The sequence below is a fragment of the Pandoraea sp. LA3 genome (assembly GCF_022696215.1).
In the GTDB taxonomy this organism is placed as follows: Bacteria; Pseudomonadota; Gammaproteobacteria; order Burkholderiales; family Burkholderiaceae; genus Pandoraea; species Pandoraea capi.
In genome coordinates, this window is the sequence record NZ_PTPY01000027.1 from 57,672 (window position 1) to 115,342 (window position 57,671).

The 57,671-nt window shown below is 63.1% G+C and carries 49 protein-coding genes, 1 tRNA gene and 1 pseudogene (2 of these 51 cut by a window edge); 4 read left to right on the forward strand and 47 right to left on the reverse strand.

Annotated features, from left to right (window positions below; translation table 11 throughout):
* Positions 1-11, reverse strand: partial view of a DEAD/DEAH box helicase gene (locus C5N93_RS08050; protein ID WP_242558883.1) — the 5' portion only. Its footprint begins 1,672 nt before the window's first position; the window shows 11 of its 1,683 coding nt (coding positions 1-11); the start codon lies at positions 9-11; its stop codon lies off the left edge, out of view.
* A gap of 467 nt (positions 12-478) precedes the next feature.
* Here C5N93_RS08050 and C5N93_RS08055 point away from each other — a divergent pair, with 467 nt between their 5' ends.
* Positions 479-1,411, forward strand: coding sequence for a LysR family transcriptional regulator (locus C5N93_RS08055; RefSeq protein ID WP_242558884.1), 933 nt, complete (start codon positions 479-481; stop codon positions 1,409-1,411).
* 57 nt (positions 1,412-1,468) lie between these two features.
* Here the strand turns inward: C5N93_RS08055 and C5N93_RS08060 are convergent, their stop codons facing one another.
* The 3 genes from C5N93_RS08060 to mprF form a co-directional block, all read right to left on the reverse strand.
* Positions 1,469-2,776 carry a solute carrier family 23 protein gene (locus C5N93_RS08060; RefSeq protein WP_242558885.1) on the reverse strand — a complete coding sequence of 436 codons (1,308 nt, stop codon included), beginning with the start codon at positions 2,774-2,776 and terminating at the stop codon, positions 1,469-1,471.
* Positions 2,777-2,965: 189 nt separating this feature from the next.
* Entirely contained in the window at positions 2,966-4,804 is a 1,839-nt protein-coding gene (locus tag C5N93_RS08065) for an AcvB/VirJ family lysyl-phosphatidylglycerol hydrolase (protein ID WP_242558886.1), read from the reverse strand.
* A 23-nt stretch (positions 4,805-4,827) separates the two neighbouring features.
* Positions 4,828-7,644, reverse strand: coding sequence for a bifunctional lysylphosphatidylglycerol flippase/synthetase MprF (gene mprF, locus C5N93_RS08070; protein ID WP_242558887.1), 2,817 nt, complete (start codon positions 7,642-7,644; stop codon positions 4,828-4,830).
* 568 nt (positions 7,645-8,212) lie between these two features.
* On the opposite strand from mprF, the gene C5N93_RS08075 reads away from it, so the two are divergent.
* Complete coding sequence (locus C5N93_RS08075; protein ID WP_242558888.1) at positions 8,213-9,469, forward strand: serine hydrolase; 1,257 nt, start codon at positions 8,213-8,215, stop codon at positions 9,467-9,469.
* Here the strand turns inward: C5N93_RS08075 and C5N93_RS08080 are convergent.
* Complete coding sequence (locus C5N93_RS08080) at positions 9,441-9,836, reverse strand: GIY-YIG nuclease family protein (protein ID WP_242558889.1); 396 nt, start codon at positions 9,834-9,836, stop codon at positions 9,441-9,443. The genes C5N93_RS08075 and C5N93_RS08080 overlap by 29 nt on opposite strands.
* 218 nt (positions 9,837-10,054) lie before the next feature.
* Here C5N93_RS08080 and C5N93_RS08085 point away from each other — a divergent pair, with 218 nt between their 5' ends.
* Positions 10,055-11,527, forward strand: coding sequence for an SLC13 family permease (locus C5N93_RS08085; protein ID WP_242558890.1), 1,473 nt, complete (start codon positions 10,055-10,057; stop codon positions 11,525-11,527).
* Here the strand turns inward: C5N93_RS08085 and C5N93_RS08090 are convergent.
* The 10 genes from C5N93_RS08090 to C5N93_RS08135 form a co-directional block, all read right to left on the reverse strand.
* Complete coding sequence (locus C5N93_RS08090; protein ID WP_242558891.1) at positions 11,491-11,925, reverse strand: hypothetical protein; 435 nt, start codon at positions 11,923-11,925, stop codon at positions 11,491-11,493. The genes C5N93_RS08085 and C5N93_RS08090 overlap by 37 nt on opposite strands.
* Before the next feature lie 81 nt (positions 11,926-12,006).
* The gene (locus tag C5N93_RS08095) at positions 12,007-12,705 is read right to left on the reverse strand and encodes a hypothetical protein (RefSeq protein WP_242558892.1); all 699 of its coding nucleotides are present in this window, start codon (positions 12,703-12,705) and stop codon (positions 12,007-12,009) included.
* A 76-nt stretch (positions 12,706-12,781) separates the two neighbouring features.
* Complete coding sequence (gene sctE, locus C5N93_RS08100) at positions 12,782-14,302, reverse strand: type III secretion system translocon subunit SctE (RefSeq protein WP_242558893.1); 1,521 nt, start codon at positions 14,300-14,302, stop codon at positions 12,782-12,784.
* On the reverse strand, positions 14,299-14,823 hold the full coding sequence (locus C5N93_RS08105; RefSeq protein ID WP_242558894.1) for a CesD/SycD/LcrH family type III secretion system chaperone: 525 nt from the start codon (positions 14,821-14,823) through the stop codon (positions 14,299-14,301). Before C5N93_RS08105 ends, sctE begins: the two co-directional genes overlap by 4 nt.
* Positions 14,820-15,464, reverse strand: a complete 645-nt coding sequence (locus tag C5N93_RS08110; RefSeq protein ID WP_150722745.1) for a hypothetical protein — start codon at positions 15,462-15,464, stop codon at positions 14,820-14,822. Before C5N93_RS08110 ends, C5N93_RS08105 begins: the two co-directional genes overlap by 4 nt.
* A gap of 62 nt (positions 15,465-15,526) precedes the next feature.
* Positions 15,527-16,066 carry a hypothetical protein gene (locus C5N93_RS08115; RefSeq protein WP_242558895.1) on the reverse strand — a complete coding sequence of 180 codons (540 nt, stop codon included), beginning with the start codon at positions 16,064-16,066 and terminating at the stop codon, positions 15,527-15,529.
* A 13-nt stretch (positions 16,067-16,079) separates the two neighbouring features.
* Positions 16,080-16,514, reverse strand: a complete 435-nt coding sequence (locus C5N93_RS08120) for a hypothetical protein (protein WP_242558896.1) — start codon at positions 16,512-16,514, stop codon at positions 16,080-16,082.
* A gap of 253 nt (positions 16,515-16,767) precedes the next feature.
* A complete protein-coding gene (locus C5N93_RS08125) occupies positions 16,768-20,442 on the reverse strand; it encodes a hydantoinase B/oxoprolinase family protein (protein WP_242558897.1) in 3,675 nt (1,224 codons plus the stop codon).
* Between the two features lie 262 nt (positions 20,443-20,704).
* A complete protein-coding gene (locus C5N93_RS08130; protein WP_242558898.1) occupies positions 20,705-22,030 on the reverse strand; it encodes an MFS transporter in 1,326 nt (441 codons plus the stop codon).
* A gap of 306 nt (positions 22,031-22,336) precedes the next feature.
* Positions 22,337-23,158 (reverse strand): putative hydro-lyase, encoded by an 822-nt coding sequence (locus C5N93_RS08135; protein ID WP_256388787.1) that lies wholly within the window; start codon positions 23,156-23,158, stop codon positions 22,337-22,339.
* A 224-nt stretch (positions 23,159-23,382) separates the two neighbouring features.
* Here C5N93_RS08135 and C5N93_RS08140 point away from each other — a divergent pair, with 224 nt between their 5' ends.
* Positions 23,383-24,315 (forward strand): LysR family transcriptional regulator, encoded by a 933-nt coding sequence (locus C5N93_RS08140; protein WP_069344600.1) that lies wholly within the window; start codon positions 23,383-23,385, stop codon positions 24,313-24,315.
* A gap of 36 nt (positions 24,316-24,351) precedes the next feature.
* Here C5N93_RS08140 and C5N93_RS08145 read toward each other — a convergent pair whose 3' ends face one another.
* The 32 genes and pseudogenes from C5N93_RS08145 to C5N93_RS08300 form a co-directional block, all read right to left on the reverse strand.
* Positions 24,352-24,720, reverse strand: a complete 369-nt coding sequence (locus C5N93_RS08145; RefSeq protein ID WP_242558899.1) for a cytochrome C oxidase subunit IV family protein — start codon at positions 24,718-24,720, stop codon at positions 24,352-24,354.
* An 8-nt stretch (positions 24,721-24,728) separates the two neighbouring features.
* Entirely contained in the window at positions 24,729-25,418 is a 690-nt protein-coding gene (locus tag C5N93_RS08150; protein ID WP_242558900.1) for a heme-copper oxidase subunit III family protein, read from the reverse strand.
* A 56-nt stretch (positions 25,419-25,474) separates the two neighbouring features.
* A complete protein-coding gene (locus C5N93_RS08155; RefSeq protein WP_242558901.1) occupies positions 25,475-26,101 on the reverse strand; it encodes a cytochrome c oxidase subunit 3 in 627 nt (208 codons plus the stop codon).
* Positions 26,098-27,975: a cytochrome c oxidase subunit I gene (gene ctaD, locus C5N93_RS08160; RefSeq protein ID WP_242558902.1), complete on the reverse strand. Its 1,878-nt coding sequence runs from the start codon at positions 27,973-27,975 to the stop codon at positions 26,098-26,100. Before ctaD ends, C5N93_RS08155 begins: the two co-directional genes overlap by 4 nt.
* 566 nt (positions 27,976-28,541) lie before the next feature.
* Positions 28,542-29,630 (reverse strand): annotated as a pseudogene (locus C5N93_RS08165) (cytochrome c oxidase subunit II); the annotation flags it as partial.
* A gap of 271 nt (positions 29,631-29,901) precedes the next feature.
* Positions 29,902-31,248: a hypothetical protein gene (locus tag C5N93_RS08170; protein ID WP_242558903.1), complete on the reverse strand. Its 1,347-nt coding sequence runs from the start codon at positions 31,246-31,248 to the stop codon at positions 29,902-29,904.
* The gene (locus C5N93_RS08175; protein ID WP_150722754.1) at positions 31,241-32,407 is read right to left on the reverse strand and encodes a glycosyltransferase family 4 protein; all 1,167 of its coding nucleotides are present in this window, start codon (positions 32,405-32,407) and stop codon (positions 31,241-31,243) included. The genes C5N93_RS08170 and C5N93_RS08175 overlap by 8 nt, the downstream gene beginning before the upstream one ends.
* 91 nt (positions 32,408-32,498) lie before the next feature.
* On the reverse strand, positions 32,499-34,445 hold the full coding sequence (asnB, locus tag C5N93_RS08180; protein ID WP_242558904.1) for an asparagine synthase (glutamine-hydrolyzing): 1,947 nt from the start codon (positions 34,443-34,445) through the stop codon (positions 32,499-32,501).
* A 95-nt stretch (positions 34,446-34,540) separates the two neighbouring features.
* Positions 34,541-35,704, reverse strand: a complete 1,164-nt coding sequence (locus C5N93_RS08185) for an O-antigen polymerase (RefSeq protein ID WP_150722756.1) — start codon at positions 35,702-35,704, stop codon at positions 34,541-34,543.
* Positions 35,701-36,618: a glycosyltransferase gene (locus C5N93_RS08190; RefSeq protein WP_242558905.1), complete on the reverse strand. Its 918-nt coding sequence runs from the start codon at positions 36,616-36,618 to the stop codon at positions 35,701-35,703. The genes C5N93_RS08185 and C5N93_RS08190 overlap by 4 nt, the downstream gene beginning before the upstream one ends.
* Entirely contained in the window at positions 36,611-37,786 is a 1,176-nt protein-coding gene (locus C5N93_RS08195; protein ID WP_242558906.1) for a hypothetical protein, read from the reverse strand. The genes C5N93_RS08190 and C5N93_RS08195 overlap by 8 nt, the downstream gene beginning before the upstream one ends.
* Before the next feature lie 258 nt (positions 37,787-38,044).
* On the reverse strand, positions 38,045-39,133 hold the full coding sequence (locus tag C5N93_RS08200; protein WP_242558907.1) for a DegT/DnrJ/EryC1/StrS family aminotransferase: 1,089 nt from the start codon (positions 39,131-39,133) through the stop codon (positions 38,045-38,047).
* 2 nt (positions 39,134-39,135) lie between these two features.
* The gene (locus tag C5N93_RS08205) at positions 39,136-40,074 is read right to left on the reverse strand and encodes a GNAT family N-acetyltransferase (protein ID WP_242558908.1); all 939 of its coding nucleotides are present in this window, start codon (positions 40,072-40,074) and stop codon (positions 39,136-39,138) included.
* Positions 40,071-41,000 (reverse strand): hypothetical protein, encoded by a 930-nt coding sequence (locus C5N93_RS08210; protein WP_150722761.1) that lies wholly within the window; start codon positions 40,998-41,000, stop codon positions 40,071-40,073. The genes C5N93_RS08205 and C5N93_RS08210 overlap by 4 nt, the downstream gene beginning before the upstream one ends.
* Before the next feature lie 9 nt (positions 41,001-41,009).
* Entirely contained in the window at positions 41,010-41,678 is a 669-nt protein-coding gene (locus C5N93_RS08215) for an acetyltransferase (protein ID WP_242558909.1), read from the reverse strand.
* A complete protein-coding gene (locus C5N93_RS08220) occupies positions 41,668-42,081 on the reverse strand; it encodes an FdtA/QdtA family cupin domain-containing protein (RefSeq protein WP_150722763.1) in 414 nt (137 codons plus the stop codon). The genes C5N93_RS08215 and C5N93_RS08220 overlap by 11 nt, the downstream gene beginning before the upstream one ends.
* A gap of 79 nt (positions 42,082-42,160) precedes the next feature.
* Positions 42,161-43,201, reverse strand: a complete 1,041-nt coding sequence (locus C5N93_RS08225) for an NAD-dependent epimerase/dehydratase family protein (RefSeq protein ID WP_150722764.1) — start codon at positions 43,199-43,201, stop codon at positions 42,161-42,163.
* A 2-nt stretch (positions 43,202-43,203) separates the two neighbouring features.
* Positions 43,204-44,478 (reverse strand): Vi polysaccharide biosynthesis UDP-N-acetylglucosamine C-6 dehydrogenase TviB, encoded by a 1,275-nt coding sequence (gene tviB, locus C5N93_RS08230; RefSeq protein WP_242558920.1) that lies wholly within the window; start codon positions 44,476-44,478, stop codon positions 43,204-43,206.
* A 169-nt stretch (positions 44,479-44,647) separates the two neighbouring features.
* A complete protein-coding gene (locus C5N93_RS08235) occupies positions 44,648-45,013 on the reverse strand; it encodes a MarR family EPS-associated transcriptional regulator (RefSeq protein WP_150722766.1) in 366 nt (121 codons plus the stop codon).
* A gap of 413 nt (positions 45,014-45,426) precedes the next feature.
* A tRNA-Ala gene (locus tag C5N93_RS08240) sits at positions 45,427-45,502 on the reverse strand.
* A gap of 111 nt (positions 45,503-45,613) precedes the next feature.
* Entirely contained in the window at positions 45,614-47,323 is a 1,710-nt protein-coding gene (gene soxB, locus C5N93_RS08245) for a thiosulfohydrolase SoxB (protein WP_242558910.1), read from the reverse strand.
* Between the two features lie 176 nt (positions 47,324-47,499).
* The gene (locus tag C5N93_RS08250; RefSeq protein ID WP_242558911.1) at positions 47,500-48,027 is read right to left on the reverse strand and encodes a TlpA disulfide reductase family protein; all 528 of its coding nucleotides are present in this window, start codon (positions 48,025-48,027) and stop codon (positions 47,500-47,502) included.
* A gap of 77 nt (positions 48,028-48,104) precedes the next feature.
* Positions 48,105-48,755 (reverse strand): sulfur oxidation c-type cytochrome SoxX, encoded by a 651-nt coding sequence (gene soxX, locus C5N93_RS08255; RefSeq protein WP_069344558.1) that lies wholly within the window; start codon positions 48,753-48,755, stop codon positions 48,105-48,107.
* Between the two features lie 19 nt (positions 48,756-48,774).
* Positions 48,775-49,656 carry a sulfur oxidation c-type cytochrome SoxA gene (gene soxA, locus C5N93_RS08260; RefSeq protein WP_242558912.1) on the reverse strand — a complete coding sequence of 294 codons (882 nt, stop codon included), beginning with the start codon at positions 49,654-49,656 and terminating at the stop codon, positions 48,775-48,777.
* Positions 49,657-49,710: 54 nt separating this feature from the next.
* A complete protein-coding gene (gene soxZ / locus C5N93_RS08265) occupies positions 49,711-50,022 on the reverse strand; it encodes a thiosulfate oxidation carrier complex protein SoxZ (RefSeq protein WP_044457410.1) in 312 nt (103 codons plus the stop codon).
* A 33-nt stretch (positions 50,023-50,055) separates the two neighbouring features.
* The gene (soxY, locus tag C5N93_RS08270) at positions 50,056-50,523 is read right to left on the reverse strand and encodes a thiosulfate oxidation carrier protein SoxY (RefSeq protein ID WP_039393898.1); all 468 of its coding nucleotides are present in this window, start codon (positions 50,521-50,523) and stop codon (positions 50,056-50,058) included.
* Positions 50,524-50,633: 110 nt separating this feature from the next.
* Positions 50,634-50,963, reverse strand: coding sequence for a c-type cytochrome (locus C5N93_RS08275; protein WP_242558913.1), 330 nt, complete (start codon positions 50,961-50,963; stop codon positions 50,634-50,636).
* Between the two features lie 84 nt (positions 50,964-51,047).
* Positions 51,048-52,115: a c-type cytochrome gene (locus C5N93_RS08280; RefSeq protein ID WP_069344631.1), complete on the reverse strand. Its 1,068-nt coding sequence runs from the start codon at positions 52,113-52,115 to the stop codon at positions 51,048-51,050.
* Between the two features lie 196 nt (positions 52,116-52,311).
* Positions 52,312-53,679 carry a sulfite dehydrogenase gene (gene soxC, locus C5N93_RS08285; RefSeq protein WP_150722771.1) on the reverse strand — a complete coding sequence of 456 codons (1,368 nt, stop codon included), beginning with the start codon at positions 53,677-53,679 and terminating at the stop codon, positions 52,312-52,314.
* 162 nt (positions 53,680-53,841) lie between these two features.
* On the reverse strand, positions 53,842-54,189 hold the full coding sequence (locus tag C5N93_RS08290) for a metalloregulator ArsR/SmtB family transcription factor (protein WP_069344555.1): 348 nt from the start codon (positions 54,187-54,189) through the stop codon (positions 53,842-53,844).
* 445 nt (positions 54,190-54,634) lie between these two features.
* Positions 54,635-56,224 carry a POTRA domain-containing protein gene (locus C5N93_RS08295; protein WP_242558914.1) on the reverse strand — a complete coding sequence of 530 codons (1,590 nt, stop codon included), beginning with the start codon at positions 56,222-56,224 and terminating at the stop codon, positions 54,635-54,637.
* A gap of 444 nt (positions 56,225-56,668) precedes the next feature.
* Positions 56,669-57,671, reverse strand: the 3' portion of a protein-coding gene (locus C5N93_RS08300) for an NAD(P)/FAD-dependent oxidoreductase (RefSeq protein ID WP_347403297.1). 302 nt of this gene lie beyond the right edge of the window; 1,003 of the gene's 1,305 nt are visible here — the last part of the coding sequence; its start codon lies off the right edge, out of view; the stop codon is at positions 56,669-56,671.

Genomic DNA, 57,671 nt, shown 5'->3' on the forward strand with positions numbered 1-57,671 from the left:
TCAAAAGACATATAAAGACCAATGCGCGGACTCCACGATGTGTGTCCCCGCGCGTATCGATGTTGTTTGTTCTTGATGGAATGCCCGCGTCGGGCGTGCGACGCGCATCGCGCTCATCCGGGCGATGCGTCTGAAGACGCCTGCAAGACAACCCGCCGGCGAATGAAACTCTGCGGCTTGGCGGGCAAGACCGTCGCGGGTACGGCCGTGTCTTGAAAGCGCGTAGTTTACCATGCGCCCTTTCCCAAGTCAGTCGCCATTGCGCTTGACCTCGCGGCAACGCGCCATTCGCGACCCGATATTTCAGACAACGACATAGCCGTTCACGCAAATCGCCGCGTTTTCTTACGTGGGATGTCGGGTGCCGCCGCACGCGGCGTCGCACGCCCCTCGCAAGTCGTTACACTGACGCCATTGCCCCGACACACCGCCCCCTGAACCGTGCCCGTGCGGGGCCTTCCTGCCACGAGACGATGCCGTGAAATTCGACCTGACCGATTTGCGTCTGTGCCTGCTGGTTGCCGAAGCCGGCAGCATCACGGGCGGCGCCGAGCGGGCGCATCTGACGCTGGCCTCTGCGAGCGCGCGCATTCGTGGCCTCGAAGAGACGCTGGGGGTTGCGCTGTTCATGCGCCATCGTCAGGGTGTCATTCCCACGCCCGCAGGCCGCGCCCTCCTTGTCCATGCACGCCGTGTTCTCGCACAGATCGAGCAGCTACGCGGCGAACTCGGCGAATACGCCGCAGGCCTCAAGGGCAACGTGCGCATCGCGTCCAATACGGTCGCCATGTCCGAATTCCTCCCCGATCTGCTCGGCGCGTTTCTCGCCGAGCATCCGAATGTGGAGATTGCGCTGCGCGAGCAGACGAGCCCCGCCGTCGTTCAGGCAGTGCTCGAAGGCGCGGCCGACATCGGCGTGGTGTCCGACTGGATCGAATTGACGGGACTGGAGACGGTGCCGTTCCGGCAGGACAGACTGGTGATCGTCACACCGCCGGGCCACGCGCTGGCCACACGCGATGAGGTCGCGTTCGTCGACCTGCTCGACGCGGAGTTCATCGGCTTACCCGAGCAGAGCGCGCTGGCCGAGCATCTCGACGGGCACGCCAGGCGTGCGGGGCGTCCGCTGCGGTATCGCCTGCGTCTGCGCGACTTCGACAGCCTGTGTCGCGCGGTCGCCGCCGGTGCCGCACTGGGCATCGTTCCGCTGAGCGCCGCCCGGCGCTCGGCCGCCACCCTGGGCATCGGCATCGTGCCGCTCGTCGATCCGTGGGCACTGCGCACCCTCGTGTTGTGCGTGCGCGAGCGCGACGCGCTGCCCGTCTACGCCCGACAACTCCTGGAACGTTTGCAAGCCTCACCCGCCGAGACGGGCGACACCGCCGCCACAAACGAAAACGGCACGACGTAATCGCCGTGCCGTTCCGATCGTGCAGCGCTGCCGCACTGCCACGCAAGCGCTCGATCGTTACATCGCCGCCGGGCGAGACGCGCCGCGTCCACGCAGCAACGCGTAAAGAATGATCGCGCCGAACGTTGCGCAACCGATACCGCCGAGCGAGAAGTTGCCGAACTTCAGCGTGAAGTCACCGGCACCCAGCACCAGCGTGACGGCCGCCACGATCAGGTTGCGGTTATCCGAGAAATCCACCTTGTTCTGCACCCAGATGCGCGCGCCGGCGACCGTGATCAGACCGAACACGACGATAGACACGCCGCCCAGCACCGGCCCCGGAATCGTCTGGATGATCGCGCCGAACTTCGGCGAGAAGCCCAGCACGAGCGCGAGCACGGCGGCGACCGCGAACACCAGCGTCGAGTAGATCTTGGTGACGGCCATCACGCCGATGTTCTCGGCATACGTCGTCACGCCCGTGCCGCCGACGCTGCCCGACACGATGGTCGCCAGCCCGTCGCCCAGGAAGGCGCGTCCCATGTAACGGTCGAGGTTCTGGCCCGTCATGGCGCTCACCGCCTTGATGTGCCCCAGATTCTCGGCCACCAGAATGATGGCGACGGGCGCGAGCAGCACCATCGCTTCCGGCTTGAACACGGGGGCGGCGAAATGCGGCAGACCGAACCATGCGGCGTTCGCCACGACGGCGAAGTCGATGGGCTTGCCCAGCCCCATGCCGTTCGTCAGCACGGCGTACAGCACGTAGGCCAGCAGCAGCCCCACGAGAATCAGCAGACGCTGCACCATGCCGCGCGCGAACACGGCCACGAGGCCGACGCACAGCACCGTCGCGAGCGCCATCCACGTGTCGAAGCTCGTGGCGGACACGCCCTTCACGGCGACCGGTGCGAGGTTCAGACCGATGACGGCCACGACCGCGCCCGTCACGACCGGGGGCATGAGCGCTTCGATCCAGCGCGTGCCGACGACCATCACGATCAGCCCGATGACGGCGTAAAGCACGCCGCAGGCAATGATCCCGCCGAGGGCGACGGGGATGTTCATGTTCGGGCCGCTGCCTGCATAGCCCGTCACCGAAATGACCAGGCCGATGAAAGCGAAGCTGGAGCCGAGATAGCTGGGCACGCGCCCGCCGACGAGCACGAAGAACAGCAGCGTGCCGATCCCCGACATGAAGATCGCGAGGTTCGGATCGAAGCCCATGAGCAGCGGGGCCAGCACGGTCGAGCCAAACATGGCGACCACGTGCTGCACGCCCATCGCGATGGTCTGCGGCCACGCCAGACGCTCATCGGGCGCGATCACGCGCCCGGAGGCCGTGTCCTGTTGCTGCCACTTCGGGAAGTAACCCTCTGACATGTTCGATCTTCTCCTGTCTGTCGTGCCGTATCGTGGAATCGGTGTGTGAGGTCCGCATCGCCTCGCCGGGGGCATGGCCGGGTACCCGACAGGTAGGCGATCGGGTACGCGGGCGATGGGAAAAACTGGCCGCAGTGTACGGAGCGCCCGCACGGAAGGCAAGGCGAGAAATATCGGCTACCTGAGACGTTAGCGCTTGGCGAGTCCCTGAAGAATCAGGTCGGCCAGCCCGGTGTAGTTGCCGTCGAAATGATGACCGCCGGGCATCTTCACGATCTGCACGCGCTTGGGATCGAGCCCCGGGCAATTGCTGTCGTCCTCGTCCGCGCCGTAGACGCACATCGCCATGCCGTCGGGCAGCCGCTCCACTTCAGGCCGGATCGGCAGCCCGTTCTGGCTCGACATCACCCAGTTGGTCATGCGGAATTCGAAGTCGGCCTTCTGGCCGAGCCCCATCAACACGAGCAATCCCACGCGATCGCGAGCGACGGGCGGCAGCCGGTTGACCATGAACGGCAACACGTCTGCACCTTGCGAGTAGCCGATCAGAATCGCGCGCTTCTTGTTCCAGCGGGTCTGGTAAAAGCGCATGAGACGGTCGATGTCGAGCGCGCCCGACGCCGGCGTGCGCGCCGACCAGAAGTAGCGCAGCGAATCGACACCCACGACGGGAATCCCGTGCGCCGCCAGTGCGCCGGCGACGTCGCGGTCGAGTCCGGCCCAGCCGCCGTCGCCCGAGAGCAGGATCGCGAAAGTGTCGGCCAGATTCGCAGCCGGTTTGCCCGTCGCGGGCACCTCGATCACCGGCAGGTCGGCCACTGCGGCGGGCGGGCGCGCCGTACCCGCCACGTGATGGGCATTCAGCCGACGGAACGCATTCTTGTACTGCGTCACCCAATCGGCCAGCACCGGTGTGGACGCCGCCCCCGGCGTCGAGGTGATGCCGCTGGTGTCCAGCGCGCCGAGGCTGCCGGCCAGCCCGCCCACGAGCCAGCTCGAATTCGGTGTGCGCGCGGCGAACTCCTGAGCGACGTGGTCCGAGCAGCGCGGGGCGCGTCCTGGACTGCCCGGACCCGCGGCGGGGCCGCCCATCGCAAGCCACGGCGCGCTCATGACGGGGGCGGGCAGCAGACGCATCGGCGCGCCGCCTGCGGTGTGCGTGATGCCGCGTCCGAAATGCACGCCCTCTCCCTGACACAGCGGCCGCGACATCGGCAGCACCGGACAGAAGTCGACCGACAACGCTCCCGAGAACGTGTCGCTCCCCGCCTGCGCGAGCATCGCGTAGGCGAACGTGCCACCCACCCCGTCGCCCACGAGAATCGGCGGCGTGTAGCCCGGCAGTTTGACGGCCGCTTCGACCCATCGGCCGAAGTTGTCGAGATCGCCCGCCGCGTAGACGCACGCGATATCGTCCTTCGTGTAGTTCGCCATGAGCCGTGCGGTATCGATGCCCGCTACCAGCGCCCCGGTGTCGGCCAGCGCGCGGGCCATGCGCTCGGCGCGTGGCGTCCAGCCGTCGTCGTCGGAGAAGAACAGCACCGTGGCGTTCGGCTCGCCCTGCGGACGGAAGATGGGGACGTTTTCGAAGCGTCCGTGCGTCATGATCTCGGGCGCACCGGTCCCTGTCATGCCGCGGGCGTTGGCGCTGCGGAATGCAGCCGCACCGGCCGCTGCCGCAGCCGCTTGCGGCATGACAGGGGCAGGCGCGCTCGAATCGGCGGCGGACGACTGTGCCACCGGCCCCGCCTTCGGCGCGGGCTTCAGTACGTTGAGGGGGTTGCTGCGGGCCTGTGTCGACGGCGACGTCTGCGCGAGCACGGCGGGCGACGTCAACGTCATGGCGATCGCCGTAGCGGGGATCAGCGCACGGAGCATCGCGCGTGTAACGGCTGTCAGGCATGTCAGATGCCGCACCCCACGCGTGAGTCTCCTTTGACGTCCCGCATAGGCATCGTGGCGCATTGCGCTCCGGTTGCCGCCTTCAATACCGACGGCGTAGCCGCCCGCCTGTCCATCCTCTGCCATCGTCACTCCATTCGCGTCGCGCGTCATTTCGCAATCATCCCTTTCCAGCCGCCGCCCACGAGCGACGCCACATCGGCGAGCGTCAGCATCGGTGCGATGCCGCCCGGCGTCATCAGATAGCGTGTCTCCCATTGCGGATCGAACTTCTCCTTGAAGCTGCGCAACCCCCGGAAGTTGTAGAATCGCGCGCCGTGCGCAAACATCATCCGGCCGAAGCGATGCCAGCGAGGTGCGAGCTGGTGCGTCTGCATGCCGGACATCGGCGCCATGCCGAGCCCGAAACGCTGATACCCCTGCGCCTTGAAGTGAAGCATCAGCTTCGCAAACAGGAAGTCCATCGTGCCCGGCGGGGCATCAGGCACCTGACGCATCAGATCGATGCTCGCTTCGATGCGCTGCACGTCGGGACACATCAGTGTGGCGAACGCCACGAGCCGTCCCTCGCGACGCACGAGCGCCACCGGCTGACGGGCGACGTACGCATCGTCGAACGCCCCCAGCGAGAACCCCTTCTCGCGCGTGTGCTGCCGGGCCAGCCAGGCCTCCGACACCGGGCGCATTTCGGCGAGATACGGCGCCACCGCTTCGGGCGGCACGATCTCCAGCGTCAGGCCCTCGCGTTCGCCGCGCGTCACGCCATGACGCAGATTCGCGCGACGCGAGCCTTGCAGACCGAAATCCGGCAACGAGACGAACGCCTCCTCGCCGAGCTTGAACGCGCGTAGTCCGGCGTCGATGTAGAGCGGCAGTGCCTGGGGCCGTGTCTTGTAGAACGCCGCGCGTCCCCCGTGCGAGTCAGCCAGTTCGATGAAGCGCCAGATCAGCTCCGGCCACTCCTTCTGATCGCCGACCGGGTCGGAGAGCGACACCCACGAGCGGCGATGCTTCGCGTACATGATGAAGGCGTTGCCGGATGGCGAGAACAGGAAGCTCTTGTCGCCCATGAGCGCGAGGCACGCATCGGCGGCGGGTTGTTTGCGCACGACGGCCTTCGCGCGCGCCAGTTCGTCCTCGGTGGCGGGCACCATCGCGCCCGGCGACTGACGCAGCAACTGCCACAACGAAAGGCCAAGGCCGATCACGGCGACGACCATCAATGCACGCATCGAGCGCGGCGCGTCGCCATCGAACGTGAACTGCCACCAGAGCTGATTCGCGTAGCCGACGCGCCGGTACGACATGAACATCAGCCAGGTACACGCGCCCAGCACCGAGAGCACCGCAATGATCCAGCCCGGCTCGAACGATTGCGTGAAGAGCGACGAGCGTCGGTCGAACTGCTTGCGCGAGACGAGCAACAGTGTCGCGAGCACGGCCAGCACGAACAGCTCCGACAGGGCGATGCCCTTCGGGATGGCCAGCACCGCCGCGATGACGGTCAACGCCAGCGAACCCCACCACGCTGCGTCGAGCCGGTGCAACAGACCGCGCGCCAGGAACAGCATCGACAACCCCGCCACACTGCCCAGCAAGTGCGACACCTCGACAAGGAACAACGGCACATGACGGCGCAGGAAGTCCTCGGCGTCTCGCGTGGCCGGCGTCACACCGGAGATCAGCAACATGACACCTGCGACGAGCGTGAGCGCCGCCAGCAGGCCGGGGAAGAGGCGTACGGCCGCACGTCCGATGGGAGCGGCGGGCCCCTGACGAAGCTCGAAACCGGCCAGCAGGCACGCGGCGAGCATCAACGGCAGCAGGTAGTAGATGCCGCGATAGAGCACCAGCGCCCCTGCGACCTGACTGATCGGCGCATGGCCGTTCGTTGCGAGCAGGATCACCGCCTCGAACACGCCCACGCCGCCCGGCACGTGGCTGAGCACGCCGAGCGCCATCGCAATCGCATAGAAGACGACGAAGGTCGGCAGGTCGACCACACCGGCGGGTAACAGGCACCACAGCGCGGCGGCGGCCATGCCGAGATCGGCGGCGGAAATGACCAACTGACGCAAGGCCAGCCGTAGCGGCGGCAACGGCATCGACCAGCGCCCGAAGACCGCCACAGTGCGTTTGCGTGCGCACAGCACAAGGAACGCCACCGTGCCCGCGAGCAGCAGCAGGGCGAACAGTTGCAGCATCCACGCGGGAATCGGCACCAGCGCCGAGACGCGCGACGCCCCCCACAACATCCCGAGCGAGCCGAACACCGTCATGCCGAGGCCGAACGCCCCGGCGTTGAACGCGACCGCCTGCGCAACCTTCGAGGCATCGACGCCGGCGGCGGCGTACATCCGCATGCGCACGGTGCCGCCCGTGAGCACGCCGAGGCCAACGGAGTTGCCCAGCGCGTAGGCGATGAACGAGGTCAGCACGACCGTCGAACGCTTGACCTTGGCCCCGGCAAACGCGAGCCCGGAGATGTCGTAGCCAGTCAGTGCCGCGTAGCTCGCCAACGTTGCCAGCATGGCAAGCACGAGCCGCGTCACCGGTGTGTCGTGGATGGCCGCGATCACGTTGTCGTAATGCACGTGCCGCAGCATGTGGTGCAACGCGTCGAAGACGAACAGTCCGAGCAGGAGGACACCCGCGACGATCAACCACGGGCGGGCCGCACTTAACGGGAAACGCCGCAGCAGCCGAATGGGGGCGGGCAACGCGAGCCAGGCCGCCTCAACGGGCGATGGGGGTGATGAGGGCGAGGGAGAGGTATCAGACGCGCCGGAGGTGCCTCCGGCAGACATACCGGGAATATCGAGAGTATCGGTCGGGTTGCCGTCGCCCCCGCCGGCGGCGGACGCCACAGCGCTGGGACCTGCGTTGGCCGTGGATGTCGAGGAAACGGCCAGAGAAGAAGCGTTATCGGCGGGCCGGCTCGGGCGCGCACGGGGCGGTTCAGTCATGTTTCGGTCGATCCTTCGGCCGGCACGACGTCATCTGCGAGACGCCGCCCTCACGGCCTGTGGGCGAGTCGGAGCCTGTCGGTCTGGGAGATAGCTTACACCGCGATGCGTAACAGGTCTTGTCGGTGCGCCACTGACACGCGCGCCGCCGTCAAGCTTCCATCGGCGGCAAAGCCCCGTGCGACGGGCGTTTGCCCGTCGATCTCCTACGATCTCTCACGACTTGAGGCAGTTTTGGCAGCGCAATATCGGTGACGTTCGTCAGCACAGCCCCGTCGCACGGGTGCGGGACGGCACGATTGCGTTCGACTATTGATCGATTGGCGCGATATATGCAACTTAATGTAAAATGCGCGGGTTTTACTGGGTACTTACCCGAAGTTTTTCCTAAACTTCGATTTCGAATATCGCCGCAGTGCGGCACGTGTGCACTCCGAACCATTCCGACTCCGAAGAGAGTCGATCCGGGGTTCGAAGTTTTGTGCACGGGGGGAGTGAACGAATGAACGTCGTACGGCGCCGCCGTCCGACAGGGGCACGTAATACACAAAAAGCTGCGCAGTCGGCCATGCGGCGCAATTCGCATGCCATTGCGCAAGCTATGGGGCACGCTGGCGCATCTGCACGCCGTGTTGTCCTGACGATCCTGTTGGGCACTGCCACATTCATTAGCACGAGCGTCGCGCTCGCGCAGACATCTCAGTCACCGCTGACGCCGGCCAATGCCGAGCCGTCGGCGACCGTTACCGCCACGGCCAGCGCCAACAGTGCGGTCGTCGCCCTGCCCTCGCCGGGCGCGGCCACGGCGATCAAACCGGCGGTACCGATCGGTCAGTCGACCATCACGCAGGGGGTGGCGCAACTCAAGGAGCGCTACAACCTCTCGCACGTCTGGCTTCGTACCGAGACGGACGGTGGCGTTGCATTGGAGGCCGCGACGCCGGGCGACGACGTCCAGCAACTGCTGCCCGTGGCCAGCTTGTCGAAATCGGTGACGGCCATCGGCATTGCGCTGCTCGTGCAGCAGGGCAAGCTATCGCTGGATGCCAAGCTCGGCGAGTTGCTCGACGTCTACTCGAAACAGCACGGCAAGCCGCTCGACCCGAGCTTGCGCGAGCTGACCGTGCGGCGTCTGCTCGCGCACCGGGCGGGGCTCGCGACGAACGGCTTCAACGATCCGGTCAACGGCCTGTTCAGCGGCCTGGCGATTCGTCGCGTGGGTGGCAGTGCCGACTTCTTCAACTATCTCGACGCGGGCGACGCCGGCCACTCGACGGGCCGTTCCGACTTCGTGTATTCGAACGTCTCGTATCTGTTGCTCGGGATGGTGATCGAAGCGGTATCGGGCGAGGACTACAAGGACTTCTGCGAGAAGTTCATCTTCGCACCGCTGGGCGTGACGGATGCGAAGCTGCCGGACAGCTGGCGTCTGCTGGCGCCGTTCGCGGGCTGGCAGATGTCGACGGGCGCGTTGCTCAAGGTGTGGCGTGTGTTCGACATCCGGCGTCCGAGCCTGCTCACGGAGAAGACGCTGCGCGCGCTGTTGCTCGACAAGCAGTCGGGGCCGGTGAACTCGGATCGTGATGTGTATTACACGCTGGGCGTGTTCATGCTGCCGGGTGCGGGCGACCGTAGTTATCGCATCAGTCACGACGGCATCGCGGACTTCTTCCGTACGCAGTCGACTTATTACACGGTGGTGGAGAAGACGGTGCCGGGCGACAGTTGGGCGCTGGTGGTGTCGCCGATTCCGTCGCGCGGCCAGTTCGGCGCGATTCAGCGCGACGTGCGCCGGATCATTCGTCAGGCGCGTCTGGTCCCTTGAGGCTGGTTGCGTCGGTCCTGGCGACGACATCGTCGCCGGGGCTGCAAAGATCCGTGAGATCGCAAACGTAGGTCCCTGCGATCAGACCGCGCTTCTGCGACGCGGTCAGTTGCTTGATGCGGTACTCGGCCCGCGAGGCCGCCGAGCGATCGGCAAACGAGAGCGAAAGCAGAATGCGCGAGGGCGGATACGCCCGCGTGAACCGCGCCCCCTTCCCTGCGACATGCGCCGCATAGCGCGCCTCGACGTCAACCGTAATCCCGGTGTAAATCCGTCCACCCGCACACTCCAGCAAGTAGAGAAACCATGGCTTCGGTGGTGGGGTGACGAAGGCTTCGTCTTCGACTCTGTTAGTTGCTTCTTTCACGTTCAACGCACGCTCACTCACTTGACGACCAGGGCGACAGCGCCGACAGAAGCATCGCCCACGACGACTCACCTTCCGTTCGAGCCAATCTGGCGCAAAGCGGCCAATTTACTCCCGAAATCGCAACTTTCGAACGAAATGATTTCATTATTCCCGCGAAGTCGCATCTTGGGGTAACGTCACACATCCACTGGCCCAACACGAAAACGACAAGCGCCATGACCGAGTCCGCTGCACCGGAGACACCTCACCCATCCCCGTCCTCGCATGCGGCCGACGCCGCGCGACGCGAGCGCTTGCGGGCTCGCCTGCGCGCACTCGGTGGTTACGCCGCCTATGCCGCGCTTGCCCTTGCTCTCTGGGCGGCGAGCCACGGCAGCACGACGCTGGGATTGTCACCGACGGCTGCGCAGGCCGCCGTGCTCGTGCTCTTCACGATCGGCGCATGGGCGTTCGGCCTGTTTCCCGAGCCCGTCACGACCCTCACCTTCTTTCTGCTCGCCGTGCTGCTCCACGTAGCGAAGCCGGAGGTGATCTTCGCAGGCTTTCACTCGGCGGCGTGGTGGCTCGTCTTCGGCGGCGCCGTGACCGGGCTCGCCGTTCGCACGACCGGCCTCGGTTCGCGTCTGGCATCGACCGTCTTCGCACTCAAGCGTCCGACGTACCCACGCTACGTGGCGTCCGTGCTGATCGCGAGCGTCGGGCTCGCGTTCGTCATGCCTTCCACGACCGGGCGCATTCTGCTGCTCATCCCCATCGTGCTCGCGCTCGCGGACCGCATCGGTCTCACCGAGGGACGTCGCGGCCGTACCGGCCTCGTGATGATGGTCGCCGCCGCCAGCTACATGCCGCCGACGACGATCCTGCCCGCAAACATCCCGAACAGCGTGTTGATGGGCGCCGCCGACTCGTTCTACGGCGTGAAGCTGCATTACGCGCCGTACCTGCTGTTGCACTTCCCCATTCTCGGCGCGCTCAAGGCCGCGATTCTGATCTGGGTCGTCTGCCGGCTGTTCCCGGACGACGGCCCGCTCACGAACACTGCCACCGCGACACCTCCGCCGTTCACCGCCGACGCGCGACGTCTGTCCATTCTGCTCGCGCTCGCACTCGCCGGCTTCGCCACAGACGCCTGGCACGGCATCTCCCCCGCGTGGATCTCGGTGGCCGCCGCCATTCTCTGTCTGCTGCCCGCGATTCACATCGTCACGCCAAAGACTTTCACCGATCAGATGCAGATCACCCCGCTCATCTACGTGGCGGGATTCCTCGGTGTCGGTGCAGTGGTCGCCGATACGGGACTCGGAGAGAAAGTCGCGCGGCTCTGTCTCGATGCCGTGGGCATGGTGCCCGGCACCCCCGTCATCAACGCCGCATGGCTGATCGCGATCGGTGCGGCCATCGGCCTGGTGGCCACCCTGCCGGGTCTGCCCGCCGTGCTCACGCCGCTCGCGGGGCAACTGTCGACGGCAAGCGGCCTGCCGCTCTACACCGTGCTGATGCTGCAAGTGCCGGTCTTCTCGACGGTGCTGCTGCCGTACCAAAGCCCGCCGATGATGATCGCGATGCACCTCGGGGGTGTCGGCATGCGAGACGGCACGCGCCTGACAGTGGCGATGACGCTCATCACGCTCGTGCTACTGTTCCCGCTCGATTACGTCTGGTGGCGCGTGCTCGGCATGCTGCCGTAGTCCGCCACCGCGCTCGACGATGTGCCGCGCGTCGTCATGTGACGCGTGGGCACGCCTTGCGGATCGCGACAGAACACGAGCCAGCGATCGCCGTCTTCCTCACGCCAGAATGCGCCCTCGCGCTCGAGAATTGCGCCCAGTCGCAAACGCATGTCGCGGCGCTTCGGGTCGCTCACGCCCGGCAGGATCATGCCGCGCACGTAGCTCAGATGGGGCACGGTGCGAAGCAGCGTCCGGATCAGCTGACAGAAACGCCGCACCGCATGCTCGCCGGATCGGGCTTCGGCGTGAAGCCGAAAGTCGGTGATCGTCAGAACGTTGCCGGCGGCGAGTTTCTCCAGACGATGACAAAGGGACAACTCGCCGTTTTCGACGCGTTGTCCCTTGATGATATGCATGCGTTCGCAAACCTCTGCGCGCGCCGTGAAACGGTGAGTCCTGAAAAATGCCGCAACGGCGCGCTCGCAGACTGTCATGGCTTAGCGAATCGTGTCGTACATCTTCGTGACCTGCTGTCCGATCATGCCGTACATCGAACGCGACACATCGCGGATATCGGCACTCGTCGCGTCGATCCGTTGACGCAGCCGCTCGTTGGTTCGCCGCGTCTCCTCCGAGAGCGATATCTCGAACTCGCCGAGCACGTCGTTATCGCGACCGGCCAGCGCGTCGTCGTTGGACACCACGTCGAACGGCGACTTCACGAACTGACTCACACCCTTGGTCGTTTCCCCTACTGCCGTCCCCACGACGCGCAGCTTGCCCAGCTCACCGCCGAACCCGGCGGCGCCGGAGCCGACGCCCCCGACCAGCGAGAAGCTGCCGGAGACGATGCCGCCGATGGCCGACATCAGGCCCGAGTTGTAGTGCGACCGGTTGGCGTTGAACTTCTCGGCACGTGCCGTCAGCCCGCGCTCGAACACCATCGAATCGTGACGCGTGCGGTAGGCCTGATCGGTGTTGCGCTCCGCGACCCGCATCGAGAGGAACAGCGCGATGAGCATCTGCGCCGATTGCATGCCGTCGACCTGCTCCCGAAGGCGCGGCACAGCGCCCGTCATACGAGATGTGCCGACGTTCGCCTCGCCTGCCGTCGAGCGGTGATTGATGCCAGATGCAAGGTCGCCCGCCGAACCGTAATTCGCGAAGGTGAAAGCGCAATGCATAGTCGTCGTCATGTCCTGCTCCAGAATGAGTCGGCACGACGTGTCGCCGTGCCGTGGATTTCGAATGATTCCAATGTGTCCGGGTGCGTTACGCGCGCGCCGACGACGCCGCCATCCGGATGCGCATCTCGCCCGTCTTCTGCACCTGCTCCCCCGTGGATACGGCAATGTCGTTCTGTTGCCCCACGAGCGTTTCCATGCGCTTTGCCGTCTGCTTCTTGTCGTCGCCGTTCATCTGCATGAGCATCTGCAACCACATCATGTCGACGGAGAGATCGCGCGCCTCGTTCTGCAACTTCGCGCGCTGCACGCCGACGATGCCCTGCCCCAGCGCATTGGCGCCCGCGAACGTGCCGCGCACCGCGTGAGACAGCGACCACGAACCCCGCGCCAGCGCAAAGTAGCCCTGCGTGTTCATGCGCGACGTGAACGAGCGGGTCAGCCCCTTCGCGCTAACGCCCTTACCACGCGCGACCTGTTTGGCCGCCGTCTTCGCCACTTTGTCGAAGGCGCGCGACGCCATCTTTTCGATCATCTGCTGCGTGAACTGCTCGGCCATGCGGTTGAACCCCGCACGCGCCAGCCGACGTGCACTCTGCGTGCCGCTCTGAAGCAGTGATCTGCCCACGCGCTTGCCGACTTCGTTGCCGATCACATAGCCGATCTCAGAGACCACCCGCGTCTTGATCGCATCGACGGCGGCCTTGTCACCCGACTTCACCGCTTGCTCAAGCGCTTCGGCAGCACCGGCCTTGAAGACGCGGCTGGCGGCCTTCGTCGTGGCGCGCTTGGCGAGGAACCCCTTCACCGACGTGCCGAAGCCCACGACCATGCCGAGCATCTGGAACGCCAGTTGCGCATGCCCCCACTTGGCCGCTTCCTTCTCGTGATACGCCGCGTTCTTCGGATCGGTCAGCGCCATCGTCTTGTGATAAGCCGCGCCCAATCCCGCGATCCCCGCGCCGACGTCGGCCACGCCGCCCGCGATCATCATGGGATTCATCGTGAGTACGCCCGTCACGACCTTCACTGCGCCGACCACGACATCGACGGCGGCGATGAGCCAGTCGAACACGACCCCGAAGATGCCGCCCTTACGGGCCTGATTCGCGTCCTCGGTTTTCGCATCCATCTGCTCGCGATACTTCTGAATGTCTTCCTGACGTAGCTTGTCCTGCCGCTCTGCGAGCAACTCCAGGGCACGCTGCGTCGACTTCGCCGTATCGCCCAGCGAGTCCATCGCGATCATGGACGCCAGCATCGCAAGCGTGGACGGATCGACGTTTTCAAGCGCGGCAAGATCCGAACCCTGCGTCGATCCGTTGGCAAGACTCGACGATCGCAACGCGCTCGCAGCCAGGCCACTGCCGATGGTCAGCAGGCGGTTCAACATGCGGGAGAATGCGTCGTTGGCGTCGCGCCAGTCGGCGCCGCCCGGCGTGTCGGGGGTGAAGTCCTCGGTAGCGAGCCAGTCCTGGCGCTGACGACGGGCACGAGAGGCGTCCGCAGATTCGAACGCTTCCTGTGTCCCATTCCCCGTGGACACCGCGTCGACGCCACCGGCTGCAATCGGCGCGTAGCCCGCGCCTATGGAGTGAATGACTGTCATGATGAAGTGGGTTCCGTGTTGCGGTTGAGTGCGTCGCACCGGCCCCGGGCCGAGCGCGCGAGAGTTTCGTGCTGGGGCAGTTGTGCGCAGATACGCAGCGCCGCGCGGTACGACAGTCCCGCAAAAGCGAGATTGCCCATGTGCTCGTAACTGATCCCCGCAAGATAGGGCGGACGCGGATCGGATGCGCAGATCACGCCCGCCTTCGCGAAGCACGGCAACGCCTGTTCGTGCTGTCCGAGACGCTGATAGCAAAGCCCCAGCCCGTACCAGTCGCCGAACGACCATTGGTCGAGCGTCGCGAGAATGAAGTACACGCGCTGAGCGCGCGCGACATGCCCGTCACGGAAGCGCTGCGCAGCGTAGGCCCGCACACTTGCGAGATCGGCCTCATCGAGATCTGCGAGCATGCGCAACGCGCCGCCGCGCTCGAAGAACCGCGAGAGAATGGCCGGCGCATCGGGGGTGTGCTCGCCAGCGTCAGCCGACGATGCGACGTCCGGGACCTCCGGCGTGCTCACGTGCGCATCGACCCGTTGATCTGGTTGAGCTGCGAGCCTTGCGACGAGTAGATGGTGTTCACGAGCGTCGACGCGCCGTTGTATTCCTGAAGCTTCTTGTTGATCTTGATCTGATCGACGGTACGGCTGTCGGACGCCTTCTCGACAAACCCTTCCGCCGCCGCCTTGAGCGCACGAAGGTTCGCCGCAGAGTATTCGTTATTGGTACCGGTCGGCGCCTGATAGCCGCTCTCACCGAGGCGCTTGCTGCGGCTTTCCCATTGCATCAGCGTCTTCTTCGTTCCGTTCTGGTCGACGGTAATCTCGATGCTGTGCTTGTCGAAGAAGCCGCGCACCCCATCGCCGAGCGCGACCTTCTTCGAGGTATCCGAGCCGATGTCGTTGATCAGCGATTCGATCTGGTTGGCGGCGTCGCGCGCTTCCTGTCCTTCCTTCTGGCGGCTTTGCATCTCCTGAATCATGTTTTGCGCTTCGCCGTTGTTCATCTCCATCATCAACATGGCGTAGGCGGCGAGCGTGCCGTGGAAGTCGAGCTTCTGGACCACGCCGCCGATGGAGACATCCCGGATCAAGCCGCCCATGAGCGGGCTATTGAACGAAGCGGTGCGCAGCGACGAGTTCGTGCCGGACACAAGAGTCATAACGTTGGGTTCCTGAAAATAGAGGTCAATCGAGACAGCGAAATGCCGGTCGTGGGCGCAGCTCAAATGCTGCTCACGAGCCTTTTCATGATTTCGCCGAGTTTGGAGACGACGGCGTTGTACAACGTCAGCGTGTTGTCGTAGCGAGTCACGAGACGCTTGAGTTCGATCTGCGCGCTCGTGCTCGACGCGCCATCGTTCGCCGCGAGCGATTGAAGCTTCGCGCCGAGGCTTTGCAGACCCGCCGCGTCGAACGACGCCTCCGCCGCGTGCGAAGCCACCAGTCCGTGACGCACGGCAAAGTCACGCAACGGCTGTGGCAACTGCTGCGGACTGCCGCCCGCGCTCACCCGCTTTTCCATCGCTGCCACCGATGCGACATACGCACCCGCCTCGCGAGCGACAGCCATGCGCGCCTGCGCGTTCGCCAGCCACGCGTTCGCTTGCGTCTGCAAGTCACTCAGACGGCCATCGGCCACGGCAATCGTCGAGAGCAACGGATCGTCGGAACGGGAAGCGGCAGAAGGAAGCGACGCGGTGCCGGACACGCCCGGTGCATCGAAATACATCCGCGACGCCTGCCCTTGATGTCGATAGATCATGAGCGGCTCCGCATCAGGCGCACGTCCGACGCCGAAACGGCGCGCGTTTGATGGGTTGCCCCGGCTTTGCGTCACCGTGCAAAGCGGACGTTGGGGACGTCGGGGACGATGCGGACGACGCGCACGCCATCGGCGAGTCGGCCATCAGACGCTCGACGCTATGCGTGAGCGCAGCCGACATGCGACGGATCTCGCGCTCGTCGCGCCGGAAGTCTTCGCTGTGCACCAGCGCTTCGAGTCGCTGAAGCTTTTCGCGGGCCTGCGGTGTATCGGTCGCTTCGAGACGTGCGACCTCGTCGAGTACCGACTGATACTCCTGCATCTGCCGGTGCAGCTTCTGCCCCACGCCTCGCATCTCGGCGCATGCGAGCTCGTATTGGGCGATGACATCGTCCGTCCCGGCGGACTCGGGCACAGCTTGGGAAGGTTGTTGCGACGACTCAGACATGAAAACGCCTCCGTACGTTGCGGTCAGTCAATTCAGACATGTCGCATCGTACGGAGGCTAGAGGGAACCGCCTTTGCAAAGCCCGTCATCGCTTCCGGGAACCGGCCTCGCTTCAGTCATTTCCCAGTGACGCAAAAGTTACGCGCATCGCGTTGCACGATGCGCTGTCACCTTATCCGGCGGGACGTACCAACAACGCGACTAAGCCGTCACATCGACGTCCGCACACGTCATAACCGGGGAGCCGCTGTCCTTACGCCTGACCGAAACCGCCGCCTCCCGGGGTCTCGACGACGAAGATGTCGCCCGGCTGCATCTGCGTACGTCCGATGTGCGCCAGATCCTCGCGTGAACCATCCACGCGTTCGACGTAGTTCGCACCGAGCGCCCCGGTGCCGCCGCCCTGTGCACCGAACGGTGCGTACACCCGGTTATTGGAGAGGATCGACGCGGTCATCGGCGTCAGGAAGCGAATGCGTCGCACCGCGCCGTTACCACCTTGCCAGCGTCCCTGACCACCCGAGCCCGTACGAATGCGGTGGCTTTCCAGACGCACCGGATAGCGCCACTCCAGCACTTCCGGATCGGTCAGACGCGAGTTCGTCATGTGCGTCTGCACGGCGTCGGACCCGTTGAAGCCGTTGCCCGCTCCGCTGCCGCCCGAGATGGTCTCGTAGTACTGATACGTCTCGTTGCCGAACGTGAAGTTGTTCATCGTGCCCTGACTCGACGCCACACTGCCCAGCGCTCCGTAAAGCGCGTTGGTGATCGCCGACGACGTCTCCACATTGCCCGACACCACCGCCGCCGGGAACACCGGATTGAGCATCGAGCCTTGCGGCACGATCACCGTCAGCGGCTTCAGGCAACCGGCGTTGAGCGGGATATCGTCATCCACCAGCGTGCGGAAGACGTACAGCACCGCCGCCATGCACACCGCGCGCGGCGCGTTGAAGTTGTTCGGCAACTGGGCCGATGTACCGGTGAAATCGATGGTCGCGCGCTGCGTGGCCTGATCGACGCGAATCGTCACTTCGATGACTGCACCGTTATCCAGCGGATAGCGATAGTGCCCGTCGGCGAGCGCACCGATCACGCGACGCACGGCGGCTTCCGCGTTGTCCTGCACGTGCCCCATGTAAGCGAGCACGACATCGCGTCCGAACTCGCCCACCATGCGGCGCAGTTCGTCCACGCCCTTCTGGTTCGCCGCCACCTGGGCGCGCAGATCGGCCATGTTCTGGTCGATGTTGCGTGCGGGATAGCGTGCGCCGCCGAGCAGTTCACGCGTCTCGCGATCGCGCAGTTCACCGGCAGCCACGAGTTGCCAGTTATCGATCAGCACGCCTTCTTCTTCCACGTGTGTCGAGTCGGGCGGCATCGAGCCCGGCGTGATGCCGCCGATATCCGCATGGTGACCCCGCGAGCCGACGTAGAACAGCGGCTCGGGCGCGCCCACGCGCGTGGCGTCGTCATCACTCGCGACGAACACCGGCGTAATCACTGTGACGTCCGGCAAGTGCGTGCCGCCGTGATACGGATCGTTGAGCATGAAGACGTCGCCTTCGCGCATCTTGCCGCGATTGCGCTCGATCACGGTCTTGATGCTCTCGCCCATCGAGCCGAGGTGCACCGGCATGTGCGGGGCGTTGGCGATGAGATTGCCATCGCGGTCGAACAACGCGCAGGAGAAGTCCAGACGCTCCTTGATGTTCACCGAGTACGCCGTGTTTTGCAGACGCAACCCCATCTGCTCGGCGATCGACATGAAGAGGTTGTTGAAGATTTCCAGACGCACCGGATCGGCTTGCGTACCCAGACCACGCTGGGTCTCGCGCGGCACCACACGCGTGAGCACGAGATTGCCCTGCCCCGTCATTTGCGCTTGCCAGCCCGGCTCGACCACCGTCGTACCGCTCTTTTCCGCGACGATGGCCGGACCGTCGATGGTGTCGCCCGCGAGCAGCGTGTCGCGCTCGAACAGCGACGCTTCGTGCCACGCGCCGCCCGCATACAGCTTCACCTGGTCCACCGGCTGTGGCACGCCCGACGTGCGCGCTTGCAACGGCGTGATATCGACGGGGGCGTCCGACAGGCCAATCGCCTCGACCGACGCCACTTCGACGATGAGCGCCGCGCCATCCATCAGGAATGAGTAACGCTGACGATAGGCGGCTTCAAACGCGTCACGCATTTGTGCCACGCTGCCGAACGGCACAGCGATCGCCGAGTCCGTGCCGGCGTAGCGCACGTGAACGCGGCGCACCGTCTCGATGCGTGCCGGCGGCACGCCTTGCGAGAGCAGCACGTTCACGGCTTCGTCGGCGAGGGCGCCGAGCGCGTCTTCCAGTGCAACGAGACCGTCGTTCGCCAGCGGCGCTTCGATCATGCGCTCGCGCATGGCGGTCTGATCGGCCAGCCCCATGCCGTAGGCCGACAGCACGCCCGCGAGCGGATGCGCAAAGACCTTGGTCATGCCGAGCGCATCGGCCACACCGCAGGCATGCTGACCGCCCGCGCCGCCGAACGTCGTCAGCACGTAACGGCTCACGTCGTGACCGCGCTGCACGGAGATTTTCTTGATGGCGTTGGCCATCGCGCCGATGGCGATTTCGAGGAAGCCTTCCGCCAGGGCTTCAGGCGTCTGACGGCGTCCCGTCGCCTGCTCGATCTCGGCGGCCAGCGCGGTGAACTTCTCGACCACGACATCGCGGTCGAGCGGTTCGTTGGCGTTCGGGCCGAAGACCTTCGGGAAGTGTGCCGGTTGAATCTTGCCGAGCATGACGTTGCAGTCCGTGACCGCCAGCGGGCCGCCGCGACGATACGCCGCCGGTCCCGGATTCGCACCGGCCGAGTCCGGCCCCACGCGCAGACGCGTGCCATCGAACGACAGCACCGAACCGCCACCAGCGGCCACCGTGTGGATGCTCATCATCGGTGCGCGCATGCGCACACCGGCGACCTGGGTCTCGAACACGCGCTCGAACTCGCCGTTGTAATGCGAGACGTCCGTCGACGTGCCGCCCATGTCGAAGCCGATCACGCGTTCAAAGCCCGCAGCGCTCGAAGCTCGGACCATGCCGACGATGCCACCAGCCGGACCCGACAGGATGGCGTCTTTGCCCTGAAAGTTGTTGGCGCGCGTGAGCCCTCCGCTGCTCTGCATGAATTGCAGATTCACACCGGGCATCTCTTTCGCGACCTGCTCGACGTAGCGGCGCAGAATCGGCGACAGATACGCGTCGACGACCGTCGTGTCGCCGCGCGAGACCAGCTTCATCAGCGGCGAGACTTCGTGGGACACGGAGATCTGGGCGAAGCCGATGTCGCACGCCATCGCCGCAAGCTTCTTTTCATGCAATTGATAGCGATAGCCGTGCATCAGCACGATCGCCAGCGCACGAATGCCCTTGGCGTAGATGGCTTCGAGGGCGAGGCGCGCCGCGTCGAGATCCAGCTCGCGCACCACTTCGCCGTGCGCCCCGACCCGCTCGTCGACTTCCACCACTTCCGCATACAGCGCTTCGGGCAAGGCGATGTCGAGATCAAACAGACGCGGGCGATTCTGGTACGCAATGCGCAATGCGTCGCGAAAGCCGTGCGTGGTCACCAACGCGAGCGGTTCGCCCTTGCGCTCAAGCAACGCGTTGGTCGCCACGGTCGTGCCCATCTTCACCATGTCGACCAGCTCGGGCGTGATCGGCTCACCGGCGGCCAGTCCCAGCAGATGACGGATACCGGCCACCGCCGCGTCGCGATACTGCTCCGGGTTTTCGGAAAGCAGCTTGTGCGTGACGAGCGAGCCGTCCGGGCGGCGCGCCACGATATCGGTGAAGGTGCCGCCACGGTCGATCCAGAACTGCCAGCGCGAAGCGGTCTGATGCGCGGGGGCGCGGTTTTGAGCGGAGGGCGTGAGAGCGTTCGTCATGGTGTCACTCGCAAAGCAAAGGTCAAACGAGAATCAGAAGAGAGAACGACACGTTGTCGTATCGTCTCCCGTTATCGGTCTTTCAATTCGTAGTCCGAAACACAAGACGCACGAATCCCGGTGCGGATCCATTCGGAGGTCACCGAACGGATCCTCACACTAGCGATTTCGCTATCGGGAGAGGTTCAACAGAGCGCATCGGACGCGGCAGCGACGGCTGCCGCGGTGGATCATTGGCACATGTCGTGCGGTCGTTCGCCGATCAGTGCGTGCGCGCCTCGAGCGAGTCGAGTTCGCGACCGCGCGTCTCGGGCAGCGTGAGCGCTGCGAGGATCAGCACGCCGTACGCCACACCGGCGAAGATGCCGATCGTCGTCCCGAGACCGTACTCTTTCGAGAGCATGCCGATCAGGAACGGGAACAGTGCACCGACGGCGCGGCCGACGTTGTAACAGAAACCCTGGCCGGAACCGCGAACGCGCGTCGGGAACAGCTCCGTCAGGAACGCCCCCATGCCGCTGAAGATACCCGAGGCAAAGAAGCCGAGCGGGAAGCCGAGCCAGAACATGGCGCTGTCGGTCAGCGGCAGCGACGTGTACGAGAACGCGATCACCATCGAGCCGACGGAGAACAGAATGAAGTTCGGCTTACGGCCCAGACGATCCGTCAGATACGAGCTCGCCAGATAGCCGACCCACGAGCCGAAGATGATCATCGCGAGATAGCCGCCGGTGCCCATCACGGTGAGATGACGCTCCGTCTTCAGGAACGTGGGCAGCCACGTCGTGATCGCGTAGTAACCCCCTTGAGCGCCCGTCGTCAGCAATGCCGCACGGATCGTCGTCGACAGCAGCGCGGGGCTGAAGATCGCCGCCAGACCTGGCGCGTCTTCCGACTTCGCCTGCTTGGCCTTCTCCTTCTGGTACACCTCCGGTTCCTGCACGTAGCGGCGGATGAACAGCACCAGCAGCGCGGGCAGCAGACCGATCAGGAACAGGGCGCGCCAGGCGAGATCGCCAGGCATCAGCGAGAACAGCACCGAGTAGAGAATCGCCGTCAGACCCCAGCCGATGGCCCAGCCCGACTGCACGAGACCCACGGCTTTGCCGCGATCGCGAGCGCGGATCACTTCGCCGATGAGCACGGCGCCTGCCGTCCATTCACCCCCGAAGCCGAAGCCCATGAGCGCGCGTGCGGCGAGCAGTTGGTGGTAGTTCTGCGCGAGACCGCACAGCCCGGTGAACACGGCGAACCACAGCACCGTGAGTTGCAGCGTGCGCACGCGGCCGATGCGGTCCGACAGAATGCCGGCGACCCAGCCGCCGAGCGCGGAAGCGAGCAGCGTAAGCGTGCCGATGAAGCCCGCGTCGGCAAGGCTGATGCCCCACGTCGCGACCAGCGTCGGAATGACGAAGCTCAGCATCTGGGTATCCATGCCGTCGAGCATGTAACCGACCTTGCAGCTCCAGAACGCGCGCTTTTCGCGCGGCGTGGCGTCGCCATACCAGCCGAACAGGCTGCCGCCGGCTTCCGCCGGGGCGGAGGCATTCGACGCTGCGGGGGGCGCGAGTGGGGTTTTGCTTTCCATGAGAAAAAGACTCCGGTGATGTCCTGACTTGCCGTGTGGTGCACTCGGGCCGCGCTCATCCGATAGGCGTGAGTCGTCACCGGCGGGCAATACCTCTCCCGCCGCAGCCCTTCATGGCGCGGTTCTTTTGTTAATACGTGATACTTGTTGACGCGGGTGATGCAGGGGTTGATGCGATGCGAAGACGAATGTCCCGAAGCGAATACATCACATCGAATACGTTGTGCAAAAACGTCGAAAGCTCACTCGCGACGCGCCCGGACACTCGCACTCATGCAAGCCGCCCCGTGCGCGCCGGTGTCGCCATCAGAAGACGGCAAGCGAAGCGTTCGGAATATCCGTCATCAGCATGTAACCCGGACGATGCGCAATCGCGAGCGGCAGCTTCGCACCCATGAGCGCCGTCTGCGGGGTCACGCCGCAGGCCCAGTACACCGGCAGTTCGCCATCGCGAATGGTCACGGCGTCGCCGAAATCCGGCTTCGACAGGTCCTCGATGCCCAGCTCGGCCGGATCGCCGATATGGATCGGTGCGCCGTGCACGCCGGGAAAGCGCGTGGTGATCTGTACGGCACGAATCGCATCGGCGCCCTTCATCGGGCGCATCGACACGACCAGCTCGCCGCCGAACTTGCCCGCGCGCTGGTTGGCGATCTTGGTGCGGTACATCGGCACGTTACAGCCTTCGTCCACGTGACGCAGCGGAATGCCCGCCTTGGCCAGCATGTCCTCGAACGAGAACGAGCAACCGATGGCGAACACCACGAAGTCGCTCTGCCAGAACTCGGCGAGGTTATCGACCTGTGCGTCGAGCTTGCCGTCGCGATAGACGTTGTAGCCCGGCACGTCGGTGCGGATATCGACCTCGCGACCCAGCGACGGCACATGCCATTGGCCCGGCTCGCCCACGCCCAGCAACGGGCACGCCTTCGGGTTGCTCTGACAGAAGCGCAGGAAGTCATGCGAGTGCGCCACCGGCAGGATAGCGAGATTCGCCTGCGCGAAGTCGCCGCAGTAGCCGGCCGTCGGACCACGGAACTGCGCCGAGCGCACCGCCTGACGGAATTCGTAAGGCGTGATGGTCTCGCGCTGCGAAGTGAAGTCGTGCGGGGTGGCGCGTTGGTTCATGACGGATCCTGCATCCTGCGTTTTGGGGGAGATGCCATGGCGGCATCGGATAGGCAGAAGCATAGAAAGAAAAAAAAGTTATCGCTAACGAGTTTTTGTTCGCACCGCCGTATAGAATTTCTTAACGACCTCGGGGGTTTTCCCGAGGTTCGTTGCATTTATTTTCACTGCCCCGTTCACCGTACATTGCGTGATTTGGGCAGCTTCCCAGCTTGCAGGCCCCCATGAACACGCGCTTTCTCGAAACGTTCGTCACGCTCGCCGTCCTGCGCAACTTCCGCGCGACGGCCGCCGCCCTGCACGCCACGCCGGCCGCCATCTCGCAACGGCTCAAAGTGCTCGAAGAGGAGTTGAAGACCGAACTGGTCGATCGGGAAAGCCGCGAGTTTCGTCTCACGCCGAACGGCGAATATCTGCTCGGGTATGCGAAAGCGGTCGTGGAAGCGGCGCGACGTCTGCAAGCGGCAGCGTCAGGCGAGAGCACCTTGCGCGGCCGGTTGCGGCTCGGTGTGATCGAGACCGTCGTGCATAGCTGGCTGCCGAACTACCTGCGACGCCTCGCCGCCGACTACCCCACCCTCGAAGTCGAGTTGACGGTCGACGTCTCCGTGCAATTGCAGCGCCGCCTCATGGCCGACGAACTCGATCTCATCATTCGCGTGGAAGGCAGCGACGACAGCAGCGTGGTGTGCAACGCGCTCGCCAACTATCCGGTGCACTGGATTGCGCGCAAGGGAATGTTTCCGAACACGCGCAGCGGGCTCGCGAAGCAAGTGCTTCAGCATCCGATCCTGACGTACGGGCGCGGCACTGCGCCGCATCGCGCGCTCGAAGACATCGTGGCCAAGCTCGCGGGCGTGCACGGCGTGCCGCTCTCGGAAACGCGCGTGACCGGATCGCCCTCGATTGCCGTGATCGTACAACTGGTGCGCGACGGCTTCGGCGTGGCGGCGATTCCGCGTCTGTTCGTCGACACGCTGATCGCGAATGGTGAAGTGGTTGAGTTGCCGTTGCAGCCCGCACCGCCGTCCATCGTCGTGTCGATGTCACGACGCGCCGATGCGCCGCTCTTCGTTCACGGCGCCGCCACCGCCGCGCGCACGGCATGCGCCGAGTACTGCCAGAAAAGCGACCGTCGTCTGGTGGAATTGTTGTGAGGGCTTGAGGTATTCAGGTCTGCGCGCGTCTGCGATTCAGCGGAAATGCGCCAATCGCGTGACGAACGTGAAATCGGCTTCCGCCGCCATCAACGCCATGAGCACGAGCAACGCCAGCGGCGGAATCAGGATCGCGTAGACGAGCGCGAGACGCTCCCATCGCATGTGCATGAACACTGCCACGATCAGGCCCGCCTTCGCGATCATCAGCGCGAGGATCAGGCCCCATCGCAGCATGCCTTGCAGGTTCGCGTAGTCGACGAGATACGAGAGCGTCGAGAGCACGAACAGCAGTCCCCACACCTTCAGATAAAGGCCAACGGCGTGTTGCTGTCCGGTGTGTTCCACCGGCGTGACCGGGGGTGCCGACGACGCAGCGTCGGCCGGTGTCGCAGCGGATTGCATCGCTCCTCCTACCAGAGATAGAACAGCGCAAAGATGAACACCCACACGAGATCGACGAAGTGCCAGTAGAGGCCCGCGATCTCCACGAGTTCGTAGTTGCCGCGTCGCTCCAGCGTGCCGTTGAGCACTTTGCGCATGACGCTCAGCAGGTAGATCACCCCGGCGCTCACGTGGAGTCCATGAAAGCCTGTGATCATGAAGAAGCACGCGCCGAACTGCGCCGCCCCCATCGAATTACCCCACGGACGAATGCCTTCGTGCACGATCAGATTCGTCCATTCGAACGCTTGCATGGCGACGAAGGCGATGCCGAAATACGCCGTCGCCAGAATGCAGGCGGCGGTCTTGTCGCGGTCGCGTCGATAGGCGTAGTTCACCGCCATCGCCATCGTGCCGCTGCTGGTGATGAGCACGAACGTCATGATCGCGATGAGCAGCAGCGGCACCGGATGACCGTTCACGCTCAGCGCAAAGATCTCCGCCGGATTCGGCCAGGGCGCGGTCGTCGACATGCGCACCGTCATGTAGCCGATGAGGAAGCTGCTGAACACGAAGGTGTCCGAGAGCAGGAAGATCCACATCATCGCCTTGCCCCACGGCACGCGAAACGCTGCGCGATCTCCCGCCCAGTCGGTGACGACACCGCGCCAGCCGTCCGGCGGCTCGGCGGTCGTGGCTGCTGACGACGAAGTGTTCACGATACGACTCCTATGCAACGCCTCCCGGCTCGGCCCGGCACCTGCGGATCACGGGGTCACGCGCCGGTGCCGCAAAGCCGCTGCGCAATCTCGGGCGTGAGGTTGACGATGGCCGCGAACAGCACCACCCACAACACGAACAGAAAGTGCCAGTACTGTGCGGTCAGCGACAGCCGTCGCGCGCGGGCCGCATGTGACATGCGATGCGACGCGAGCAACGCCCACGCCACCATCCCGCCGAGCAGATGCAGCGCATGCAGGCCGGTGAGCAGATAGAAGAAGCTGTTGGCCGGATTGCCGCTCACGCCATAACGTCGCATCGTGAGGTCGTGCCACACCCAGACCTGCCCCACGACGAACCCCAGCGCCAGCACACCGCTCGCGCCCCATTCGCGTCGCGAGCGACGCAGTTCGCCGTGACGGGCCAGCGACGCCGACGATTGCATCACGATGCATGCGGCGGCCAGCAGGCCGGTATTCACCCACAGCGCATTGACGGGCGGCAACGGGCGCCAGTCGCCGAGGCTCATGCGCATCACGTACGCCACGAGCATCAGCCCGAAGAGCATGCCGATCACGCCCATGAGCCACCAGAGCGCGACCTGCGATGCCGACCGTCTGCGCGGCTGTGCCACGGGTGCGCCGCCGGGCGGCATGGGGGGCCAGGACGGAACGGGTTTCATGGCGTCGCTCCTTTCGGGGAATCCGGCGGTGGCGTGCGTGATGCGGGCGGTTCGGTTTGCCCGGGTGGCGCAGGGGGGCCGCGATGCAGCGCCGCCGAGTCGCCATGCACCAGCGTGGCCGGGCGTCGCGGGTCCGGCGCGAGGTTCTGCGGCACGAAGTCGTCGACATCGCCCGGCACGCTGTACTCGTACGGCCAGCGATACGCCGTGGGCAACACCGGCCCCCAGTTGCCGTGCGCGGGCGGCACGTGCGGTGTCTGCCATTCGAGCGACGCCGCACGCCATGGATTCGCGCCGGCGAGCTTGCCGTGCCGCACGCTCCACGCCAAATTGAACAGGAACAGCAACTGTCCGAGCGCCACCACGAAGGCCGCCACCGAGATGTAGGTGTTCATCGTGTGCGCCGAGTCGGGAATGAAGCTGTAGTTCTGAAACTCGTAGTAGCGACGCGGCATGCCGAGAATGCCGAGGTAGTGCATCGGAAAGAAGATGGCGTAAGTGCCGAGAAACGTAATCCAGAAGTGCCACTGTCCGAGGCGGTCGTCAAGACGTCTGCCGGTCACGAGCGGATACCAGTGATAGATGCCGCCGAAGATCACCAGTAGCGGCGCCACGCCCATCACCATATGAAAGTGCGCCACCACGAAGTAGGTGTTCGACAGCGGCATGTCCACGCTGACGTTGCCGAGGAACAGCCCCGTGAGCCCGCCGATGCAAAAGGTGCTGATAAAGCCGATGGCGAACAGCATCGGCACCGTCAGATGAATGTCGCCGCGCCACAGCGTGAGCACCCAGTTGTAGACCTTGATCGCGGTCGGAATCGCGATGATGAGCGTGGTCGTCGCGAAGAGAAACCCGAAATACGGATTCATGCCGCTGATGAACATGTGGTGCGCCCACACCACGAACGACAACGCGCCGATGGCGAGAATCGCCCACACCATCATGCGATAGCCGAAGATGTTCTTGCGCGCGTGCACGCTGATCAGATCGGACACGATACCGAACGCGGGCAGCGCCACGATGTAGACCTCGGGGTGACCGAAGAACCAGAACAGATGCTGGAACAGCAGCGGGCTGCCGCCGCGATAGTCCAGCGGCTGCCCCAGCGACACGATCGCCGGCATGAAGAAGCTCGTGTGCAGCGTCTTGTCGAGCAGCATCATCACGCCGGAGACGAACAGCGCCGGGAAGGCGAGCAGCGCGAGCACCGTCGCCATCACGATGCCCCAGACGGTCAGCGGCATGCGCAGCAGCGTCATCCCCTCGGTACGCGCTTGCAGGGCTGTGGTGACGTAATTGAGCCCGCCCATCGTCGCGGCGACGATGAAGATCACCAGGGAGATCAGCATCAGCACGATGCCCCACTCCGTGCCCGGTGTGCCGGGCAGGATGGCCTGCGGTGGATAGAGTGTCCAGCCGGCGCCGGTCGGGCCGCCCGGCACGAAGAAGCTCACCATCAGCACGACGACAGCCAGCAGGTAGACCCAGTAACTGAGCATGTTCAGGAACGGGAAGACCATGTCGCGCGCGCCGACCATGAGCGGAATCAGGTAGTTGCCGAACCCGCCGAGGAACAGTGCGGTGAGCAGGTAGATCACCATGATCATGCCGTGCATGGTGACGTACTGGTAGTAATGGCTGGCGTCGATGAACGAGAACTTGCCGGGGAAGCCGAGTTGCAGACGCATGAGGTTGGACAGCACGAGGCCGACCAGTCCCACGGCAATGGCCGTGCATGTGTATTGCACGGCGATCACCTTGTGGTCCTGACTCCAGACGTATTTCGTCCAGAAGCTTTGCGGGCCATGCGCGCCGGAACCATAGCCCCCTGCGTGGGCGGCGGAGTTGTCGTTGTCGGCATTGCCTGTCATGACCAACCTCCCGGTGAAATCGCTACGATTTCCTGTGATTGCCGGTGCGCGGCGCACAAGCGCTCATCGCACCGGACCGTCTATGGCGCCGGACGGATCATCGGCACGCTTGGCTGGACCGGCCCGGACGGCTGCGGACCGGTGGACTGCCGCGGCGGTATCGCCAGCGGCGGCGCCGTGGTCCTCGGATCGTTCTGCAACGGCAGGCCGGGCGTGCCGCCCGAGCGGCGCGCGGGCTGCGACGGCGCCTGAGCGCCGTTGCCCGACGACGGCGATGACGGGGTGAGTGGCGCGTACTGCGCCGGCGGACGCGGTGTCAGCGGCGTGTTCTGCGCGTTCTGCGCGAGCGTCAGCGCAGCGGTTTGCGCGGACGGTGAGGCGTGTGCGGCGCCCGACGCCATGGCCAGAGGAAGGATCGCGACGGCAGCGGCACGTTGAAGAGGTTTGAACATATCGACCGAAGAAAAGGCTATGGGTGGAGTCGGTTGAGCTGACTGAGCTGACTGAGCTGATGGAGCCGAGGGCGCGGGGGCATCCGGTTTCGCCGACGGGCTCGTGCCCAGTGTCCGGATGTAGGCAATCAGCGCCTTCAGTTCGTCGTCGCTCAGCTCTACTATAGGCATGATCGGCGCAAAGCCTTTGGGTACCCGCGCCGTTGGATTGCGGATGAACGTGGCGAGGTAAGCCTCGTCGACGTGCGCGGAGCTACCGTCCTGAAACGTCTCCGTCTTGCCGTAGAGACCGTGCCATGTCGGTCCGACGCCGGGCGAGCCATCCACCGAATGGCAGCCTGCGCATCCCTTGGCCTGCGCGAGCAACTTGCCTTTCGCCGCGAGCGGATCGGCCGCCGCCGCGCCGGCGTGCTTCGCCTGCAATGCCGCGAAGGTCGGTAGTGTGGCCACCCAGGCGTCGTAAGCGGGCTTGTCGTCGACGACCACCACGCCACGCATGTTCGCGTGCCCGACGCCGCACAGTTGCGCACACAGGATGTCGAAACGCCCGGTGCGCGTCGGCGTCAGCCACATCTGCGTAACCATCCCCGGCACCATGTTCATGCGCGTGCGAAACGGCGGGACGTAGAAATCGTGCAACACGTCTTTGGCGCGCAGCAGCAATTTCACCGGCTGCCCGACGAGTAGATGCAGCTCCGGGGCATCGACGATGCGGTTGTCCTGATTGGCGGGATCCCGGGGATTCAGGCCCAGCGGATTGTCGGCGGTGACATATTGAGGGTCCGAAGTGCCCAGACGCCCGTCCGGTCCCGGCAGCCGGAAGCGCCATTGCCACTGCTGGCCGACGACCTCGACCACGCGGGCGTCTTTCGGCGGATCGATGAGTTTGGCGTAGACGAACAGCCCGGGGGCGAGCATGGCCGCGATGCCGACGGTGGTGATACCGATCAGCCAGGCTTCGAGGCGGCGGTTATGGGGCTCGTACGCCGCCCGATGCCCGTCGCGATGCCGATAGCGAAAGATCGCCCATGCCACGAAAAGATTGACGACAACGAAGGCAACGCCGGTGATCACCAGCGTAATCGTGAGGGTGTCGTCCATCTGCCGCCAGTTCGACGCCAGCGGGGTCAGCCACCACGGACTCCAGAAATGAAAAGCGAGCGCGGCAGCGACGACGACGATCAGGAGGATGGGTAGCGCCATGGCACGCTCGCCCTCTCCCGCGCATCCCGACAAGACAATGGGCCGCTTAACAGCACTATCGTTATCATTGGCGCCCTCCTCTACGTGCGGCAACCGATGTGTGTCGGGGGTCGCCGCAACGCCGTAGCCAAGAGCGGCGGGGGCCGCCATTTCTGGCTACGTTTCTAAGGCTAGTTCGAGAATGCCGTCTGTCAAGGTAAGGTGAACCGAGTGGCGCCGTATACGCAAAACGGGCCGCCAGGCCCGTTTTGATCTCGTTGGTAGAGAGAACTTACGACGTTGTTGCAGTGCGGCGCTCGAAAAATCTCAGCACCGTCGAATACAGCTCCTTGACGTGGGTCTGATCCGCGGGCGCGTACTGCGCGACGCCTGAACTGAAATACGAAAATCCGGTTTGCTGGTGCATACCGTTCTTGATCGCCACGAAGGCCACTTCCGGCGCGAGCGGCCACTCCTTTGCATCCAGGGTCACACGTAGATTTGCATCGATTTCGTGCGGGTAGGTCAGCGTTACGAAGAGGCTGTCCCCGCGGTTATCGATCTCGCCGAATATCGGAGTGCCGTCCTTGACTGTCGTCACGCTGAACAACCGCGCCTGTGCAGCTGCGGCCTGCTCGGCAGAGTCGAACGTCAGCAGGAAGTCGCGTGTCATGCGAGGCTGAATCGACTTGACGCGAATCCCGAGCTTGTCCATGAAGCTCGCGTGATCCTTCAGGCGGTAGTAATACTTCACCCGGTCGTACGGCTTTTGCGACAACCCTGTGGCAACAATCACTTCCGTGTTCTCGAAGCTGAGGTAGTCGGCGACCAGCCGGTCGTAGACCTCAAGCATTTCCGCAATCGGGTCGACTTCTCCCGACACGTACCACGCCGGATTCGCAATCTTCGTCTTGCCCTTGACGATTCGGGAGTTGAAGAAATAGTGGTGCTGGATGTGCGCGCCGGCATTCAGGAACACGGTGGAAAAGTCGGGCGCATTCGCACGGAACAGTTTCGCGTGAATATCGTGGAGCAAGAGATCGAGCACGAGCGCCTTTCTCCACGACGCTCCCTTGCTCGTGGCCACGAGCTTGGCATACAGGCCATAGTGCTTCGGCTGCGCGAAACGCAGCAGCCCCAATGCGAGATGCATGGCGCTCTTGAACGTAATGCGCGCCTGAGCGTTGTCGTTGACCGTCTGCGACACGGCTTCGGTCAATACACGACTCCACCAGGAGCCATCGCTCGGTGTTGCCGTCCACGGATCGGGAATGAAATACGCCGGCGCATTCAGACGATTTTCCGCGTTCATTGCGGACACGCAGCCGACCCGCAGGCCGTTGCGCTCAAGCTGCTCGAACAGTTGCGGCACATTTGAACCGACGATGTCGCCGAGACGGAAAATGCCATGTTCGGCATACGTCTTGCCACTATGCACCGAAGCCCATTGAATCCAAGGCTCGATCTCCTCGTAGTTCTGTTCGCAGGTGGAACGAACACCCGCCCCCGAAATCAGCTTTGCCAAAGCGGGGAAACGGCCCGGGTACTCCCGGACGTAATCTGCCGCGATATCGAAATTGATTTCGTTCAACTCGACGAGAACGAGTCGCTTACGCACTGAGGATTGTGAACTATGCATGTTTTAGCAGCCTTGCATATATTGCCAGCGTTGTATTGGTGACGGCTTCGATGCCGAATTTCGAAATAGAGAGACGTCGACCTGCCTCACCATAGCGTTCACGGCGTGCTCGGTCATTGATCAGCGACAAAAGCGCTGCTGTCAGCGCTTCGGTGTCCCGAATCGGTACCAGATCACCGGTTTCGCCATTGACAATCGCCTCGCGACATCCGATAGCGTCGGTTGTGACGACGGCACATCCCGCGGCGGCGGCCTCGAGAAGCGCCTTGGGCATGCCTTCCCGATATGACGGCAAGCAGACGATACTTGCCTCGCGGAACCACGGCGCAATGTTCTCGACGTGCCCGAGGAACTCAACCAGCCCTTCGGCTTCCCACTCGGCAATCTGCTCTCGGCTAACGCTGGTCGGATTGCCATAGTCCGCCGCGCCTGCCAGAACAAAACGCCAGTCCGGCGCTGCCGCTTTGATCGCCCGTGCGGCATTGACGAACTCAATGACGCCCTTGTCCTTGAGCATGCGCGCGGGCAACATCACGATCGGCGTCTTCCGCTCGATCGGCGCGTCGATGAAAGCGGACAGTTCCACGCCTGAACCGGGAATCAACGTAATCTGCGCTTCCTTGACCAGCCCCTGCGAGAGCAACGCCGCTTTGTCGTCAAGATTTTGGACTATCACTTCCAGGTTTTTGTGCCCGTAAGCAAACCGGGCCAACTGACGGTACACCATGCCGATGATGCGGCGTTTCCAGCCACCTTTACCGGCGTCCGTCTGCGCGAAACCCACCCCTGAGATTGCCAGTACGACCGCTTTCACACCATTGACCCGCGCAGCTAGACCGCCATACAGCAATCCCTTGGGGGACGCGCAGTGCACCAGGTCGGGTCGCGACCGTCGCATGGAAAACACCAACTCCAGCAGCCCCCTGAGTTCCAGCAACGGATTCACACTGGCACTACGAAAGGCAACGCGCTTGTGAGCGATGTTCGCTTTGCTCAACACGGCTTCGGCGTGCGGTTCCATCGAAGCACTGCCCGCCTGTCCCGTGAGGAGATCCACCTGATAACCCGCCTTGCGCGCCCCAATGGCGAGCGGAAGGCGGTGCGACACAAAAAAGGCTGCGTGGTTGATCACGTAAGTGATGTGCACCTGACGACTCATCGCTCCTTCCCTTCCCGTTTTCTTTGCACTTTGGGGCGTATTTTAGCAGGCGGACTAGTGCCGCATGCCGCGTCGGCGTATGTCATGCAGGTCATCCCTGTCGCGACGCTTCGAACCACGCCTGGAACATCAACACATCCCAAAGCTGATACTGCCAATTGCGTTGTCCGCTCAGATGCTCCTGCCAGCGCCGACGAATCGGTTCCGGCTGGAAAAACCCCTCGGCCCGCAAACGCGACTCGGACAACAGCGACTCCGCCCATTCACGCAGCGGTCCACGCAACCATCGATCGAGTGGCACGCCGAACCCCATCTTGGGACGCTCGATCAGTTCCCGCGGCACATGGCGATACAGAATCTCCCGCAATGGCCACTTGGTCACGCCATTGCGCAGCTTGTACTCAAGCGGAAGCGACCATGCGAACTCCACAACCCGATGGTCGAGGAAGGGAACGCGCGTCTCGAGACTCACACTCATCGCGGCACGGTCGACTTTGGCAAGAATATCGTCTGGCAGATACGTCACCATATCGAGCGCCATCATGCGCTCGACGTCACCAAGCGCATGCAGCGCTGCAGATTGATCGGTAAATTCACTAACCGGTTCAGCCGCGCCGATCACCACACGATCCGGCTCGGACCAGTGGGAAACCATGCCGCGATACAAATCCGAGACGGTCTCGTTACCTAGCAGACTGGCGCCCTTGTGCAGCTTGTCGCCCGCCCGAGCCACGCCAAACCATGCCCCCACCTTGTCCAGACCTAGCGGAGGGATAGCACTGATAGCGCTCGCAGCCAGCATACGCAACGGTTTCGGTACCCGCGAAAGCTTTCCCCAGAGGGCAGCGGTCATCTGATACCGGCGATAGCCGCAGAACAATTCGTCACCCGCATCGCCGGAAAGTGACACGGTCACGTGCTCGCGCGCCAGTTGGCTCACCAGGAACGTAGGGATCTGCGACGAATCTGCGAAGGGCTCCGAATACATCTGCGGCAAACGCGGAATGACCGCAAGCGCCTGCTCAGGCGAGACGTACAACTCCGTGTGTTCCGTGCCGAGATGTCTGGCGACCGCCTTCGCATGTTCGGCTTCGTTGTAGCCCTCTTCATGAAAGCCGATCGTGAATGTCTTTACTGGTCGCGAGGACTGCGCCTGCATCAATGCAACCACCGTGGAGGAATCGATCCCCCCCGACAGAAAAGCGCCCAGAGGAACGTCGGCCATCATCTGTTGCCCGATCGCATCCATCAGCAGCGTTTGCAGCGCGTCGACCGCTTCGTCGGCACTCCCCCGGAAAGGGTTGGCGGTACCGCGCAGAGCGACGTCGATTCCCGACCACCAGGTTTTGATTTCCGGCTCGGGGCGATGCACCGAGACCGTCAGCATATTGCCCGGCGCCAACTTGCGAATGCCTCGATAGATCGAGTGCACCGAGCCAATGCAGTTGTAGCGCATATGCAGCGCCAGTGCATCCCGGTCGACTTCCGCACCGAACGCCGGGTGACGCCGCAGCGCGGCAAGCTCGGAGCCAAACAGGAACGCAGCCTGGCTACCTGTGCCCTGCCAGCCATAGTACAACGGCTTTTCGCCGAGCCGATCGCGCGCGAGCGTCAGCGTGCGCTGCTCGCGGTCCCAGATGGCCAGCGCAAACATGCCAACCGCCCGATTCAAGGTCGCTTCGATACCCCAAACGTCGAATCCGGCGACGAACGTTTCGGAGTCGGAGTGCCCACGCCATTGCGCGCCCCCTCCGTCACGCTCCAGTTCGGCGCGCATCGTCAAGTGGTTGTAGACCTCGCCGTTGTAGATCATTACGTAGCGGCCACTCGGCGAAGTCATCGGCTGCGCCCCCGCGGGCGTCAAGTCGACGATGGCGAGGCGGCGGTGCCCGAGCGCGATGTGGTTATCCGCATCGACCCACGCGCCCCCGGCATCCGGGCCGCGATGCAGGATGGCATCGGACATCGCCCCCAGCCAACCGTTCATCTCGTTCGCGCCGGTTGCGCCAGCCATCAAAAATCCTGCGATTCCACACATGAGTCAGCGTCTCGAAAAAAAGGAAGGGCAAATCAACATCCCCAAACCCGACAGACGGGGCATGTCATTCGCCCGGCAAGAGGATTTTCCTCATGTCAAGGTTGGTTCACAGGCTCATGTTGCGGCGCCACCCTCTCTGACCTCTTTGTCGCAAGTGCCGAGCGAGAGAAGAAGAACGGCGACAACGCGATCGACATCCAGATCACGCCAGACGTCGTGTAGTAGTCGTAAAACACCGATAACGACAACACCGTCATGTTGACGGCCGCCCATGCGCGCAACAGTCCATTCCCGGTCTTGCGATAGGCTCGGTCCAGCGTGCCGGAAAGCAACCCGATGAGAAACATCGCGCAATACAGGCCAACCGTTCCATAGTCGATGAAGTACACGCCAAACATTGTGTAGACGTTGGTCGGCAGCGGCGTGAACACGTTCGGCAGAATCGTCGTCGGCGTGAAGTCGAAGAAGTTCGCCAGAATCGAGTGAATTGGATAGAACGACAGGAAGTAGCCGTCCAGCGTACCCTGCCCCATTAGCAAGGCGTCGAATGCATGAAGCGGTGCCGCTGCATAAACGACGAACCCCAATTCCGCCGTCGACTTACCCACGATCTGCCCGATCAGCGCAAAACCGTAGAAGAGAACTGAGACAACGACCGCGACGCGAATCGTCACGTTGAGATTGATCCGCTTGGGCAGCATCCAGAAGTAGAACGCTGTCAACGCGGACACAAACAAGGCGGAGCGCGCTGACGACAGATAGATGTTGAAAATGACCGCCATGACCGCCAGCGCGAGGCTCATCGCATTGAAGCGACGTCGATACGCGATGATGTAAGCAGGCATGAGGAACAGAAAGAAGTTACCTAGCGACAACCCCTTAATGGCATTCTGGCCGCCCTCTACCGTCATGATGATGCGATATTGCATCACCGAATCCGGCAGGAAAAACCCCGGGCCGACCATCAGATAACGATCGAGTAACCCGAGCAGGAAGAACAGCCAGAACATTGCCAGAAACGTGCGATGCGCCGCATGCTCCCGAAGTCCGAGCCGGGAAAACTGACATAACGCCCCGATCGCACCCAATCGCGTGGCGACCCACGCCGTGGGCCAATAGCCGACGTAAAAGCACACCAGACCGATCAGCATGACCGACCAGTAACGGTCGCTGAACGGATAAAAGATCCCTGCGTCCCACGACAGAACATGCGCCACGAAAAGCACGCCGGTCAGAACCATCCAGGCGCTGGCCCTCATGGCTTCACTCGCCCCAGGGTGAGCAGCGAAATCGCAATCGCGCCGAACGCCTCGATGGTAGGCCAGACCTTGATACTGGCAAACAAGGCACGCAGGTAATGCTTGCGCCCGTCGAGTCGGCGCAACAGACGGAGATGAATGGAGTAGCTGCGCAGCGCGTCAAAGACATATTCGGGATGATTGACGGCAACCCAGTTGGTCGTATTCAGCGCATCCAGAATGGCCTGGCGATTCAGTGAAGACGATGTCGACGTCGTGTTCGAATCATGACGACGGTACTTCGCCAACACCTTGTTCACATAGCCGATGCGCCCGCCGTTGACCGTCGTGGCAATCCACAGCAACCAGTCCGATGCGACCGGAAAGGCTTCGTTATAACCGCCGGGCGGGAGCGACTCCCGCCGCACCATGACGGCATTACCGCCTGCAAAGCACCCATGGACGATCAGCTCGCGCACGGTGCCTTCGCGAGCCGGGTTCTTTCGGCCGTTGTAGTAGCCGAGCACTTTGCCCGTAGCGGAATCGAAGATTTCCAGGTTGTGGTAGCACAGCACGCAGTCCGGATGCTTTCGGAAGTAGTCGACCTGTGCGTGAATCTTGCCGGGCAGCATGACATCGTCGCCCGCATGGAAGGCGACAAAATCGCCCGAGCACAACGACAGCGCGATATTGGCATTGCGCGTGATGCCAACGTTTTTTTCGTTCAGATTGACGGTGAAAATGCCCGGATACTTCTCGGCATAGGCTCGCACGATGTCCTGCGTTCCGTCGCGGGACGCGTCGTCGGACACGACGATCTGAAGATCGTCGTAATTCTGATCGAGTACGGAATCCAGCGATTCCCGGATGAACTTCGATGCGTTGTAAGTCAGAACCAGTACGCTGACTTTTGCCGGGCGTTTGTCGTCATGCATGATGCGCGCGTCCCAAATGCTTGATAAAAAATCCGTTGATCACGACGGACAGCAATTGCCCGCTGACAAAGGTCGCTACCGTACCCGTCACCCCGAAGCGGGCCGTCAGGAAGTAGCCCAGCGGAAGCATCAGCGCGCCCGTCACGATAGTCAGTGTCGATGTCGCGGCAAAGTAACCGAACCCAATCCAGAATGGTGCCATCACCAGACTCAGGAAAAGTCCGGGAGCGCCAAGGACCAGCAAAATATATAGGGTGCCGACGTTTGCATATTGCCCGTGAAAGAAGCGCTGTGCGGCGAACCAAACGACACCGACCGAGAGCACCGCGAGCAGACAATGCACCGCCAGCCCCTTATACAGCACGCCACGGAAGCGCATCCAGGCTTCCTTCGCGCCAAGTTGCGGCACCAGCTTGTAAGCAAACTGTGCAATCGCGAAAGGCAGGATCGAGAGGGCCGTCAGCAATTGGACCGCAATCTGATATTCGGACGCTGCCTTGGCGCCGGCGAGTTTGAACGCAATCAGCACGTCGACACCACCGAAGATTACGGTGCCGATGATGCTGGGATGCAGTCTCACCGATTTTTTCAGCATGCCCAGGAACGCCGTCCATTCGAACGTCAGACGGATGTCACGTCGACGAAACTCCGAGACCAGCCCCACGCAATACCCGAGCACGATCACCAACTGGCCTGCAACCAGCGATGCGAGCACTTCCACCGCGTCGAGATGCCCTCTGAGGAAGCCCATCACCAACACACCGCCCCACGCTACCGTCTTGCCCACCACGATGGCTTTGTTGCCGGTGTTGAGCCGCCCCAGCGCCGTCAGGAACGCATAGAAGTACAGTTCGAGGACAAATATCGGCAAACCGATCGCCAGAAGCAGCAGATAAGGTTCGACATAGATTCGCCGGAAGTCGTCTGACACACAGCCGTATGCATACAGCGCGAGTATCGCAATCGCGGGAAACAAGACACATCCGACAAGCAGACTTCCCCCGATGTCACCGACCGACTGCTGTCGGCGCTCGCCGATCTGGTGGATGGCGATTTGCCCGAAACTCAGAGAACTCACAATCGACACGGTCTTCAACAGTGAAAAACCGGCGATATAAACCCCTCGATCAACGGGCCTCATCCACGAGGTCGTGATGAGCAGAAGCACCAGTTCCGAGCCGAGTACGTAGCCACGCGAGAACCCCGAGCCAAAAATCGCGCTGAGGACGTCTTTCTTACTCAAAGCATTTCCTTGATAACGCGGCGCTCACCGGCGCCCCGGTCCGGGGTCGAAGCAGGCCCGGGATTCAGGCGCGCCGGCGCTGGTGCTGTCACGTCGCACTGTCGGGTTGCCGGATTGCGCCGGCAATCACGGCGCGTTGCGTATGTCGATAGAGAATCCCGTTGCCGTCCAACGGTGCCGGCGTTACAGGCTTTTGGCCACGCTTTCAATCACCGTTCGAATATCGGACTCGGCCATCGTCGGCCCCATCGGAAGGCTCAGTACCTCATCGTGGATGGTCTCGGAGATCGGGAATGCCCCCTTACCGTAGCCGAGATCGACATAAGCGTCCTGCAAATGCGGAGCGATCGGATAGTGGATCAAGGCCGCGACACCGTGCTCCTTGAGGCGCTGAACCATCTGATCGCGCTGCTTGGTACGAATGACGTACAGGTGCCAGACCGGGTTCGCGTCGCTCATGACTTGCGGGACGACGACGTCGCGCAGACTGTCGGAGTAGGTCGCGGCGATCTGACGGCGAATTTCCGTCTGAGCGTCGAGGTGACGAAGCTTGACGCGAAGGAAGGCAGCCTGCATCTCGTCCAGACGCGCGTTGTACCCGCGCATTTCATGCTTGTACTTGATCTGGGAACCGTAGTTGCCGAGCATGCGCACCTTGGTGATGAGGTCGGGATCGTTGGACGTCACCGCACCGCCGTCACCCAATGCGCCGAGATTCTTTCCTGGATAGAAGCTGAAAGCAGCCGCGTCACCGAGCGCCCCGGCCTTACGTCCTTTGTATGTGGCGCCATGCGCTTGTGCCGCATCTTCGATGACACGCAGTCCATGCTTCTTGCCGATGGCGACGATCGGGTCCATATCGGCCGGTTGACCGTAAAGATGAACCGCGATGATCGCCTTCGTGCGCTCGGTAATCGCGGCTTCGATCTTCGCAGGATCGATGTTGTACGTCTCGATCAACGGCTCTACCGGGACCGGCGTCGCACCACAATAGGTAACAGCCAGCCATGTCGCGATAAACGTGTTGGACGGCACGATGACCTCGTCGCCCGGGCCGATATCGTATGCGCGCAGAATCAGATGAAGCGCATCCAGGCCATTGCTGACCCCAACGCTCCCCGACGTCCCGCAATAGCTCGCGAATTCCGACTCGAACGCAGCCACTTCCTGACCGTGAATGAACCAGCCGCTGTGCAACACTCGGTCGAAGGCTTGCTTCAGTTCGCTTTCGAGGGCGAGGTTGATTCCTTTGATATCGAGAAATTGAATCATGCTTACAAGTCCCATTCGTAAAAGTCGTGAACCATTCCGCGACCGCCGAAGCCTTCCTTCTGTTTGATCAAACCTTCATTCAGAAACTGGCCTTGCTGTTCGGTGGAGATGCCGAAACTCAGATACTGCTTTTCGGAGAAAGTGTTTTCGATCAGATTGACCAGCAAGAAATCGAGCGCGCCCAAGGCCCGGCCTTCGTCCGAGGCCGCCATGTACTGGGTATGCACCCCGGGGCCAAGATCGAATACCAGCGATGCGGCGAGCAGTCTGTCTTCCAGGAGAACGCCGAAAAGCCGGATGTTCTCCGGAAATCTCGATTTGAGCAGTCGGAGTTCCGCAACGGAATGCACCGGCGAGCTACCGAATCGGGCCAGGACGGAGGCCAGCAACGCGTGGAAGCCCTCCGTATCGTCGATCTCTTCGAAACGCGCACCGGCCTTCGGGGCCTTACGCGCCGTATTCTTCCGGGAATCGCTGAACTTGGGGCGAGTTGCCAGTTCAATCACCGACGACAGATCCCGTCGGTAGAGCCGTGCGCTCATTCGAAACAGCGCGTAGAGATCCTCGTCGGCGGGATACGTGTGAAACACGCGCGGCACCGGCTTATAGACGACCTTTTGGAAGCCCGCCGCCTTGAAGTGCTCGGCGAGCGTGTCGAACATGCTTAACACCGTCGTCGCATGCACGTCTTTTCCGTAGATCAGCCCGCCGTATGTCAGACCACCGTGGCTCACTACGCTGTCGCCATGCGCGCTGCACGGGAACACCGCGACCACCTTGCCATTCTCCTGAAACAGGAGCGAGCAGTCCGTAAAACGGTCTGCGTGATAATCCATGTAATCGCGCAGATGGAGAAAGGTGCCGTTCTTCGAATTGCGCACGACACCGTCCCAGGCATCTTTCAGCTCAGGGCCGTAACGCGTTACCGAGCCCACGGTCATGCGAGCACAACCTGGTTGCCGACAGCCGCGCCGAAGCCGTTAAGCCCCATCTTGTTGCCGTTGTAGATCATGAGCGTCTGACCGGCGTCGCTGATCAGCGTCGGGTAGCACAGCGTCTCGGAATCCCAACCCGATTCGGACGGCGCAATGCCAAGGCTCGAGTCGTCGCGCTCCCACTTGATCCCGTCGTTCGAACGGAAAAAGCTCGGCGTGTATTCGCCCGAAATAGTGCCCTTGGTCGCATACATCACGTAGGACCCATCGGCGACCTTGTAGACCTTCGGACGGCCGATCCGGTATTCCGGCGAAACGGCTTCCACGCACGTCACGGCCGAACGCGGGATATTGAGAAGATCCTTCGTCTCGGTGTAGCAGATGTGATACTGCGGGTATGGGACGCCGTTGATCATCTCCCAACCGTCGCCGCGCGCGAACCAGATGCGCCAGACACCATTTTCGTAACGCGCGGTATGAATTGCGCCGATCGTGCTCTGGAAACGGTCCCGCTCAAGGATCGGCGATTCGCTCAGGCGACGGAATGTCTCGCCGCCATCCTCCGACAACGCCACACCGGAGAACGCAAGAAACTTTGCTTTCCTGACGAGTTGAAAACCGACGTAAAACAAATAGACGCCGGACGGCGTTTTCACGACATCGCCCATGATGACGCCGTTGTCGTCGAAGCATCCGTCGCGGCCGATGTCGAGCACCGGCGTCTTCGAGACGCCAAGAATTCGCGACGGATCGCCTGAAGCAATGTCCACGTAACCAATGCGACTCACGCCTTCTGCGTCGCGAAATCCGGCGAACACGCGAATCGTTTCATCATTGAGACGGAACGGTTGCGGCGTTAGCGCCGAGTTACAAAACCATTGCTGGTTCGTGTATTTGGCGGCGTCGAACACCAGCCCCAGTTTGTTCCACATGACGTCCCCTCAGATCCCGGCTTCGAAGCTCGATTTACCCGGGACGGCCCGGGCCGGGCTGCCGGCGTAAATACGTTCGGCTTCCGTGTCCTTTGCGATATGACTGCCGGCCGCAATCAAGCAATTCTCGGCAATGCGAACGTTGTCGTTGAGCGTCGCATTGACGCCGATGAAGGTACCGGAACCGATATCGCAATAGCCGGAAATCACCGCATGCGAAGTGACGAAACAATTGTCATTAATCACGCTGCGGTGACCGACGTGATTGCCACTCCAGAGAATGCAGTTATTGCCAATGGTCACGAACGGCTGGATCGTGTTCATTTCGAAAATGAACGAATTCTCGCCGATGGTGGCATTTCGCCAGACGAACGCACGGCTGCTGACGTAAGTCGCGAACGAGTAGCCCTTCGCTTTCAGATCCTGATAGAAACGGGTACGCGTGCGGTTCATGTCGGATGCCGGAATGCCCGTGAAGGCGAGATATTCGCCAGCCGGGAAACGAGCCTCGACCTCCTCATAAGGGACGACCGGCAGATCGTATAGCGTCGGCTCCTTGATGTATTCCTTGTTCACGCAGAAGGCGACGACTTCGTAATCACTGTCGTACGTGAAGTATTCGTATGCAATCTGAGCAAATTCGCCTGCGCCGACGATGAAAACTTTCTTAGCTGTCATGCGATTCTCCCTTTGCGATTTCCAGGAACTCCTTGTAGTCGCGAATGTAGTCGGACTCGTCGTAATGTGCGTTGGCCAGCACCATCAACACGCAATCCGGCGAAAAGTCATACATTTCGCGCCACATCATGGATTCGATCAGCAGGCCCTGCGCCGGGTTGTCCAGAAACAACTCCACACGCTCACTGCCATCGTCCAAGAGAAAGCGGCATTGCCCACGCACGGCAATCACCATCTGTCGGAGATTGCGGTGGGCATGCATGCCGCGCTTGATTCCTTCCTTCGTGCCGAAGAGGTAATAAACGCGTTTGATTTCGAAAGGCACGTTGCGCTGGTCTTCCAGCGCGATCAGCGCGCCACGATCATCGCCGTGCTTTTGCAATTGAACCAGCTCGATTTCCATCTCCAGCTCCCTTCGCGAATCGCTTTTTCAAAAGTGTCGCCGGTGCCGACGCTGTCGGTATCCGGGTGCCCCAGCGCCGTCAGGCAGGGCGCGTTTCCAGAAAATCGACGTACCAATCCATCGCTTCTTTCAGGCCTTCGCCAATACGATGTGTCGGCTGGTAACCCAGCAACCGCCGCGCTTTGTCTATGTCGGCGAGCGAATGACGCACGTCGCCCGCGCGGAAATCCCGGTAGACGGGCTGCGCGTTATTCAGGTGCGGATACTTCGCGGCGAGGTTTTCGCGCAGATGATGGTAGAGCTCGTTCAGCGTCGTACGATCGCCGACGGCGACGTTGTAGACCTGATTGATGGCCTCATCGTTCGTGACGGTGCCGGCAAGCAGATTGGCCTGAACGGCGTTGTCGACATAGCAGAAATCCCGGCTCGTTTCGCCGTCGCCGTTAATGAATACGGCTTCGTTACGGGCAAGTGAGGCGATCCACTTGGGAATGACCGCTGCGTAGGCGCCGTCCGGATCCTGACGGCGTCCGAAGATATTGAAATAACGCAGGCCGATTGTCTTGAGCCCGTAGGTACGGGCGAATACATCGGCGTACAGCTCATTGACCAGTTTGGTCACGGCGTAGGGCGAGAGCGGCTTTCCGGTCTTATCTTCCACCTTCGGCAGCCCCGGATGGTCGCCATAGGTCGAACTGCTCGCCGCGTAGACGAAGCGACTCACCTTGGCGTCGCGCGCCGCCACGAGCATGTTCAGAAAACCGTCGATATTGTTCTGATTCGTATTGATCGGGTCGGCAATGCTGCGCGGCACCGACCCCAGCGCGGCCTGATGCAGCACGATGTCCACGCCGTCGCATACCTTTTGGCACGTCTCGAGGTCGCGAATATCACCCTGCACGAAGCGAAAGTTCGACCATTGTCCGGCGGAAACCTGACGCTGCACCTCGTCGAGATTCCGTTGATGCCCGCCGCTGAAGTTGTCGAGACCGACCACACGCTGATTCAGCGTGAGCAGCGCCTGAAGCAGATTGCTGCCTACAAAACCCGCGACACCGGTGACGAGCCAGGTTTGCGGGGTGGTACTGAGGTGCAATTTAAGATTGTCGAAAGCTGTCATTCTTACAGTCTCAGATCGGATTGGTTCGCCGTGAGCACGTATTTCAGGTCGTAGAGCACGCTGGTGGTCTTACCGAAAGTACGAATGGCGTCTGGCCCCATCGCCTTGAACTGCTCGTGCGCCACCGCGAGAATGATCGCGTCGTAGCTTCCCGGAACCGGCGACTCGACCGGCGTGATGCCGTACTCGTGATGGGCCTCTTCGGCGCTCACCCATGGGTCGTAGACATCGACCTCACAGTTGTAATCCTTGAGCTCTGCCACGATGTCCACAACGCGCGTATTGCGCAGATCGGGACAGTTCTCCTTGAACGTCAGCCCCATGACGAGCACCTTCGCGCCTTCCACATGGATGCGCTTCTTGGTCATCGCCTTGACGAGCTGCGCCACGACATACATACCCATGCTGTCGTTCAGGCGCCGGCCGGCCAGAATGATTTCGGGGTTGTAGCCGATAGCCTGTGCTTTGTGCGTGAGGTAATAGGGATCCACACCGATACAGTGACCACCGACCAGACCCGGACGGAACGGGAGGAAATTCCACTTGCTTCCCGCCGCCTTCAGGACGGCTTCCGTATCGATTCCCATCTTGTTAAAGATGAGCGCCAGTTCGTTGATCAACGCAATGTTCAGATCGCGCTGCGTGTTCTCGATGACCTTGGCAGCTTCTGCGACCTTGATGCTTTCTGCCTTATGGGTGCCCACGGTCACGATCTCGTTGTAGAGATCGTCGACAAGCGTTGCAATCTCAGGCGTCGAACCGGACGTGACCTTCTTGATCGTGGTGACCCGATGTTCCTTATCGCCGGGGTTGATGCGCTCAGGGCTGTAACCACAAAAGAAGTCGACATTGAACTTCAGACCGGAATATTTTTCCAGCACGGGCACGCAATCTTCCTCGGTGCAGCCGGGATATACCGTCGATTCATAAATGACGATATCGCCCTTTTTGAGCACTTTCCCAACCGTTTCGCTGGCTTTGATGAGCGGCGTCAGATCGGGCCGCTTGAAGTCGTCGATGGGCGTGGGCACCGTCACAATGTAGCAATTGCATTCACGAAGATCGTTCACGTCCGTGGTGAACGAGAGATGCTTTGCCTCAGCAAGCTCTTCTGCGGTCGTCTCCAATGTGGAATCGTTGCCGCCCTTCAATTCCCCGATGCGACGCTGATTAATGTCGAAACCGGTCACAGAGCGTGTGCGGCCGAACTCTACAGCCAGCGGCAACCCCACATAACCCAGCCCCACAATTGCAAGTCTCACACCCGCTAGATTCATAAATCGCTCCACGACCCCGGATACCAAAATCCGAGAGGTTACCAATTTCAGCTTTATCCACCTGCATCGGGTGAACGCAAAATGGATGCAGATGCTACCAGATCAGAGATCGACTTTACGATCGTCTTACGACTGCCATTACGGCATGTATTTCTTATGCAGCATGCATTTAGCTATGTTGCGTCGGAATTTCGTCGCCGACTTCGCACTCTCTTTTAAGTGCTTCTATTTCTTCTTTTAGTGCTTCGTACTCGTCCATCTTGCGCTTGAGAAAGCGACTGGTGAGCGCGGCGCGCTCAGCGACGCCGCTTGGCGTCAATACATAGACGTAACCGAACTTGTTCTTTGAGTGAGCGAAGTTTTGCATCTTCACCCATCCCTTGAGCATGAGCGCCTTGAGGCAGTAATTGAGGCCGCCGACGCTCACGCCCAACTTCTCCGCCAACTCACGTTGCGTCAGATCCGGATTTTCCTGAAGAATGCGCATCACTCGGAAGTACGTATCTTCCTGCACTTTTGCTTGACGGCTCGTCATGGGGTGGCGGTCCCTCTGGATTGACTGATTCGACGCGGGAATTCACGTCGGCGGATCGATACAGCACACCCCGGTGAGCGCCGCGCCATGGCAGCCGCCCAACGTTTCGGCGGGTTTTGTCAAAACTTGAACAATTCTACCTGCCGTGCAATACCAAGGACAAGCGCGTGACAAGATATTTTACAAATCCCCGTCTCCCGCATGACGGCTGGGGCAGCGGGAGACGATCCCACGACGTCAAGGCGCGCTTGTGACATCCGGGGACAACAGAATTGACGATGAGACGAATCGCTGCGGAATGGAAACGGCCGAACCCGATAGCCAGCGCGAACAGCAACGCAGGGGAGCGGGAAAGCCGGATGAGGCAGAGGAGGGGGCGCTGTGCGTAAGACGCGGCGCGCCGTGAAGCGATGTGGTGGAGCGGAGGAGGATCGAACTCCCGACCTTCGCATTGCGAACGCGACGCTCTCCCAGCTGAGCTACCGCCCCACACGAAGCTTTGATTATATCGATTTTTCCGAGCGCGGCGAGCCGCCGACAAAATTGCTCGGGAATACCGTCATGCCGGGCCGCCCACATTCGGCCGTCGGCCCCGCGGGCTCAGATCGTACCCAGATTCCCCTTCATGCCCTTGATGGCCGGGACCTTCGGCGCTTTCGCCACGATGGTCTTCTGGGCCTTGAGGTAACGCGCGACGACGTCCCACACCGGCTCTCCCTGCGCGCCTTCGGCCACCGGCGCCCAGCCGGCCACCTTGTACGTCTTGCCCGCCTCGATGACCTTGCCGTTCAGACGCATCTCCGTAATCCGCTGCCCCATCGGCGCCATCGGATCGATGACGTAATCCATTCCCCCCACGCGCACCATGTCGCCGCCCTGCTGGTAATACGGGTCCGGGTTGAACAGGTTGTCCGCCACGTCTTCGAGCACCGTCTTGATGGTCTCGCCGGTCATGGGCGTGAGCGTCGTGTACGGATAGGTGATCGCCGTCTGATCGAGCAACTGTTCCATCGTGATCGCCTGCCCGGGCAGCAACGACGTGCCCCAGCGGAAACCCGGCGAGAAACCGATCTCGGCGTCCTTCTCGGCCATCACCGCATCGAGCAGCAACTGGTCGAAGGTGCCGTTGAAATTCCCCCGGCGATACAACACGCCCTCTGTCACCGCCAGCGGCTCGGCCAGCTTCGCGGCGAACGGCGCGCGCACGCGCTCGATCAGCGCCTGCATCTGCGTGTCCGCCGGCAGCAGGTTCGCAAACACCGGCAGCAACTTGTAGCGGAAGTCCACGGGCTTGCCGCCCTTCACGTCGAAGTCCAGCACGGCGAGGAACTTGCCGTTCGAACCGGCATTGGTGACGAGCGTCTTGCCACCGGCATTCTCCACCACCACCGGTCGAGGTACGCCGTCATGGGTGTGGCCACCGAGAATCGCGTCGATGCCGCGCACGCGCGACGCCAGCTTCAGATCGACGTCCATGCCGTTGTGCGAGAGCACGACCACCACCTGCGCGCCCTTGCCCCGAACTTCGTCGACCATCGACTGCAACCGCTCCTCCTGAATACCGAAGGTCCAGTCCGGCACAAAGTAACGCGGGTTCGCGATGGGGGTGTACGGGAACGCCTGCCCGATGATCGCCACCGGCACGCCGTTCATCGTCTTCATGGTGTACGGCGCGAACACCGGATCGCCAAAGTCATTCGTCTGCACGTTCTGCGCAACGAAATCGATCTTGCCCTTGAGCTGCTCCTCGACGACCGACTTCACGCGATCGGCGCCGTAAGTGAACTCCCAGTGCGCCGTCATGACATCCACGCCGAGGGCCAGCGTGGCGTCCACCATGTCTTGCCCCTTCGTCCACATGGCCGTGCCGGACCCCTGCCAGGTGTCGCCACCGTCGAGCAGCAGCGCGCCGGGGCGCGACGCCTTCATCCGCTTGACCAGCGTCGCGAGGTGAGCGAAGCCGCCGACCTTGCCGTACGTGCGCGCGGCGGCAGCGAAATCGAGATAGGTGAAGGCATAGGCGTCGGGCGTGCCGGGACGCAGGCCGTAAGCCTTGAGGAATGCGTCGCCCACCAGGTGAGGCGGCTTGTTGGCCTGCTCGCCGATGCCCAGATTGACGCTCGGCTCACGGAAGTAAATCGGCAGCAACTGCGCATGGCAGTCGGTGAAATGCAGCAGGTGCACGTTACCGAACTTCGGCAGGTCGTAGAACGCAGCCGCCGCTTTCGCCGCCGCCGTCTCGTGATGCGACAGGGCCATCCCGCCAGCGGCCGCCACGGCCAGCACCTGCATGAACTCGCGTCGATTCATTTCGTCTCCATGGCACATGCATGTGCAGTGCGCCGATCTTGTCGTTATCCGTTCGTCTTCCATTGAGCGACGATGGCGTCGCACCCTGCGCATCCGTCTTGCGGCGCCGCACCCATGGCGCAGCCGCTGTCATGCGTCGACGGTTCGCCCGGCCGGCTGGCCCGGACCGACCTGTCTTACTTGCCCGCGTAATCCGCGAGCGCCGCCACGTCCTCGCCGAACATCTCGCCCACTTCCTTGCGCAGCACGCGGCCGTCGCGGCCGATCACGTAAAGCTCCGGCAAGCCACGACGCTTGCCGAGCGCCGCCTGCCACGCGTCCGTCTCCATCCCCGCCGGGAACGTGTACTTGTGGGCCTTGAGGTAGTCGATCGCTTCCTGCTGCTTCTTGTCGATCGAGAGCGTGACGATCTGGATCGGCTTGCCGCGCGTCGCCTCGTAAAGCTTCTGCAGGTGCGGATTCTGCTGCGCGCAGAACGGACACCACGACGCCCAGTACTCCACGATGACCGTGCGATCCCGGAACGCGCTCGCCGGCATCGTCTTGCCATCGAGCAACGTGAGCGACGGCAGCGTCACCGTGTCGCCGACCTCCACCGCATGCGCCGGCGCACTGGCCAGGGCAGCCGCCGCGCCGAGCGTGACGACGAACACCGCCAGCGCACGTGCGATCACGTGACGCATCGAACCGATCAGGGATTTCATGCTGGACTCCGGAAGGCGGTGGCGGCGCGCCCCCATCGCAAGACGGGAGACGCCGCCGCGCACCATGACGACGCGCCTTACTGATTGACCGGCGAGGCCGGATCGAGCAGCAACGCCATGACATCCTTCAACTGCTGTTCCGTCAGGATGCCTGCCGCACCGAAGCGCGGCATGTTCGAACACGCCATGTAGCTGTGCGAGTCGTAGACCTTCGCCCACGTGTACTTGACGACCTCGGGCGAATCGCCGCGCAGCTTGCCGTAGTTATATAGCGACGGGCCGATGTTGCCGAACGAGATTTCGCTCTTCGTCAGTTGATGGCAGGCGTAGCAGTTGCCGCCGTTGACGGTGTCGGCCTTGTCGGTGAACTGCATGCCGCGTCCGTTCTGGGCGACCTTCTCGCCTTCCTTCCAGTCGCCGAGATACTTGCCGTCGGCGGGCGCCTTGACGTTCGCCAACTCGGCCTTTTGCAGACGCTCGGCGATCTTCGCCGGCATCGGCTTCACGGCGTACTGCGTGCACAGCTTCTGCAATTCGCTCTGGTCAATGCGATCGAGCTGGGCGATGCCCGCGCCGCGGAACGAGTCGCGCAATTCCTGCACGACCGCCGCGTCCGTGGTGCCGGTGACGAGCTTCGCGCCCTCACCCTGAGCGAAGGCCATGCCGACGACGAGAGCCCCGGCCGCTGCCAGCGCGACGCCTGTCGCGCGCAATGCGAATGTTTTCATGGGTGTGCCTCGTGATCGGTCAGCGCTTCAGGCCGGGGGCGTCCATCTTGCCGCCGTTGGCCATCACACCGAGGAAGGTAATCAGATCGATCGACGCCTGCGAGCCGTAATTCAGCTCAGGCATGCGCTGCTGACGGAAGCAGTCGTACATGCGCCACTGAATCGTGCGCAGCGCGCCTTGCGAGACACGGTAGCCCGGCCACGTGGCGAACGCCTGACGCGCCGCCGCCGGCTTGGTCAGGTTCGGCAGATCCTGAAGACGAATGCGCTTGTCGTCGGCGCCATGGCACGACGCGCACGAGAAATCGTACGGACCGGCACGGTAATAGAAGATCTTCTGGCCGCGCGCGTAGGCTTCCTTCTCTTCCTTGTGCGACTGCGGCACACGAATCTGCGCGCCGCGCGACTGTCCCGCCACGTAAGCCGTGAGCGCTTCGAGATCGGTCGGGTCCTGACCTTCCTTCGAGAACGGCTGCTTGATGACGTCGGCACGCTTGAAGCCTTGCAGATTCACCATGCATTCGACGATGCGCGACTCGGCGTCGAGCACGCGTTTCGCATCGGGGAAGTAACGCGGCAGTTGCGCGTAGGCGTCTTTCAGCACGCCGGCGCCGAGCCCGAGGTCACACTGGGCGAGCGACACGTTGTTCGGGCCGCGCGGCGTCTTCCAGAGTTCCTCGCCGCGCATCTCGATGAGTTCTGCCGGGTTGCCGTCGGCCAGCATCTCGCGATATTGCGCGATGGCGTCTGCCGTCGAGCTGTCGGCGGCCAACGCAGTGGCTACGGGAACGCTGGCGCCCGCGACGGCGAGCATGCCGCCGAGCACGGTGCGACGCAACCATGCGGCACCGCGAACGGTCGCAGGGGTGGTCGCCTGTGCGCTATGTTGCGCATCTTTCATCTGGCTCTCCTCTTTGTGGGGTAGGTGGGTGCGACACACCCCCGGCATGCCGACTCAGGCGACGGTCGCCTCGTCGGTGCGCGAATCGCCCTTGTTGTCGGTCCACGTGACCGCAACCTTGTCGCCCTTCTTGCCGCCCTTGAACTTGAACGACATGAACGGATCCTTCGACACGGCCGGACCCCATTCGGCGGTGAGCACCGTCTTGCCGTTGCAGGTGACCGTGACCGTCTGGATGAAGTGTGCGGGGACGATGTTACCGGAAGCGTCCTTGCGCTGGCCGGTTTCCATGATGTGACTCATCAGCGCCTTGACCTCGACGACACCGCCGGCCTCGGTTGCGCGAATGCGCATCGGATTACCCATGTTGTGCTCCTCTAGCCTTATACGATGTGTCGCTCAACCGCCGCAGCCGCCCAGCGTGACCTTGATTTCCTTCTCGGCCACGAGGTACTTGTTGTCCGCCTTGACGAGCGCGTAGACCTTCGAGGTCTGCCCCATCTTCACGCGCGTGGTCACCGACGGCTCGGTGCCGTCCGGAATATCGAACGATGCCGCGAGCGTATTCGGATTTTTCTCGATCAGGATCGCGATCGATTGCGTGTTCGGTGCCTTGCTCGTGACCGCCACCGGCACGACCGCGCCGTTCTCGGCGATGTCGGGAGCCGTCAGCACGACCAGGTCGCTGGGGCTCGCGCTCGTGCCGCCGAGCGCCTTGACCGTGTCGGCCACGCTCTTGGTGGCAAACGCCGCCTTGTTCCATTCCACCTGTGCCGCGCGGGCCTCTTCGGGCTTGATCAGCCCGGCGGCCACCGCCAGTCCCATTACCGCGGAAAACCGCAGCATGTCGCGTCGCTGTTGGTTCATCTCTGTGTGTTTCCTTCTCTGAAGGCCGCCGGTGCAACGGTCATGACATCACGACCTGCACCGGCCGCCGTTCGCTCGCCCGGTACTGCGGCGAGCCCCCTGCCCCGGACTTACTTCGCCGGGGCGCCCGCCAGAACCCAATCCACCAGGATCTTGGCGTCGGCATCCGACATGTTCGGGTGCGCCGGCATCGGGATCGGACCCCAGACACCCGAACCGCCACCCTTCACCTTCTTCACCAGCTTGGCCACGGCATCCTTGTCGCCCTTGTACTTGGCGGCGACTTCCTGATACGACGGGCCGACGAGCTTCTTGTCCACGGCGTGGCAACCCATACAGGCGTTGGCACCGGCAAGTTTGGTCGCAGCGGCGACGTCGACGCCGGCGTGAGCCAGCGAGGTGCCGGCCAGCATGGCCGCAGCGATCAGCATCTTCTTCATTCTTGCTCCTTCGGTTTGTGTAGGGGACGGGGTCCTGCGGCGGCACGACACATCGTCGGCGCATCCGTCGGACACCCTGCCCGCTCAATGTGCACCACGAAGAATCCAGTCGACCATCGTACGGACATCGGTTTCTGCGACCTGTGATTGGGGCGGCATCGGCATGCTGCCCCAATTACCGGCACCTCCGGCACGTATCTTCGCCACCAGTATTTCAGTCGCATTCGACTGCCCATGGTACTTGGCGGCGACCTCCGAGAAGGCGGGCCCGATCTTCTTGTCGGTAACGCCGTGACAGGCCAGACAACCGTTCTTATCCGCAAGCGTTGCTGCCGGTGACGTCGCAGCGGCGGTTTGAGCCGGCGCGTCCGGACTCGCCATGCCAAGCGTGGCGAGGGCCGCGGTCTTGCGCACCGTCGCATTTTGCGCGGCGGTGCCCGACAGCGGCGGCAGCTTCGTATCGACACCACGCACCGGGCCGATGACCCGGTTCTGCGCGGCCAGATCTCCATGTGCGTCGCGGGCGTACGCAGGGAGTGCGGACGTCACGATACCAGCCTCAGGGCAATCCTGCATACACGCCTTGTTATGGGTATCCGGTTTGTCGCCCACGCGCCACATGCCGTGCGCACGCGTCATGCCGTTGCGATTGGGCATGAGTTTCTGCACGTCGCCGATGTTCTTGTCGGACAGCACGAAGTCCGCCGGCACGATCTCGCCGAGATTCAGGATGTACGCCGTCACGGCATACACCTCGTCGGGCGTGAGCGAGCGCGGCGCGTTCCACGGCATGGCGCGACGGATGTAGTCCCAGATCGTGGAGATCGTGTCCACCTTCATGAGCGTGGTGCGCACCGGCTGGTTGTTCGCGCGCAGCGACGCCACGTGCCCGGTCTTGATGTCGTCTGCCGTGGTGCCGCCCACCAGGGGATTGAAGACTTCGTTGCTCTCGCCGAAGGTGCCGTGGCACGAGGCGCAGCGCGCATCGAAGAGCTTCTGTCCGTCCGCGACCGAACCCTGCCCTTTCGGCAAGCCTTTGAAATCGGGACGCACGTCGATGTCCCACGCGCCCAGCTCCGCCGGTGTCGCATCGCGGCCGATAGCGGCCATGCCGGTCGGCGCCTTGACGGGAGACGCGGGCGTGGCGGCCATCGGCACTGACCCTGCGGCCCTCGCCGCCGCGGACGGTGCGGCGTGGGCGGGCGATGCGAACCACGCGGCAATCGTCATGCCGGCGAGCGTCAGTGCGCCGGCCCACAGGGCGCCTACGACGAAGGCCTGCACCCGGCGCTGCAACCGCGCGGGCGCCGGCGCCCTGGCGGTCATCGCCATGGCGGCCCGCTGGCGATCAGTCGACGTGGACATTGGTCACCTCCCCGTTCTGCGCCACTTGCCACGTCTGGATCGCATTGTTGTGATAGATCGACTTGGTGCCGCGCACGTCGCGCAGTTGCCGGTAGCGCGGCTGTACGAAGCCGGTCTCGTCGACTGCGCGGCTTTGCAGCAATGCGGGCGAGCCATCCCATTGCCAGTCGAAGTTGAATCGCGTGAGGCACTTGGGCAGCACCGGCGATTCGAGTCTTGCAGCGCGCCACGATTTGCCGCCGTCGGTCGACACGTCCACCCGCTTGATGCGCCCACGCCCGGACCACGCCAGCCCCGTCACGTTGAAATAGCCGCGATCGAGCAACGCCTGTCCGCCCGAGGGCGAGGTGATGACGGATTTGCACTCCTGAATCGACGTGTACTGACGGTGCTGACCGTCCGGCATCAGGTCGACGTAGTGGCTCGTTTCATCCTTGGTATTCCACGGGGCGTCGCCCACCTTGATGCGACGCAGCCACTTCACCCACGACACGCCCTGCACGCCCGGCACGACAAGGCGCAGCGGATAGCCGTTCTCCGGACGCAGCATCTCGCCGTTCATCCCCCACGCGACGAGCACGTCGGAGAGCGCCGCCTCCATGGAGATCGTGCGTGTCATGCCCGAGCCGTCGCCCCCCTCGGCGAGCACGAACTGGCCGCGTTTGGTGTCGGCGCCCACGTCGTCGAGCAATACGGACAGCGGCACGCCGGTGAACTCGCAGCACGACAGCATGCCGTGCGTGTACTGGACGGTCGGCACGGCGGCATTGCCCCACTCCATGCCGGTATTCGCGCCGCACTCGATGAAGTGCATGCGGGAGACGGACGGCAGACGCATGATGTCATCCATCGTGTACACCTTCGCCTCGCGCACGAGGCCGTGCACCATCAAACGGTGTTGCGTCGGATCGATCTCCTGCCAGCCCTGATGATGGCGTTCGAAGTGCAGACCGCTGGGGGTGATGATGCCGAACAGCCCTTGCAGCGGCGTGAAGGCGACGGACGCCTGTGCCGTCTGCGTGAGGCCCGGCGACTGACGCCGTTGCAGGTTCGCTTCGAACTTCGATGGCATGCCGTACGGCCGCGCCGCCACGGGCTGCCCCAGCGACGTCGCCCACGGACGCGGCTCGAGAATCATCGGATCGCCGGCGGCCGACGGGGCGTCGGCGGCGAAAGCGGCGCCCCCCGCGAGGGCGGCCCCGGCGGCGAGAAAACTGCGTTGCAGGAACCCGCGCCGCGCCGGGTTCATCCCGTTGCGGACGATGTCGTCGGCCAGCGGGCCGTCGACGAAATTCTCCGGCGCCCGGCGCAAACGGCCGGCTCGCGATACGCCATCGCTGATCTTGCTCACCCTGTCTCCTCGCGTTTTGTGGCGTGCGCCAGCGTCGCGAGGACACCGGCGGCTACGAACGATTGACGGGCACGCGGGCCTCGTCTGCGTTTTCTTGTCGCGCTTTGTTACGGGTCTTGCTGTGCTGCGATGCTACGGTCCTGCTGTGCGCTATGGCGTGGTTCAGCTCCCGCGCGGCATGAAGCCGTCCACGGCACGCTCCGGCAGCGCCTCCTCCTCGATGCGGCCAGCCACCTGCACGCACACCGCGCGACAGATCTCGACCACCCCGGTATCCGCAATCGTGTAGTACACCTGGTTCCCGTCGCGACGCCGCGAGAGCACGCCCGCCTGATACATCGCCCCCAGGTGCCGCGACACGTTCGTCTGCGACGAACCCACTTCCGTCACCACCTCGTTCACCGAGCGCTCGCCCCCGCACAGCGCGTGCAGAATCCGCAGCCGCGTCGGCTCGGAAAGCAGGCTGAAGTAGTGCGATACCTTTTCGAATACGCGATCGAGTTCTTCCATGACGGTCAGTCTTCAAATTCGTGCGAAGGCACAGAGAGGTTCGTATATGCCTACATACGCATATACGGATAATCAAAATAACGGGCGACGGAAGCAAGCTGCACTGCAACACGTCGGACACCGAGATATCGTCGTCGCCACACGTCATTTCATCGGGAATCAAGGCGTTTCCATGTATACCGCTGGATATAGCGCGCGACGCTGCATAAGACTGCGAGACGCCCGTTTGCACCAGCGCTGAAACGCACATCGGAGGGCATGGCGGCATGGCGCGTTCACGCATCAGGGAAAAACCCGATAAAAAAGATGACGGGAGACGACGCGAGAAAGCCACGGATCGGATGGATGAGGCGGATCAGAAGTGGATGAGAGTCGGGGAATTGGCAAGGCGCGAGCCAGAGATGGCGAGTGCTGTGACCGCTATCCCTGTCTCGCGCTCGCGGATTTACTCGAACTGATACGACCAGTTCGCGTTGAAGCGCAGCGGACGGTTCGGCGAGTTCGTCGGCGCATCGGCCATCGGTTTGGCCACCGACAGGTCGAGCGTGTAGTACTTGCTGTCGGAGATCCGCACGCCCAGCCCCACGGACGCCAACTGGTTGTGGAACAGTTGGCCGTAGTTCAGATAGACGCGCGCGGTGTCGAGCAGCAGATACGGCTGGATCGTCTTCAGATAGCGGAAATCGGTGCGGAACATCCGGTTCAGCTCGATCGACGCGCCCCAGCCCTTGTCCCCGGCAATTTCCCCGGCGGGATAGCCCAGACCGAAGCGCTGCCCGCCGAACGTGGCCTGCTCAGACGTTGGCAGCGTGTTGCCGCTGTACTGCGCCCCGGCGGACACGACGACACCGAACTCCCACGGCAGCACCACGCCCTGCTTGGCGTCGAGGTTGAAGCGCCAGAAGGCGAGATCGTACGGCCCGAGAATCTGCTGAATGCCGGCGGGGTTCGTCGTATACGACTGGCTGGCGCCCATCCCGTTGAAGCCCTTGAACACGCCCAGCGTGGCGCTGCGCGTCTGCTTCTCCGTGACCTCGTTGTATGCCAGTTGCACCTGCGTGGCGCGCACGTTCGTCTGGGAGTTGATGTTGTTCGGCGAATTCGGCACTTCATAGCGATCGCGCGAATTCACGCCGTACATACCGCCGCTGACCGTCAGGCTGCGCTGATTGTTGAGCAGGATCGGGTACGACAGGCTCACCGCCACGCGCTTGGTATCGAGATGGCGCGTGAGCCCGGCGAGCGCCTGGTCGTCCGGCTGTCCACGATAGTGCGAGGCATCGAGGCGCGCCTGAAGCCCGTTCGAGCCCAGCGGCTGCACATACGACGCCGCGTAGAACTCTTCGTCGTTATGGCCCTTCGGTGCGATGGCCGTGAGCTGGATCTGCTCGCCGAGCGGCGTCAGCGCATTGCTGGTTACCGTAAAGACGCCACGAATGCCCGGGTTGTTGTACGTGAGCGATGTACCCAGCGCGACGGGCTGACGCGACACGTCAAGCGAGAGTTCGGTCGCGCCGTCGGTCTGCGTGGGCGGCTGCACGTCGGCCTTGATCTTCATGCCGGGCACGAGCGTGAGCAGGTTCAGGTAACGCTCGAACGTCGCACGCTTGAGCGGACGCTCCGCCTCGATGTGCGCCGCGATGTCGCGCAGACGCTGCTCGGACGGCCCCGGCGTGCCGGTGATCCTGGTGCTGGAGATATACCCTTCGACGACCGTCACGCGAACGAAGCCGTCGTTGAAATCCTGCGCAGGGACGAACGCGAACGACAGCAGATAGCCCGCGTCCTGATACATCTTCGTGACCTGATTGGCCTTCTCGACCAGATCGCCGATAGACACTTCCTTGCCCGCCAACGGCGCAAACAGGCCTGCGACCTGCTCGAAGGGCAGCGACTTCACGCCTTCGATACCGAAGCGCTGCGGCGTAATCTTGCGCGCGAGCAGCGACTTGAGGGCGTCCTCCTGCGTCGGTGGCTGAATGTGAATCGTGGGCGCGGCGGCTTTGGGCGCCTCGATCTTCGGAATGCTTTGCATCGGATCGCCGCGCACCGGGCTGGCATCGGCCCAGGCCTGCTGAGAGGCGAGCAGACTCAGGGAGCCAAGCGAGACGCAAACGGAGACGGCGACACTGCGGATACTGGGAACACTACGAACACTGCGATTGCGAACAGACTTGACCGAGCCCTCACGCGCGACGCGTGACGCAAGACGGGACTCTCCCTGGCGATGCGCCATCCCTATGCCCCCCAACGCTTATTTTTTCGTGGAGCCAGTGTAACCGCGAGGGGTGAGGCCCCGTCAACAAGGGAAACCGGGGGTTTGCAGCGCACGGACAACACGGCGCGCGGACGCTTCGGACAGGGGTAACCGGGGCGTGCCTTTGACGTAGATTTCAGCGCTTAGAGCCAATCCTCCAAACGCGATTGCGCAGCCTTTCCAAACCCTTCAGGAGCACGATCGATGCCGCCGGAATCCGCGTCAGGCCAGCATGTCGGCCCAGATCCCCTGCGCCCATGCGAGTCCCAGCGCGAATTCGTCCCGTGTGGCCCGTGGCGACGCGCCGCCGGTACCCGGCACCGGCATCATGGTGCGCTGCGACACGTCATAGCGATGCACGCTCGCCACGTGCATCGCTTCGGTCGACGAAACGAACGTGTAGCAGGTGTTGCTGTAGAGCGGTTCGGGATTGACCGGCCTGTCGGACAACGTCGCCACGATGGCCGCCGCACAGACCTTGCCGTGCTGGTTGGCCATGTGGCCGGACTTGGGCATTTGCGGCGCGATCTGGATGGCGTCGCCAAGCACATGGATGTCGGGCTGCGCCTTCGACGCGAACGTCAGGAAGTCGACGTCGCACCAACGACCGTTGGCCGTCGCAAGACCGCTGCGCACGGCGATATCGCCCGCGCGCATCGGCGGGATGACGTTCAGCGCGTCGGCGCGCACTTCCTCGCCCAGTTCGAAACGCGCCAGATGTTGCTTGCCGTCTGCCGCGACCTCCGTGCAGTTGAACTGCGGGTGGTACTCGACGATCCCTGCGAACTGCGAGCGCCAGACCTCCTGAAACTGTTCCGCTTCGGCCAGCACCTGATCGTTGGCATCGAAGATGAGCACTTTGGCGCGCGGATTGTGTTGCCTGAGCCACGCGGCGGCCTGACACGCCCGTTCGTAGGGTGCGGGCGGACAACGGAACGGCGCTTCGGGAATCGTGATGGCGAACACGCCGCCCTCGGACATCGCCTTCAGACGCGCGTGCAGCAGCGCACTCTCGCGCGCATCCGTCCAGCCGGCGGGAAGCGCTTCGCGAACCGCCGGATCGTTCAGCCCGGCAATGGCTTCACGCCGAAGCGACACACCGGGGGACACGATCAGCTTGTCGTAGGGCAGTGTTGCGCCATCGGCCAGCCGGACCTGCTTGCGTTCGGCATCGATAGCGTCGGCGCGCGTACGCCGCCATGTCACACCGTGCCGCGCGACGAGC

Coding starts and splice junctions, on each gene's coding strand:
- C5N93_RS08135 (WP_256388787.1), bottom strand. CDS start 23,158: ATGAACCAACGCGCCACCCCGCACGACTTCACTTCGCAGCGCGAGACC.
- asnB (WP_242558904.1), bottom strand. CDS start 34,445: ATGTGTGGAATCGCAGGATTTTTGATGGCTGGCGCAACCGGCGCGAAC.
- C5N93_RS08095 (WP_242558892.1), bottom strand. CDS start 12,705: ATGACGACGACTATGCATTGCGCTTTCACCTTCGCGAATTACGGTTCG.
- C5N93_RS08130 (WP_242558898.1), bottom strand. CDS start 22,030: ATGGAAAGCAAAACCCCACTCGCGCCCCCCGCAGCGTCGAATGCCTCC.
- C5N93_RS08125 (WP_242558897.1), bottom strand. CDS start 20,442: ATGACGAACGCTCTCACGCCCTCCGCTCAAAACCGCGCCCCCGCGCAT.
- C5N93_RS08115 (WP_242558895.1), bottom strand. CDS start 16,066: ATGATCTATCGACATCAAGGGCAGGCGTCGCGGATGTATTTCGATGCA.
- C5N93_RS08220 (WP_150722763.1), bottom strand. CDS start 42,081: ATGGAAATCGAGCTGGTTCAATTGCAAAAGCACGGCGATGATCGTGGC.
- C5N93_RS08075 (WP_242558888.1), top strand. CDS start 8,213: ATGCGGCGCAATTCGCATGCCATTGCGCAAGCTATGGGGCACGCTGGC.
- C5N93_RS08170 (WP_242558903.1), bottom strand. CDS start 31,248: ATGCATAGTTCACAATCCTCAGTGCGTAAGCGACTCGTTCTCGTCGAG.
- C5N93_RS08060 (WP_242558885.1), bottom strand. CDS start 2,776: ATGTCAGAGGGTTACTTCCCGAAGTGGCAGCAACAGGACACGGCCTCC.
- tviB (WP_242558920.1), bottom strand. CDS start 44,478: ATGAATCTAGCGGGTGTGAGACTTGCAATTGTGGGGCTGGGTTATGTG.
- C5N93_RS08110 (WP_150722745.1), bottom strand. CDS start 15,464: ATGACTCTTGTGTCCGGCACGAACTCGTCGCTGCGCACCGCTTCGTTC.
- C5N93_RS08290 (WP_069344555.1), bottom strand. CDS start 54,189: ATGGAAGAACTCGATCGCGTATTCGAAAAGGTATCGCACTACTTCAGC.
- sctE (WP_242558893.1), bottom strand. CDS start 14,302: ATGACAGTCATTCACTCCATAGGCGCGGGCTACGCGCCGATTGCAGCC.
- C5N93_RS08210 (WP_150722761.1), bottom strand. CDS start 41,000: ATGTGGAACAAACTGGGGCTGGTGTTCGACGCCGCCAAATACACGAAC.
- C5N93_RS08090 (WP_242558891.1), bottom strand. CDS start 11,925: ATGCATATCATCAAGGGACAACGCGTCGAAAACGGCGAGTTGTCCCTT.
- C5N93_RS08085 (WP_242558890.1), top strand. CDS start 10,055: ATGACCGAGTCCGCTGCACCGGAGACACCTCACCCATCCCCGTCCTCG.
- C5N93_RS08175 (WP_150722754.1), bottom strand. CDS start 32,407: ATGAGTCGTCAGGTGCACATCACTTACGTGATCAACCACGCAGCCTTT.
- ctaD (WP_242558902.1), bottom strand. CDS start 27,975: ATGACAGGCAATGCCGACAACGACAACTCCGCCGCCCACGCAGGGGGC.
- C5N93_RS08140 (WP_069344600.1), top strand. CDS start 23,383: ATGAACACGCGCTTTCTCGAAACGTTCGTCACGCTCGCCGTCCTGCGC.
- soxY (WP_039393898.1), bottom strand. CDS start 50,523: ATGAACCAACAGCGACGCGACATGCTGCGGTTTTCCGCGGTAATGGGA.
- C5N93_RS08205 (WP_242558908.1), bottom strand. CDS start 40,074: ATGACCGTGGGCTCGGTAACGCGTTACGGCCCTGAGCTGAAAGATGCC.
- C5N93_RS08225 (WP_150722764.1), bottom strand. CDS start 43,201: ATGACAGCTTTCGACAATCTTAAATTGCACCTCAGTACCACCCCGCAA.
- soxZ (WP_044457410.1), bottom strand. CDS start 50,022: ATGGGTAATCCGATGCGCATTCGCGCAACCGAGGCCGGCGGTGTCGTC.
- C5N93_RS08185 (WP_150722756.1), bottom strand. CDS start 35,704: ATGAGGGCCAGCGCCTGGATGGTTCTGACCGGCGTGCTTTTCGTGGCG.
- C5N93_RS08280 (WP_069344631.1), bottom strand. CDS start 52,115: ATGGCCGCCACGCCCGCGTCTCCCGTCAAGGCGCCGACCGGCATGGCC.
- C5N93_RS08145 (WP_242558899.1), bottom strand. CDS start 24,720: ATGCAATCCGCTGCGACACCGGCCGACGCTGCGTCGTCGGCACCCCCG.
- C5N93_RS08065 (WP_242558886.1), bottom strand. CDS start 4,804: ATGGCAGAGGATGGACAGGCGGGCGGCTACGCCGTCGGTATTGAAGGC.
- C5N93_RS08155 (WP_242558901.1), bottom strand. CDS start 26,101: ATGAAACCCGTTCCGTCCTGGCCCCCCATGCCGCCCGGCGGCGCACCC.
- C5N93_RS08200 (WP_242558907.1), bottom strand. CDS start 39,133: ATGATTCAATTTCTCGATATCAAAGGAATCAACCTCGCCCTCGAAAGC.
- soxB (WP_242558910.1), bottom strand. CDS start 47,323: ATGAATCGACGCGAGTTCATGCAGGTGCTGGCCGTGGCGGCCGCTGGC.
- soxX (WP_069344558.1), bottom strand. CDS start 48,755: ATGAAAACATTCGCATTGCGCGCGACAGGCGTCGCGCTGGCAGCGGCC.
- C5N93_RS08275 (WP_242558913.1), bottom strand. CDS start 50,963: ATGAAGAAGATGCTGATCGCTGCGGCCATGCTGGCCGGCACCTCGCTG.
- mprF (WP_242558887.1), bottom strand. CDS start 7,644: ATGACTGAACCGCCCCGTGCGCGCCCGAGCCGGCCCGCCGATAACGCT.
- C5N93_RS08215 (WP_242558909.1), bottom strand. CDS start 41,678: ATGACAGCTAAGAAAGTTTTCATCGTCGGCGCAGGCGAATTTGCTCAG.
- C5N93_RS08235 (WP_150722766.1), bottom strand. CDS start 45,013: ATGACGAGCCGTCAAGCAAAAGTGCAGGAAGATACGTACTTCCGAGTG.
- C5N93_RS08295 (WP_242558914.1), bottom strand. CDS start 56,224: ATGCAAAGCATTCCGAAGATCGAGGCGCCCAAAGCCGCCGCGCCCACG.
- soxA (WP_242558912.1), bottom strand. CDS start 49,656: ATGAAAGATGCGCAACATAGCGCACAGGCGACCACCCCTGCGACCGTT.
- C5N93_RS08250 (WP_242558911.1), bottom strand. CDS start 48,027: ATGAAATCCCTGATCGGTTCGATGCGTCACGTGATCGCACGTGCGCTG.
- C5N93_RS08120 (WP_242558896.1), bottom strand. CDS start 16,514: ATGTCTGAGTCGTCGCAACAACCTTCCCAAGCTGTGCCCGAGTCCGCC.
- C5N93_RS08190 (WP_242558905.1), bottom strand. CDS start 36,618: ATGCATGACGACAAACGCCCGGCAAAAGTCAGCGTACTGGTTCTGACT.